The sequence below is a fragment of the Campylobacter sp. RM12654 genome (assembly GCF_020137585.1).
In the GTDB taxonomy this organism is placed as follows: Bacteria; Campylobacterota; Campylobacteria; order Campylobacterales; family Campylobacteraceae; genus Campylobacter_E.
The window spans coordinates 1-57,139 of sequence record NZ_JACGAR010000011.1; the positions used below are offsets into that span (position 1 = coordinate 1).

The 57,139-nt window shown below is 28.7% G+C and carries 59 protein-coding genes, 4 tRNA genes and 2 pseudogenes (1 of these 65 cut by a window edge); 39 read left to right on the plus strand and 26 right to left on the minus strand.

The annotated features are described in order from the left end of the window. Positions 1-215: 215 nt before the first annotated feature. The 5 genes from AVBRAN12654_RS04920 (at position 216) to AVBRAN12654_RS04940 (ending at position 4,637) form a co-directional block, all read left to right on the plus strand. The gene (locus tag AVBRAN12654_RS04920) at positions 216-1,460 is read left to right on the plus strand and encodes a citrate synthase (protein WP_214116418.1); all 1,245 of its coding nucleotides are present in this window, start codon (positions 216-218) and stop codon (positions 1,458-1,460) included. A 168-nt stretch (positions 1,461-1,628) separates the two neighbouring features. After that, positions 1,629-2,180, plus strand: a complete 552-nt coding sequence (locus tag AVBRAN12654_RS04925; protein WP_214116410.1) for a DUF507 family protein — start codon at positions 1,629-1,631, stop codon at positions 2,178-2,180. 20 nt (positions 2,181-2,200) lie between these two features. Then, a complete protein-coding gene (locus tag AVBRAN12654_RS04930; RefSeq protein WP_336606939.1) occupies positions 2,201-2,803 on the plus strand; it encodes a sulfite exporter TauE/SafE family protein in 603 nt (200 codons plus the stop codon). Between the two features lie 2 nt (positions 2,804-2,805). Continuing rightward, the gene (locus AVBRAN12654_RS04935; RefSeq protein WP_336614040.1) at positions 2,806-3,999 is read left to right on the plus strand and encodes a PAS domain-containing sensor histidine kinase; all 1,194 of its coding nucleotides are present in this window, start codon (positions 2,806-2,808) and stop codon (positions 3,997-3,999) included. Further along, positions 3,993-4,637, plus strand: coding sequence for a response regulator transcription factor (locus AVBRAN12654_RS04940; protein WP_214116405.1), 645 nt, complete (start codon positions 3,993-3,995; stop codon positions 4,635-4,637). Before AVBRAN12654_RS04935 ends, AVBRAN12654_RS04940 begins: the two co-directional genes overlap by 7 nt. Here AVBRAN12654_RS04940 and AVBRAN12654_RS04945 read toward each other — a convergent pair. From AVBRAN12654_RS04945 to AVBRAN12654_RS04960, 4 genes are read right to left on the minus strand one after another with little or no spacing between them, the layout of a single operon-like run. Next, positions 4,632-5,096, minus strand: coding sequence for a hypothetical protein (locus AVBRAN12654_RS04945; protein WP_214149903.1), 465 nt, complete (start codon positions 5,094-5,096; stop codon positions 4,632-4,634). The two genes, AVBRAN12654_RS04940 and AVBRAN12654_RS04945, sit on opposite strands and share 6 nt — an antisense overlap. Before the next feature lie 3 nt (positions 5,097-5,099). Then, positions 5,100-5,555, minus strand: a complete 456-nt coding sequence (locus AVBRAN12654_RS04950; RefSeq protein WP_214149902.1) for a molybdopterin synthase catalytic subunit — start codon at positions 5,553-5,555, stop codon at positions 5,100-5,102. 2 nt (positions 5,556-5,557) lie between these two features. Then, positions 5,558-5,779 carry a MoaD/ThiS family protein gene (locus AVBRAN12654_RS04955; protein ID WP_214116399.1) on the minus strand — a complete coding sequence of 74 codons (222 nt, stop codon included), beginning with the start codon at positions 5,777-5,779 and terminating at the stop codon, positions 5,558-5,560. After that, the gene (locus tag AVBRAN12654_RS04960; protein ID WP_214116397.1) at positions 5,766-8,129 is read right to left on the minus strand and encodes a putative bifunctional diguanylate cyclase/phosphodiesterase; all 2,364 of its coding nucleotides are present in this window, start codon (positions 8,127-8,129) and stop codon (positions 5,766-5,768) included. The genes AVBRAN12654_RS04955 and AVBRAN12654_RS04960 overlap by 14 nt, the downstream gene beginning before the upstream one ends. A 70-nt stretch (positions 8,130-8,199) precedes the next feature. On the opposite strand from AVBRAN12654_RS04960, the gene nspC reads away from it, so the two are divergent. The 7 genes and pseudogenes from nspC to AVBRAN12654_RS04995 all read left to right on the plus strand — a co-directional run bounded on the left by nspC (position 8,200) and on the right by AVBRAN12654_RS04995 (position 13,386). After that, positions 8,200-9,360, plus strand: coding sequence for a carboxynorspermidine decarboxylase (nspC, locus tag AVBRAN12654_RS04965; protein WP_336614041.1), 1,161 nt, complete (start codon positions 8,200-8,202; stop codon positions 9,358-9,360). A 117-nt stretch (positions 9,361-9,477) separates the two neighbouring features. Beyond that, positions 9,478-10,296: pseudogene (locus AVBRAN12654_RS04970) on the plus strand (formate dehydrogenase subunit gamma); the annotation flags it as partial. Continuing rightward, positions 10,286-10,630 carry a winged helix-turn-helix domain-containing protein gene (locus AVBRAN12654_RS04975; RefSeq protein WP_214116391.1) on the plus strand — a complete coding sequence of 115 codons (345 nt, stop codon included), beginning with the start codon at positions 10,286-10,288 and terminating at the stop codon, positions 10,628-10,630. The pseudogene AVBRAN12654_RS04970 and the gene AVBRAN12654_RS04975, both read left to right, overlap by 11 nt. Continuing rightward, positions 10,630-11,175, plus strand: a complete 546-nt coding sequence (yedF, locus tag AVBRAN12654_RS04980; RefSeq protein ID WP_214116389.1) for a sulfurtransferase-like selenium metabolism protein YedF — start codon at positions 10,630-10,632, stop codon at positions 11,173-11,175. The genes AVBRAN12654_RS04975 and yedF overlap by 1 nt, the downstream gene beginning before the upstream one ends. Before the next feature lie 44 nt (positions 11,176-11,219). Further along, positions 11,220-12,191, plus strand: a pseudogene (selD, locus tag AVBRAN12654_RS04985) (selenide, water dikinase SelD); the annotation flags it as partial. Positions 12,192-12,914: 723 nt separating this feature from the next. After that, positions 12,915-13,184 carry a hypothetical protein gene (locus AVBRAN12654_RS04990; protein ID WP_336614042.1) on the plus strand — a complete coding sequence of 90 codons (270 nt, stop codon included), beginning with the start codon at positions 12,915-12,917 and terminating at the stop codon, positions 13,182-13,184. A gap of 10 nt (positions 13,185-13,194) precedes the next feature. Continuing rightward, the gene (locus tag AVBRAN12654_RS04995; RefSeq protein ID WP_336614043.1) at positions 13,195-13,386 is read left to right on the plus strand and encodes a hypothetical protein; all 192 of its coding nucleotides are present in this window, start codon (positions 13,195-13,197) and stop codon (positions 13,384-13,386) included. A gap of 31 nt (positions 13,387-13,417) precedes the next feature. On the opposite strand, the gene AVBRAN12654_RS05000 is transcribed toward AVBRAN12654_RS04995, so the two are convergent. From AVBRAN12654_RS05000 to dcd, 3 genes are all read right to left on the minus strand, one after another. Further along, the gene (locus AVBRAN12654_RS05000; RefSeq protein ID WP_214116383.1) at positions 13,418-16,006 is read right to left on the minus strand and encodes a molybdopterin-dependent oxidoreductase; all 2,589 of its coding nucleotides are present in this window, start codon (positions 16,004-16,006) and stop codon (positions 13,418-13,420) included. 10 nt (positions 16,007-16,016) lie between these two features. After that, entirely contained in the window at positions 16,017-16,583 is a 567-nt protein-coding gene (locus tag AVBRAN12654_RS05005) for a cytochrome C (protein ID WP_336614044.1), read from the minus strand. Positions 16,584-16,803: 220 nt separating this feature from the next. Next, positions 16,804-17,364, minus strand: a complete 561-nt coding sequence (gene dcd, locus AVBRAN12654_RS05010; protein WP_214116378.1) for a dCTP deaminase — start codon at positions 17,362-17,364, stop codon at positions 16,804-16,806. A 97-nt stretch (positions 17,365-17,461) separates the two neighbouring features. Here dcd and AVBRAN12654_RS05015 point away from each other — a divergent pair, with 97 nt between their 5' ends. Both AVBRAN12654_RS05015 and AVBRAN12654_RS05020 read left to right on the plus strand, forming a co-directional pair. Continuing rightward, the gene (locus AVBRAN12654_RS05015; RefSeq protein ID WP_214116375.1) at positions 17,462-17,884 is read left to right on the plus strand and encodes a TOBE domain-containing protein; all 423 of its coding nucleotides are present in this window, start codon (positions 17,462-17,464) and stop codon (positions 17,882-17,884) included. Positions 17,885-17,887: 3 nt separating this feature from the next. After that, complete coding sequence (locus tag AVBRAN12654_RS05020) at positions 17,888-18,673, plus strand: hypothetical protein (RefSeq protein ID WP_336614045.1); 786 nt, start codon at positions 17,888-17,890, stop codon at positions 18,671-18,673. A gap of 3 nt (positions 18,674-18,676) precedes the next feature. Here the strand turns inward: AVBRAN12654_RS05020 and rpsR are convergent, their stop codons facing one another. From rpsR to AVBRAN12654_RS05050, 6 genes are all read right to left on the minus strand, one after another. After that, on the minus strand, positions 18,677-18,937 hold the full coding sequence (gene rpsR, locus AVBRAN12654_RS05025; protein WP_214116366.1) for a 30S ribosomal protein S18: 261 nt from the start codon (positions 18,935-18,937) through the stop codon (positions 18,677-18,679). A 10-nt stretch (positions 18,938-18,947) separates the two neighbouring features. Then, positions 18,948-19,472 carry a single-stranded DNA-binding protein gene (ssb, locus tag AVBRAN12654_RS05030; RefSeq protein ID WP_214116364.1) on the minus strand — a complete coding sequence of 175 codons (525 nt, stop codon included), beginning with the start codon at positions 19,470-19,472 and terminating at the stop codon, positions 18,948-18,950. 10 nt (positions 19,473-19,482) lie between these two features. Continuing rightward, positions 19,483-19,866 carry a 30S ribosomal protein S6 gene (gene rpsF / locus AVBRAN12654_RS05035; RefSeq protein WP_214116362.1) on the minus strand — a complete coding sequence of 128 codons (384 nt, stop codon included), beginning with the start codon at positions 19,864-19,866 and terminating at the stop codon, positions 19,483-19,485. Between the two features lie 90 nt (positions 19,867-19,956). Further along, a complete protein-coding gene (locus tag AVBRAN12654_RS05040) occupies positions 19,957-20,904 on the minus strand; it encodes a hypothetical protein (protein WP_214119599.1) in 948 nt (315 codons plus the stop codon). After that, entirely contained in the window at positions 20,897-22,807 is a 1,911-nt protein-coding gene (locus AVBRAN12654_RS05045) for a ribonuclease R family protein (protein WP_336614046.1), read from the minus strand. Before AVBRAN12654_RS05045 ends, AVBRAN12654_RS05040 begins: the two co-directional genes overlap by 8 nt. Beyond that, entirely contained in the window at positions 22,800-23,618 is an 819-nt protein-coding gene (locus AVBRAN12654_RS05050) for an HDOD domain-containing protein (RefSeq protein ID WP_214116357.1), read from the minus strand. The genes AVBRAN12654_RS05045 and AVBRAN12654_RS05050 overlap by 8 nt, the downstream gene beginning before the upstream one ends. A 99-nt stretch (positions 23,619-23,717) precedes the next feature. Here AVBRAN12654_RS05050 and ilvC point away from each other — a divergent pair, with 99 nt between their 5' ends. From ilvC to AVBRAN12654_RS05110, 12 genes are read left to right on the plus strand one after another with little or no spacing between them, the layout of a single operon-like run. Beyond that, positions 23,718-24,737: a ketol-acid reductoisomerase gene (gene ilvC / locus AVBRAN12654_RS05055; RefSeq protein ID WP_214116355.1), complete on the plus strand. Its 1,020-nt coding sequence runs from the start codon at positions 23,718-23,720 to the stop codon at positions 24,735-24,737. Further along, the gene (locus AVBRAN12654_RS05060; RefSeq protein WP_336614047.1) at positions 24,737-25,780 is read left to right on the plus strand and encodes a divergent polysaccharide deacetylase family protein; all 1,044 of its coding nucleotides are present in this window, start codon (positions 24,737-24,739) and stop codon (positions 25,778-25,780) included. Before ilvC ends, AVBRAN12654_RS05060 begins: the two co-directional genes overlap by 1 nt. Beyond that, positions 25,755-26,534, plus strand: a complete 780-nt coding sequence (locus AVBRAN12654_RS05065) for a DNA-processing protein DprA (protein ID WP_336614048.1) — start codon at positions 25,755-25,757, stop codon at positions 26,532-26,534. The genes AVBRAN12654_RS05060 and AVBRAN12654_RS05065 overlap by 26 nt, the downstream gene beginning before the upstream one ends. Further along, positions 26,534-26,908 (plus strand): Holliday junction resolvase RuvX, encoded by a 375-nt coding sequence (ruvX, locus tag AVBRAN12654_RS05070; RefSeq protein ID WP_214119608.1) that lies wholly within the window; start codon positions 26,534-26,536, stop codon positions 26,906-26,908. Before AVBRAN12654_RS05065 ends, ruvX begins: the two co-directional genes overlap by 1 nt. 1 nt (position 26,909) lies before the next feature. Continuing rightward, the gene (locus AVBRAN12654_RS05075; RefSeq protein ID WP_336614049.1) at positions 26,910-27,416 is read left to right on the plus strand and encodes a tetratricopeptide repeat protein; all 507 of its coding nucleotides are present in this window, start codon (positions 26,910-26,912) and stop codon (positions 27,414-27,416) included. Positions 27,417-27,439: 23 nt separating this feature from the next. Then, complete coding sequence (locus tag AVBRAN12654_RS05080; protein ID WP_336606953.1) at positions 27,440-28,096, plus strand: tetratricopeptide repeat protein; 657 nt, start codon at positions 27,440-27,442, stop codon at positions 28,094-28,096. Positions 28,097-28,112: 16 nt separating this feature from the next. Beyond that, positions 28,113-28,880 carry a tetratricopeptide repeat protein gene (locus tag AVBRAN12654_RS05085; RefSeq protein WP_336614050.1) on the plus strand — a complete coding sequence of 256 codons (768 nt, stop codon included), beginning with the start codon at positions 28,113-28,115 and terminating at the stop codon, positions 28,878-28,880. 32 nt (positions 28,881-28,912) lie between these two features. Then, entirely contained in the window at positions 28,913-29,779 is an 867-nt protein-coding gene (locus tag AVBRAN12654_RS05090; protein WP_336614051.1) for a tetratricopeptide repeat protein, read from the plus strand. A gap of 25 nt (positions 29,780-29,804) precedes the next feature. Continuing rightward, complete coding sequence (locus AVBRAN12654_RS05095) at positions 29,805-30,572, plus strand: tetratricopeptide repeat protein (protein ID WP_214119618.1); 768 nt, start codon at positions 29,805-29,807, stop codon at positions 30,570-30,572. Between the two features lie 16 nt (positions 30,573-30,588). Then, complete coding sequence (locus AVBRAN12654_RS05100) at positions 30,589-31,368, plus strand: tetratricopeptide repeat protein (protein WP_239803144.1); 780 nt, start codon at positions 30,589-30,591, stop codon at positions 31,366-31,368. After that, complete coding sequence (locus AVBRAN12654_RS05105; RefSeq protein WP_336614052.1) at positions 31,365-32,024, plus strand: tetratricopeptide repeat protein; 660 nt, start codon at positions 31,365-31,367, stop codon at positions 32,022-32,024. Before AVBRAN12654_RS05100 ends, AVBRAN12654_RS05105 begins: the two co-directional genes overlap by 4 nt. Then, positions 32,024-32,896, plus strand: a complete 873-nt coding sequence (locus tag AVBRAN12654_RS05110; protein ID WP_336614053.1) for an RsmB/NOP family class I SAM-dependent RNA methyltransferase — start codon at positions 32,024-32,026, stop codon at positions 32,894-32,896. Before AVBRAN12654_RS05105 ends, AVBRAN12654_RS05110 begins: the two co-directional genes overlap by 1 nt. Before the next feature lie 299 nt (positions 32,897-33,195). Here AVBRAN12654_RS05110 and AVBRAN12654_RS05115 read toward each other — a convergent pair whose 3' ends face one another. Further along, entirely contained in the window at positions 33,196-33,723 is a 528-nt protein-coding gene (locus AVBRAN12654_RS05115) for a hypothetical protein (RefSeq protein ID WP_214119628.1), read from the minus strand. Positions 33,724-33,911: 188 nt separating this feature from the next. Here AVBRAN12654_RS05115 and AVBRAN12654_RS05120 point away from each other — a divergent pair, with 188 nt between their 5' ends. Then, a complete protein-coding gene (locus AVBRAN12654_RS05120) occupies positions 33,912-34,286 on the plus strand; it encodes a hypothetical protein (RefSeq protein WP_336614054.1) in 375 nt (124 codons plus the stop codon). Between the two features lie 281 nt (positions 34,287-34,567). Next, positions 34,568-35,218: a hypothetical protein gene (locus AVBRAN12654_RS05125; protein WP_336614055.1), complete on the plus strand. Its 651-nt coding sequence runs from the start codon at positions 34,568-34,570 to the stop codon at positions 35,216-35,218. A gap of 22 nt (positions 35,219-35,240) precedes the next feature. Here AVBRAN12654_RS05125 and nrfD read toward each other — a convergent pair whose 3' ends face one another. The 3 genes from nrfD to phsA are packed head-to-tail and all read right to left on the minus strand — an operon-like array spanning position 35,241 to position 39,023. Next, entirely contained in the window at positions 35,241-36,203 is a 963-nt protein-coding gene (gene nrfD / locus AVBRAN12654_RS05130; protein ID WP_336614056.1) for an NrfD/PsrC family molybdoenzyme membrane anchor subunit, read from the minus strand. Then, positions 36,196-36,762 carry a 4Fe-4S dicluster domain-containing protein gene (locus AVBRAN12654_RS05135; protein ID WP_336614057.1) on the minus strand — a complete coding sequence of 189 codons (567 nt, stop codon included), beginning with the start codon at positions 36,760-36,762 and terminating at the stop codon, positions 36,196-36,198. Before AVBRAN12654_RS05135 ends, nrfD begins: the two co-directional genes overlap by 8 nt. Before the next feature lie 2 nt (positions 36,763-36,764). Continuing rightward, on the minus strand, positions 36,765-39,023 hold the full coding sequence (gene phsA, locus AVBRAN12654_RS05140; protein ID WP_336614058.1) for a thiosulfate reductase PhsA: 2,259 nt from the start codon (positions 39,021-39,023) through the stop codon (positions 36,765-36,767). Positions 39,024-39,246: 223 nt separating this feature from the next. Here phsA and AVBRAN12654_RS05145 point away from each other — a divergent pair. From AVBRAN12654_RS05145 to AVBRAN12654_RS05170, 6 genes are all read left to right on the plus strand, one after another. After that, positions 39,247-39,322, plus strand: a tRNA-Lys gene (locus tag AVBRAN12654_RS05145). A gap of 8 nt (positions 39,323-39,330) precedes the next feature. Continuing rightward, positions 39,331-39,406 (plus strand) — tRNA-Val (locus AVBRAN12654_RS05150). 16 nt (positions 39,407-39,422) lie between these two features. After that, positions 39,423-39,499 (plus strand) — tRNA-Asp (locus tag AVBRAN12654_RS05155). Between the two features lie 109 nt (positions 39,500-39,608). Further along, positions 39,609-40,997: a cation:dicarboxylate symporter family transporter gene (locus tag AVBRAN12654_RS05160; protein ID WP_336614059.1), complete on the plus strand. Its 1,389-nt coding sequence runs from the start codon at positions 39,609-39,611 to the stop codon at positions 40,995-40,997. After that, positions 40,984-41,289, plus strand: a complete 306-nt coding sequence (locus AVBRAN12654_RS05165) for a thioredoxin family protein (RefSeq protein ID WP_214116323.1) — start codon at positions 40,984-40,986, stop codon at positions 41,287-41,289. The genes AVBRAN12654_RS05160 and AVBRAN12654_RS05165 overlap by 14 nt, the downstream gene beginning before the upstream one ends. Position 41,290: 1 nt before the next feature. After that, on the plus strand, positions 41,291-42,091 hold the full coding sequence (locus AVBRAN12654_RS05170) for a hypothetical protein (protein WP_336614060.1): 801 nt from the start codon (positions 41,291-41,293) through the stop codon (positions 42,089-42,091). On the opposite strand, the gene AVBRAN12654_RS05175 is transcribed toward AVBRAN12654_RS05170, so the two are convergent. From AVBRAN12654_RS05175 to AVBRAN12654_RS05205, 7 genes are all read right to left on the minus strand, one after another. Beyond that, positions 42,086-42,682 (minus strand): peroxiredoxin, encoded by a 597-nt coding sequence (locus AVBRAN12654_RS05175; RefSeq protein ID WP_214116319.1) that lies wholly within the window; start codon positions 42,680-42,682, stop codon positions 42,086-42,088. The genes AVBRAN12654_RS05170 and AVBRAN12654_RS05175 overlap by 6 nt on opposite strands. A gap of 429 nt (positions 42,683-43,111) precedes the next feature. Continuing rightward, positions 43,112-43,930 (minus strand): hypothetical protein, encoded by an 819-nt coding sequence (locus AVBRAN12654_RS05180; protein WP_336614061.1) that lies wholly within the window; start codon positions 43,928-43,930, stop codon positions 43,112-43,114. A gap of 40 nt (positions 43,931-43,970) precedes the next feature. Next, positions 43,971-45,227 carry a hypothetical protein gene (locus AVBRAN12654_RS05185; protein WP_336614062.1) on the minus strand — a complete coding sequence of 419 codons (1,257 nt, stop codon included), beginning with the start codon at positions 45,225-45,227 and terminating at the stop codon, positions 43,971-43,973. 137 nt (positions 45,228-45,364) lie between these two features. Then, positions 45,365-47,068, minus strand: a complete 1,704-nt coding sequence (gene ilvD / locus AVBRAN12654_RS05190) for a dihydroxy-acid dehydratase (RefSeq protein WP_239803159.1) — start codon at positions 47,066-47,068, stop codon at positions 45,365-45,367. Positions 47,069-47,110: 42 nt separating this feature from the next. Continuing rightward, on the minus strand, positions 47,111-49,774 hold the full coding sequence (locus AVBRAN12654_RS05195; RefSeq protein ID WP_336614063.1) for an EAL domain-containing protein: 2,664 nt from the start codon (positions 49,772-49,774) through the stop codon (positions 47,111-47,113). Beyond that, positions 49,771-50,634: a cytochrome-c peroxidase gene (locus AVBRAN12654_RS05200; RefSeq protein WP_214116310.1), complete on the minus strand. Its 864-nt coding sequence runs from the start codon at positions 50,632-50,634 to the stop codon at positions 49,771-49,773. The genes AVBRAN12654_RS05195 and AVBRAN12654_RS05200 overlap by 4 nt, the downstream gene beginning before the upstream one ends. Then, positions 50,627-50,983: a transcriptional repressor gene (locus AVBRAN12654_RS05205; protein ID WP_214116307.1), complete on the minus strand. Its 357-nt coding sequence runs from the start codon at positions 50,981-50,983 to the stop codon at positions 50,627-50,629. The genes AVBRAN12654_RS05200 and AVBRAN12654_RS05205 overlap by 8 nt, the downstream gene beginning before the upstream one ends. 121 nt (positions 50,984-51,104) lie before the next feature. Here AVBRAN12654_RS05205 and AVBRAN12654_RS05210 point away from each other — a divergent pair, with 121 nt between their 5' ends. From AVBRAN12654_RS05210 to AVBRAN12654_RS05225, 4 genes are read left to right on the plus strand one after another with little or no spacing between them, the layout of a single operon-like run. Further along, a complete protein-coding gene (locus tag AVBRAN12654_RS05210; RefSeq protein ID WP_336614064.1) occupies positions 51,105-52,538 on the plus strand; it encodes a metal ABC transporter solute-binding protein, Zn/Mn family in 1,434 nt (477 codons plus the stop codon). Then, complete coding sequence (locus AVBRAN12654_RS05215) at positions 52,501-53,784, plus strand: hypothetical protein (protein ID WP_214119647.1); 1,284 nt, start codon at positions 52,501-52,503, stop codon at positions 53,782-53,784. The genes AVBRAN12654_RS05210 and AVBRAN12654_RS05215 overlap by 38 nt, the downstream gene beginning before the upstream one ends. Next, complete coding sequence (locus AVBRAN12654_RS05220) at positions 53,781-54,506, plus strand: metal ABC transporter ATP-binding protein (protein WP_214116301.1); 726 nt, start codon at positions 53,781-53,783, stop codon at positions 54,504-54,506. The genes AVBRAN12654_RS05215 and AVBRAN12654_RS05220 overlap by 4 nt, the downstream gene beginning before the upstream one ends. Beyond that, on the plus strand, positions 54,487-55,293 hold the full coding sequence (locus AVBRAN12654_RS05225) for a metal ABC transporter permease (RefSeq protein ID WP_239803164.1): 807 nt from the start codon (positions 54,487-54,489) through the stop codon (positions 55,291-55,293). The genes AVBRAN12654_RS05220 and AVBRAN12654_RS05225 overlap by 20 nt, the downstream gene beginning before the upstream one ends. Before the next feature lie 33 nt (positions 55,294-55,326). Here the strand turns inward: AVBRAN12654_RS05225 and AVBRAN12654_RS05230 are convergent, their stop codons facing one another. Then, positions 55,327-56,142, minus strand: coding sequence for a mechanosensitive ion channel family protein (locus tag AVBRAN12654_RS05230; protein ID WP_336614065.1), 816 nt, complete (start codon positions 56,140-56,142; stop codon positions 55,327-55,329). A gap of 95 nt (positions 56,143-56,237) precedes the next feature. Between AVBRAN12654_RS05230 and AVBRAN12654_RS05235 the strand changes: the two genes are divergently transcribed. Beyond that, entirely contained in the window at positions 56,238-56,813 is a 576-nt protein-coding gene (locus AVBRAN12654_RS05235; protein ID WP_214119649.1) for a DJ-1 family glyoxalase III, read from the plus strand. 282 nt (positions 56,814-57,095) lie between these two features. Here the strand turns inward: AVBRAN12654_RS05235 and AVBRAN12654_RS05240 are convergent. Further along, positions 57,096-57,139, minus strand: a tRNA-Gly gene (locus AVBRAN12654_RS05240) (it continues 31 nt past the right edge of the window).

Here is a 57,139-nt window from a genome sequence, read left to right on the forward strand (position 1 = left end):
AATTGCAACTTTAGGAATGAAATTAAACTTAATTGATAATTCTTTTTATTTAGCTTTGGTTTTATCATCTTTAATTGAAGCTGTCATATTTATGTGGGCTATTCCTAAAATTTCGTTACTTATTGAAACACATAAGCAAAAATCTAAGTAAGTTTTTTACAATATTTCACAAATTCCTTTTAAAATATACATAACTATTAAAAAAGGAGTTAAAAATGGAAAAAGCAAAATTAATTTACGATGGTAAAGAATTTGAATTTGATGTATTAAGTGGAACTAGAGGTGCAAAATCAATTGATTTTTCGTCTTTATATTCAAAAACAGGTGCATTTTCTTATGATGAAGGATTAACTAGTACTGCAACTTGTAAATCAAGTATTACTTATATAGATGGAGAAGCAGGAGAATTAAGGCATCGTGGTTATTCTATTGAATGGCTAGCAGAAAATAAAACTTTTTTAGATGTAGTGCATTTATTATTACATAAAGAATTACCAAGTCCTGAAAGATTAGAAGCGTTTAGATACGAGCTTAAAAAAAGAAGCTTTATTCACGAAGGTATGCATAAATTATTTGACGCTTTCCCTGACAATGCTCATCCTATGGCAGTTATGCAAGCAGCAGTTGCAGCACTTTCAACATTTTATCCTGACCATTTAAATATGGATAAGCACGAAGATTATATGGAAATGGCAGCCAGAATCGTAGCAAAAATACCAACAATAGCCGCTAGTGCGTATCGCTATAAAAATGGCTTTCCTATGGCATATCCTAATCTTGATCGTGGATTTACCGAAAACTTTTTATATATGCTAAGAACCTATCCATACGAGCATGTAAATCTAAGACCTATTGAGGTAAAAGCACTAGATACGGTTTTAATGCTTCATGCTGATCACGAACAAAATGCAAGCACAAGTGTAGTGCGTTCAGTCGGTAGCACTCACGCTCACCCATATAGCTGTATTAGTTCAGCAATTGGTGCATTGTGGGGGCATGCACACGGGGGTGCTAATGAAGGTGTGATTAGAATGCTTGAGACAATTGGCACACCTGATAGAGTTGATGAGTTTATTAAAAGAGCAAAAGATAAGAATGATCCATTTAGACTAATGGGCTTTGGACATAGAGTTTATAAAAACTTTGACCCTAGAGCAAAAGTTCTTAAAAAACTAAGAGACCAATTAATTAGTGAAATTGGAATTGATGCAAACTTTGTAAAAGTTGCAACTAGAATTGAAGAAATCGCATTAAATGATGAGTATTTTGTAAGCCGTGGATTATATCCGAATGTTGATTTTCATAGCGGCTTAATCTTAAAAGCTCTAGGAATTCCAAATGAAATGTTTGCGGTATTATTCGTAGTAGGTAGAATTCCTGGCTGGATTTCACAACTAATTGAGCAAAAAGAAAGCCCGTTAAAAATAGTTCGCCCAAGACAAATTTATATAGGCGATTAAAAGAATTTGAATTCGGAATTTCCGAATTCAAATCAATGCTTCAAAACTCTTAAAAAGCTTAATATTAAGGCATTTTAAAAATTATCAAAAGTTAAAAATTAATTATTATTGTTATATTCATTTTTACTAATATATTTTATAATGAAGAAAAATAAAAAAGGATTAAAAATGCGTATTAGACAACCACATATTCCTTATGTTTCAAATAAAATTTCAATAGATTTATTAAACTCAAAATTTGTAAAATTAGTAAATGGTTTAGAGCCAGTTAAAGAAGTAGTTTCAAAAATTATTACAGCCTTAGTATTAAAAGAAAAATCACTTGATGAAAAGGTAAATGAGATTTTAGCAGAGCAAGAAAGCCAAATGGATTTAATGCAAGTTGATAGAAAAAATATGTTTTGGTTACTTAAGAAAAAACTAGCAGATGAATATAAAATCCAAATGAATTATGAAGATAGATATAATGCCTTATCTCACGCTATTTTGGACGCTTTGGTTGATGAAGATTTAATCAATTTTAATGTATCAGAAAATAGAGTAAAAAATGTGATTTATTCAAGTATGATTGAATACTTAAAAACTTATGAAGATATTGAAGACCTAGTATTTGATAAAATTAATAATTACAAAAGAAAAATCGTTCCTGGTAGCGAAGAATACGATTTAATTTACGAAAAGCTTTATGAAGAAGAGCTTAAAAAAAGGAAGATGTTATAAACAATCTTCTTAGCACTTTTGTGCTAGGACTAGGTCTTAGTCTTACTCATTGTTTTTTTATGTGTGGTGGGATAATTCTTTTATTCAACCACAAAAAGAGTAATTTTTTTGATATTTTTATATATCATTTTAGTAGAATTTGTGCTTATATTTTAATAGGTCTTATAGCTTATTTTTTAGGTTATTTTTTAAATTCTTTAAACTTACAAGTATTTTTATATTTTATCTTAGGTGCTTTTTGCGTTGTTTTAGGATTTGCTTTGATTGTTAAAGGACAACTACTAGCTTTTATAGAAAATCAATTCATATATAAAAAAATAATGGTATTTTTAAACAATAAAAAAACTTCAAAATATAAAGGCTTTATATTTGGCTTTTTAAATGGATTTTTTCCTTGTGGTTTAGTATATTTTTTCGTAGCAAAATCAATGATTGCAAAAAGCGTTAATGAAGCTTGGCTTAATATGTTAATTTTTGGGCTTAGCACTCTTCCTGCTATGCTTTTAGGCTCCATATTTATAAATAAAATTAGAAAAATTAAAAATATTCAATATTTATTTTTTGCTTTAATTATTGTTTATGGATTTTATTTGTGCTTTTTAGCACTTAAATTAAGTAGGTAAAAATGTATAGATTAAATGAATATAAAAATGCGATTGAAAACACAAATATAGTTTCAAAAACAGATATAAATGGGATTATTACCTTTGTAAATGAAGAATTTTGCAATCTTTGTGGCTTTAGCGAAGATGAACTACTAGGACAAAATCACAATATTATCCGCCACCCTGATACGCCTAAGAGTGCTTTTAAAAAATTATGGGACACTATTTTAGCTGGGCGTGTTCATAAAGGAGTGGTTAAGAATAAAAAGAAAAATGGGGATTTTTTCTACGCACAAACAACGATAATTCCAATTTTTGATGAAGATGGAACAATATTTGAATTTATAGCTATTAGACACGATGTTACTAAACTTTTTACCTTAAATGAAGAGCTTGTTGCAACTAAACAAAAGCTAATGCAATTAAATGAGAATTTAGAACAAGTCGTAGCTCAAAAGACAAATTCTTTAAAAATACTCAATGAGAATTTAGAAAAGAAAATAGAAGACGCAATAGCAATCAATAATGCTCAACAAAAAATAATATTTCAACAAAATCGCCAAGTTATCTTAGGACAAATGTTAGAAAATATAGCTCATCAATGGAGACAACCTTTAAATGAATTATCTTTAGCTATTTATTTATTACATAACGAAAAAAAAGATAAACATTATAAATTATGTCAAAAATTAATCCAAAATATGAGCCAAACTATTAATGATTTTAGAGATTTTATTAATCCTAATACGCCTTTAGAAAAGCATAATTTAATTAAAGTAATTAAGCATAGTTTATACATAAGCTATCAAGCATTGAAAAAAAATAATATAAAAACTACATTTGATATTCGTGCTAAAAAATGCTGTTTGTTATGTAATTTTAATGAATTAGTGCAAGTTCTTGTAAATATTATAAACAATGCTAAAGATGCTTTTTTAGAACAAGAACTAGATGATAAAATACTACATTTTAAAGTATTTAAAGAAAAAAAGAATTTGATTTTGCAAATTAGCGATAATGCAGGGGCAATTCCTTCTAACATAATAGAGCATATATTTGACCCATATTTTACAACTAAACATAAAAAACAAGGCGTAGGACTTGGGCTTTACATTTGTAAGCAAATTTTAAATAAAATAAATGCAGATATAAGATGTTTTAACAAGGGCAATTGTGCATATTTTGAACTTATTTTTAAAGGAGAAGAATGTTAAGTTTATTAATTGTTGAAGATGAGAAAAATATAGCTCATCTAATGGGAGATATTTTAGCACCTTTGTTTTATGAAGTGCATTACGCTCAAGATGGCTTAAGTGGATTAAATAAATTTAAAAAACTTCGTCCTGATATTGTAATTTGTGATGTTTTAATGCCGCTAAAAGATGGTTTAAGCCTTGCAAAAAGCATTAAAGACCTAAGCCCAAATACGCCTATTATAGTAATTTCAGCTCATAGTGATAAAGAAAAATTACTAAAAGCTATTGATGTTAATGTGAATAAGTATTTAATCAAACCTGTAATTCCAGAAGAATTAATCGCAAGTGTAAAAAGCCTGGTTTCAAATATGAGTAAAGTTACTAAAATAGGTGATTATACGATTGATTATATGAAATCAACTTTTAAAACATTAGAATTTGAAGTTGAACTTACAAAAAAAGAATTAACTTTATTAAAAGCCCTTAGTGAGCCTATAGGAAAAGTTGTAAGTCTTGATGAAATAAAAGAGATTTGCTGGGGCAAAAGCGATGTAAAAGATGGTTCTGTAAGAACATTTATAAAGCGTTTTAGAGATAAATTGGGTGTAAATATTATAAAAAATATTACTTCAACAGGTTATAAAATAGTTTTATAATATAGAATTATCGTATTTAATACCCATTCTAATAAATATAGTATTAGAATTGCTTATATTAACACTTACAGCTTCATCGCCCGGAGTGTCTTTGCCTATTAATAGCGATTTCACAGAATCATAACTTAATAATGTAGAACATAATTCCCCTGGTTTTTCAGTTTTTTTAACTATCAAAAAATCTCTAAAAGTGCTAAAGTGTAAGCATTTTTCAGATTTAACAAAAAACCACATATCCTTATCAAGCCCTACTTTAGTCATCAATGGAATATCTATAAAATTTTCATTATTAGAATAATATGTATCTACATCATTAATCAATGTAGCTAAGTTTCTGATTGATTTTGACATTTCTGCTTCATTTTTTGAATTATATACCTTAAGACCTAGTAAAATAAGTAACGCAAGTACCACAATACATACAATAATAATTTCTATTACTAATGCTTTTTTATTCATTACTTAATCTTCCTTGCTGCTTAAAAGACCTGCGTTAGGCAACTTAAAGCTTCTATCCTTTGCATAAATTCTTTGATTATTAATTAAATCGTATTTCCAAATAGGTGCATTTTGTTTAAAATCTTCAATAAACTTAGCAAATATATCTAAGCCGTTTTTTCTATGTGAGCTTGCAATCCCTGCAAAATAAGAGCATTCACCTACTAATACATCTCCTTTTGCATGTGCAAAAAATAATCTAATATTTAAATTCCTAGTTTTTTCACACCAATCATCAAACCATTTTTTTAAAATTGGCTCATATATATCAAAACTAAGACCGCTAATATTGCCTTCTGCTCTAATTATCCCGCTAAAACTTAAAAATGCTCCATAATTTAACTCTTTGCAAATTCCACAAAATTCACTATATAAAGCTTTTTCATCAAGAGCATTATTAAATATTTGAAATTCTTTCACGCTCAACCACCACAAACAGGAGGTAGTATGCTTACTACATCGTTATCTTTTAATGCAATATCTAAACTATCTATGAAATTATCATTTATAGCAATAGCACTAATCTCTAACCATTCTTTTAAATCTTCAATTTTCAATAACTCATTTTTTAATTCACGAACATTTTTTACATTTAATTCAATAGAATTTTTATTAATAGGTCCTAAAAAATTAATCTTTACCATTTTCATATACCTTTTCTAATAAAATATTTTCAGGAACAGGTCTGCTAAAATAATACCCTTGATACTCATCGCAACCTAAGTGTTTTAAGAAATTTAAAATCTCAATATTTTCTACACCTTCAGCTACAGAGCGTTTATTTAAAGATTTAATAACATTTACAATAAACTCAACCAATCTTCTATTTTTTTCATTAGTATCTATATTTTGTATAAAGCACTTATCAATCTTAACAACATCAAAATCTAAATCTTGGTCATTTAAATAAGATAAAGAACTATATCCTTTACCAAAATCGTCCATTGATAAACCTACATTAAGTTTTTTGATTTTATCAATAATAGCCTTACTTGTTGCATTTTCTATTGAAAAGCTTTCTGTGATTTCAAATTCAATTAATCTTGGCGGTATGCCTTGAATGTTTTTTTCTATTGTATGAACTATTCCTTCGCTTAAAAGCTGCTTGGTGCTTAGATTTATACTAAGTTTTAATTCAAGACCTTTTTCTAACCATCTTCTTTGAGCTTCACAAGCCATTTTAATAATTTCATTACCTAAAGTAATAATTAAATTACTTCTTTCGCAAATTCCTATAAATTGGTCTGGAAATATTAATTTATCTCCTTTTTGCCATCTAACAAGAGCTTCTGCTCCTATAATTTTGCCAGATTTTACATCTACTTTTGGCTGATAATATAATAAGAATTCTTTATTTACAATACCATTTCTTATATCTTGTTGTAGCTTTAAATTAGCTTCATTTTGTTTGCCAATTTCTGCCGTATAACCAAATATCCAATTATCTCCACTAGCTTTATCATTTTCTATTGCTAAATCAGCATTTCCTATACATTCGTGTAAATTCTTGCTATCTTTTGGATATATACTAAATCCAACTCTAGCATTAATTTTAAATGGCTCATATTCTATTAAATCATCATTTGAATTAATTTTAATGCTTCTTGCGGTTAGTTTTTGATGATATTTTTTAGCTAATGTAAAATAATCTTCATTTTTATCTACTTCAATTACTAATAAAAACTCATCAGCACTAACCCTAGCAAGGCATTCAAAAGTAGTTTTATTTTGTATAAATTTATATTTATCATATTTTATAAAGTCTAAGCTCTCAAAATGTTCATTATCGCCTGTTGCCATACCTTTTAAGGTTGTATAAAGTCTATAAGCTACGATTTTTAAAACTTCATCACCAAAACTTCTTCCATACATTGAGTTATAAATTCTGAAATTATCTATGTTAAAAAATAAAAATAATAATACCTTATTATCTTTTTTTACATAATTATCAAGGCTTTCAGTAACACTTATCATATTCATAAGACCGGTAATATTATCAATATACGCTTGTTTTTTGATATTCCCGTCTTTGGCTTGAATTTGTCTTATAAATCTAAGTAAAGCATAACTTAAAGTTCTAAATTCCTTAAATGCAAAATCACTATTTAATTGTTTATTCTTATTAAAATTAGATATATGTTTATTTAATGCTACATCAAAATGCTTAGTAGCTAATTCTATTTGCGCTCTTACTTCTTTCTTCTTTCTTATTATATATACCAAAATGCCTAAAAATCCAATTAATATAGAGCAACCTAAAAACGCGCCTTGTATTAATGCCGATTCAAATCTTTTACTTTTTACTTCTTCTAAAGCTTCTTTTAATACATCGCTTTTAACGGTAAATTCTAAAGCCAACCACCAATTTTTATCATAGCAAGTGTAAGCTTCATTTTCATATACACAATACCATCTTTCATTACCTAAAAAATTAAAATTATCATCTAATCTTTTTGCATTAAAATAAGAAAGTTGAGCATTGTGAAGATTTTTAATATTATTTAATGCTACTACCCTTTGAGTTTCTTCATATTTTTTAGGATTTAAAGTAACTCTTAATATTTTTTTATTATCTAATTCCACATACCTAGCGTAGTAATAATAAGTCGGGTCAATTCCATCAAAAACGTCAATATCAATAGGATAACCCATATTTGCTTTTAAAAATTCTAAAGCTTTTTGTTTATCTTCGTGAGTGTTTAAATAATTTAATGCGAAATTGTAAGCACTATCTACAAATTCTTTGGCACTATCGTCTAAATATGAAAATTCTGCATCTAAATATTTTTTAATATTTTTAAGTTCTTCTTTGATATATTTATTTGATGATAAATTGATTTGTTCGTTATATTCTTGTTCTAGGCTATTTACTTCTTCCGTATAACTTGATTTAATAACAAATATTCCAACGCTAAAAATTAACGCAAAAAATATTATTGAATAAAGAGTTAAACTCTTTATTGATTCTTCTAAAATTGACTTTCTTTCTTTCATAAAATACCTAATATATGATAAATTTAATATGATATTATAGCAAAATTATTAATACCGAAAGGAAATTGTAATGAAATATATTGAAAATAATATTAAAACACCAGCTTACATTTGCTACGAAAGCAAACTAAAAAATAACCTTGAAATCTTTAAAAAAATTCAAGAAGAAAGTGGAGTTAAAGTCTTATTAGCTTTAAAAGGATTTGCATTTAGTGCTGCTATGCCTTTAATTAAAAATTACTTAAAAGGTTGCACTTGCAGTGGATTATGGGAAGCAAAATTTGCTAAAGAATTTGTAGATAAAGAAATCCACACTTACGCACCAGCATTTAGTAATGATGATTTAGAAGAAATATTAAATCTTAGTCATCATATAGTGATTAATTCATTGAATGAATATAAAAAAGTTATAAATCATAAAAATTATAAAAATCAATCTTTAGGAATTCGCTGTAATTTAGAGTTTTCAGTAGCTCCAAAAGAAATTTATAATCCTTGCGGCAAATTCTCAAGGCTTGGCATTAAAGCAAAGGATTTATTAGATAGCGAAATAATAGTTGATGGGCTACATTTTCACGCTTTATGCGAAGAGAGTTTTGAGAGTTTAGAAAAAGTCTTTAAAGTATTTGAAGATAATTTCTTAAAACCATATCTAACAAAACACCCATTAAAATGGATTAATTTTGGTGGCGGTCATCATATCACAAAAAAAGGCTATAAAGTAGAAGAATTAATTCAATTCTTAAAAGCTATTAAATCAAAATATAATCTTGAAATATACCTTGAACCAGGAGAAGCTATTGGTTGGCAAACGGGGGATTTAATAGCTAGTGTTTTAGATATTGTTGAAAATGAGAAAAAAATAGCAATTTTAGATATTTGTGCTGAAGCTCATATGCCTGATACTATCATTATGCCTTACACTAGCGAAGTAAAAAATGCAAAAATCCTAGCAAGTCGTGATGAATTAGCAAAAACACAAAGCACTAAAAATAGCTATCTTTTAACAGGTAATTCTTGCCTTGCAGGAGATATTATGGGAGAATATGAGTTTAATCAAGAACTAAATATAGGAGATAAGATAATATTTTGCGACCAAATACATTACACAATAGTAAAAAATACAACTTTTAACGGAGTAAAATTACCAAGTTTAATTTATGTTGGTGAAGATGGTAGCATTAAAAGTCAAAAAGAATTTAATTTTAATGACTATTCAAGGAGAAATTAAAAATATTTTGATATAAATTAAAGAATAAAATCATTTTAGGAAGATATTATGAAAAAGTTTTTTGTATTAGCATTTTTATTTACCTGTTTAAATGCTAGTGATTTAACAACTACAGGAAGAGTTACTAATATTACTAGCTATGAATTAGGAGAAATTTGGACAATATTAGCATCAAGTTATATTGCTTCACTTGCTTTAATTGTCTTAATTGCAGTGCTTTGTGCGTTTTCATTACATTATATGGTAATAGGACCTAAAACATTTAGTCACGAAGGCAAAAAAATATATGCCTTTTCATTATTTGAGCGTGGTTTTCATTTCATTGCTGCACTTGCTTGGATTATATTAATTCCAACAGGCTTAATTATTATGAATGGTCATTATTTTGGTGGTGGAGTATTTGTTAGACTTTGCAAAAATCTTCACGGAGTTGCTACTATTTTATTTTTTATCTCAATTATTCCTATGTTTTTTTGTTGGATTAAAAGAATGTTACCTGCTAGTTATGATATAAAATGGCTTATGATAGTAGGTGGATATTTAAGCAAGGTTAAAAGACCTGTTCCGGCGGGAAAATATAATTTCGGTCAAAAAATGTGGTATTACATAGCCGTTTTTGGTGGAGCTATTATGATAATTACTGGTGCGTTTATGTTCTTTTTAGATTTTCAAAGCGAATTTTTACAAAATATGTTAGGAATTAGTCATATTAATATTTTAAGACTTAGTGCAATAGTTCATAATATCTTAGGCATTGTTTGTGCTGCTATGTTTTTCGTGCATTTATATATGGCTGTATTTGCTATCAAAGGCTCAATTCACGCAATGATAACAGGATATAAAGAAGAAGAAGAAGTATATATTTTGCATTCTTATTGGTATAAAGAACTTACAAAAAATGGAAAAATAACACCGAGTTATAGCTATGAAAAATAAAACACCTAAAATCAAATTCTGGTTAGAAGAAGACGGCGAAATTTTTGGAAAAGGTAATTATGAGATATTAAAAGCCATAGAAAAATTTGGCTCAATTAATGAGAGCTCAAAACAACTTCATATGAGTTATAAAAAGGCTTGGACTAAGAAAACTAGCACAGAAAAATTTTTAGGTGGAGATATATTTATTAGCAAAAAAGGAGCTAGTAAAGATAGCGGAACTATTCTTAGCCCTAAGGCTTTAGAATTTATGAAAAATTATGAATTATTAGAAAAAGAATTAGAAGAATTTTTAGAAAAAAGATTTAACGAACTATTTAAAAAGGAAGAATAATGAAACTAGATTTTAGCGGCAAGGCTTGTCCGATACCTGTAATTGAAACAAAAAAAACATTAATTAATTTAGCAATTAATGATGAGTTAGAAATAATAGTTGATAACGAAGCAGCAAAAGAAAATATCCAAAGATTGCTTAAGAATTTAAATCAAGAATTTGAGCTTAATGGATTTTGCTTTAAATTAAGAAAAAGCGAAATAAAAAGCTCAAAAGATGAAACAAAACAACAAGAAGGAATATTCTTAAAATCTTTAAAAGTTGGCGAAGGCGAATTAGGAGCAATGCTTTTAATTGGATTTTTAACTGCCGTAAAAGAAAGAAAAATTCAAAAAGTTGTATTAATAAACGAAGCAGTTTTTATAGCTTGTGATGATACTCATCCAGCATTTAATGCTTTAAAAGCTTTAAGTGATGATGGAGTTGATATTTTATGTTGTGCGAATTGCTTAAATTATTTTCAAGTTAGTCCAAAAATTGGTAGAAGTTCAAACGCAGTTGAGATAATAGATACTTTATTTGAAACAAAAATGGTAAATCTATGAAACTTACTCAATTTAGCAAGCACGCAGGTTGAGGAGCTAAGCTAAGTCAGGCTGACTTACACAATGCTTTAGCTAATATTAAACCTAGCGAATTTGTATTAAGCTCAACTACTAGTAATGAAGATGCTTGTGTTATTGATTATCCTAAGGTAATTTCTACTAATTTAGAAGATTTTGCCTTAGTTCAAACACTTGATTTTATTACCCCAATCGTAAATGATGCTTATGATTACGCTGTAATTGCTGCGGCTAATTCATTAAGCGATATTTTTGCAATGGGCGCAAAAGTTATGAGTGCTATGAATATAGTTGCATTTAGCGAATGCTTATCTCAAGATATTTTAAAACAAATGATAGCAGGGCTTAATGATACTATTAATTTAGCGGGTGGATTTTGTGCTGGTGGGCATACTTTAAATTCTAGTGAAGTATTTTTAGGGCTTAGCGTTACTGGTTATGTTAAAAAAGATAGTTTTTTAAGCAATAATAAGTCCTTAGAAAATGATGTTTTAATAGCTACAAAACCACTAGGAACAAGTCTTAACGCTATGGCTATTAAAGCTAATTTAAACGATGATTTTAGCGAATGTATAAATGGTATGAAAAGCCTAAATAATAAAGCTTTAGAACTTTTAAATGGCATAAAAATCAATGCTTGCACTGATATTACAGGCTTTGGACTTATTGGGCATTTGAGCGAAATGCTAAATGATAAAATATCAATTGAAATCAATTCTGATGCGATAAAGTATTATAAAAACACTTTAAATTACGCTAATTTAGGGCTTTTTGGAGCAGCTAGTTATACAAACAAAAATAGTTTAAAAGGACTTGTAAAATCATTTATTGAAGATGATTTACTTTTATATTCTCCAGAAACAAGTGGTGGATTAATCCTTAGCATTAGCGAAAAAGATACTCAAAAAGCTTTAGATATTTTACAAAATGCAAACATAAACGCCTACGCCTTTGCTAGAGTTGTAAAGAAAAACGATAATAGAATTTGTATTTTTTAATAAATCAGTTTTCTAAAAATATTTATCATACATTAACTTAAAAAAAAAGGGGGGGGGTATAATTATTATCTAATTACAAATAAGTAGATATAATGAAAAAACCCTTGCTATTTTAGTTGCATTAGTTTTTAGTGCTTGTAATGATTTTAAATTAAGTAATTTAAACCCTATGGAGCTTTTGTCAAACCCTGATTTAATAAGCAATCAAACAAAATTGTATAAAAGATAAAGATGCAAATTCTTGTATTAAAGTCGCTGATGAATTAGCTAAAAATTCAAATTCTAAAGAAAACTTAGATAAAATAAAACAACTATATAATCTTGCGTGTTCATTCGGCTCAAAAGAGGGTTGTGTTAAATTAAATAATTATTAAAAAGGGGAAAATCCCCTTAACTATGCTTTCATAAATTCATTAAATACTATGAGTTTTTAATATTCAAATTTAAATTTGTAATTATTAATTTTAAGGAATTTAAAACGTAGTAATATAAAAAATTTATCTCATATTTATCGCACAGACTTCTTTATAAAAAAATGCTAATCAACCCACTTGCTTAGCAAAACCACTAAAAAGAATGACAAATCTTGAGTGAATTTTTTACTCTTTGATTGTTAGCTTAAATATAGCCATCAAGATAACAATTACATACCAAGTGGTTAATCACTATAAAAACTTTTCAACAAGCTAATTAAATAATTTCAATCTAAATCAAGGGAAGATTATGAAATTAATAGAAATTTCTAGTGATGAGTTTTTTAATTTCGCAAAAGATATGCAAAATACTTTTCAAATAAGTCTTAGAGATAAAACTGATGAAAATGTAATCACCATCGATGAGATTTTCAAATCTTTAGAGAATAAAAATGCTAAAAATTTTTATGTATATGACAATGGTGTAAAAATAGGTGGAGTATGCCTTTTAATAGATAAAAATACCCAACATAATAATCTTTATTTGTTTTATATACTTGAAGAATTTCATAGGTTTTAAAACTTGGCAAATGGTGGAAAAAACTTTTCCTAAAACTAAAGTTTGGACTACAACCACACCTTATTTTGAAATAAGAAATATCCATTTTTATGTTAATAAATGTGGTTTTAAAATAGTTAAATTATCAAATTTATCCGATAAATTTAATGATATTGAAGAATTAGAATGGTTTTTTGATTTTGAAAAAATAATGAATAATTAAAATTAAATTCTAGGGGCAAATGCCCCTAATATTATGCTTTTACAGGTTCAGTGAATACTACGATTTCAGGTTTTTCGCCTTCAAATTTTTTGATATTTACTAAAGCTGTATGAGAGATATTTCCGTTTGCAAGTTCGCTTGTTGGAATATCTATTGTTAGCACATTCGCACATCCGTATTTGCAATCATTATTATCATCAGGGTCATACCAGCCACCTTCTTGTAACACTACTACGCCTTTTAATACATCATTGCTTACAACTGCTCCTGCAATCACTTTACCACGAGCATTGAAAACCTCAACTAAATCTCCATTTTTAATACCTTTAGCCTTAGCATCTTCGCTATTGATTAAAATAGGCTCGTGTCCATTTACAGCATAAGTTTCTCTTAAACTTGTGTGGCATAGTTGTGAATGTAAGCGGCTCGTTGGATGCGGGCTAATCATATGAAATTCTGCGCTCTTTTCTTTCATACCAAGCCATTCAATTGGTTCAAACCACATAGGATGAGCTTTACAATCTTTATAGTTCATTTTTTCAATAGTTTCACTATAAATCTCAATTAAACCACTCGGAGTTCCTAATGGATTTAAGATAGGGTCTTCTACAAAGTCTTTAAATCTAACGAACTCATAAGCATCTTGAGAAGCTTCAAATTTCAATGCTTTATTGTTTTCCCAAAACTCTTTAAATTCAGGCATTTCTACGCTTGTGCTTTTCTTAGCAGCGTTATAGTATTTTTCTATCATTTGCTCTGGAGTTTGATTTTCTGTATAAGCATTTACTAATTTTGTAGCTAACATTGCTGCATCTTTTTCACTTGCACCCTTGCTAATCGCACAAAGAGTTCCATAAACTTTAGCAAGTTCAACAAAGATTTGCATATCATCTTTACTCTCTTCAACTGGCATAACAGCAGCTTTCATAGGAACTATATGCATATTAGAATAATCCCCACTCATAGAAATATCATTTCTTTCATATTGGCTAGTTGTAGGTAATAATATATCAGCCATTCTAGCAGTTGGAGTCCAGTAAATCTCATTTACTACAACGGTTTTTAGCTTTTGCCAAGCTTTTTTTAGAGTTTTTAAATCTTGATGATGAACGAATGGGTTACCACCTACCCAATAAACAAAATCTATATCACTATAAGTAATTTTTTTGCCATTGTGGTCTATTGTTTTACCTGGGTTTAATAGCATATCAGCAATTCTTGCTACAGGAATTTCATTATCACTTGTCTTTGATAACCACTCAGGTAGATTTTCGCCTGCACCACTATTTCCAGGTATAAATTTACCATTTTTATCAAATGTTCCTTGTTTAACGCCTTTAAACACGCCTTTATCCCAAAGACCATTCATACTAGCGTTAATTCCGCCTACTATTGGAGCATTAGTTGTAGCAACACCACCATTTGAATAATGATAGCTTAAACCAAATCCGCCACCATCTTTACCAATATGACCTAGCATTGCACATAAAGTTACAAGCATCCAATGAGGTTGCTCTCCGTGATGAGCTCTTTGCATACCCCAACCACTCATTACTAAACTTAGATTTTCTCTTAATTCCTTAGCTAAATTCTCAATTACACTTGCTTTAATTCCGCAAATATTTTCAGCCCATTTGCTATCTTTTTTAACGCCATCAGTTTTACCCATTAAATAATCACTAAATTTATCAAATCCTATTGTGTAATTCTCCATAAATTCAGCATCATAAAGCTTATTATCAATTAAATATGTAGCCATACCCATCATCATTGCCACATCAGTATTTGGGCGTGGAGCTAACCACTCGCCTTTACCTTCAAAGAATTTAACAGTTGAACTAGCTCTTGGGTCTATGCAAATTACTTTTATTTTGCTTTCTTTAATTTTTTCCATATATGCACGACCTTCGCCATCAGTTACAGTCCAAGCAATTTTTAAAGTATCAATAGGATTTGCACCCCAAATAACTATGACTTTTGTATTTTCTAATACTAAATCCAAGTTAGTTTGTTGCTCATAAACTTCAATAGAACCAACAACATGAGGCATAATAACCTGTGATGCACCAGTAGAATAATCTCCTAATGAGCCTACAAATCCGCCCGTTAAGTTCATAAATCTATGAAGTAATATTCTTGAATTATGCACATTTCCGCTTGATTTCCAGCCATAGCTACCTGCAAAAATCCCATTAGCTCCTTTTTCATCATAAGTTCTTTTTAAACTTTCTGCAACTAATTTTAAAGCTTTATCCCAGCTTACCCTAACCCACTCATCTTTACCACGAAGTTCAGGTTTATTATCTAGTGGATTTTCTAAGAAACTTTTTCTAACATAAGGATATTTAACACGATTAGCATATACTAAATCAGGTGTGTAGTGCTGTAAATCATTTTTTAAATTCTTAGTTTGATTTGCATCAAATGGCTCACTTTTTACTACCTTACCATCTTTTATAGTAAGTTTTAAAATACCCCAATGTGCACCCGTTACAACTTCGCCATTTTTTACTAAACCACTAGCAACTGCTTTACTTTCAGCTCCTAATACATTTATAGGTGCAAAACTCATAGCACCAACTGCAGCTGAACCTTTTAAAAAACTTCTTCTATTTAGCATAATGTCTCCTTTATTTCATATCTTTTGCGTGTTTTTGTAGATATTGCACCACTAATTGTCTATCAGCTTTATCAATTCCTGTTCTTGTTTCCATTGCCTTAAATGTAGCTGGCCATTGATTTGCATTAAATTCACTAACAGTATGAAGTGGATGACAAATGCCACAATTTTCTTCAAACATAGCTTTACCTTTTTCAAAAAGTGGTTTTGCTGATTTTTCTAAATCCACTAGCTCATCTTTTTTAGCAAATACTTTAATACTAGCTAATTTAAAACCATTTTTTAATTCTTTTTCAACTTTAAAATCTACTTTAGCATTTTTACCAAATGCTGCTACTAAAATTCTATTTTTGTCATTAAAATATAAAATATTACCTTGATTAGGATTGTAATATCCTTTAATTTTAAGTTCAGCTAAATCGCCGTCTTTTACTATCTCAAAAGCATTAGTTGGAAGTAGTTTTCCTTCTGCTTTTTTCGCATCTACTGAAGTGTAAAGATTAATAATTTTACCGCTAAATTGCTCTGCAGCAAATACTGAAGCCGCTAAAGCACAGCTTAAAAAAATCTTTTTCATAAATCTCCTTAAAATAAAATTAATTTTTAAAACTTGTTAAAAATTATAAAATTATTGCACTAAATAGTAAATAATTTTTATTCATAAAATATTTTATTGAATATTTAATTTGCCTTAGATTAAGGTGCTTGCTAAGAATAATTTTAGAATGCAAATATTATTTGGAATAATAATAAAACTTAAGAATTTGAAAAATCACTTTCAAATTCTTGAAGATAAATTACTTTAAAACTTTTGGAAGAGTTATGCCTGTTTGATTTTGATATTTACCTTTTTTATCAGCATAAGAAGTAATGCAAGGCTCATCACCTTGTAAAAATAACACTTGAGCTATACCTTCATTTGCATATATTTTTGCAGGTAGTGGAGTGGTGTTGCTAATTTCTATTGTAATATGACCGCAAAATCCAGGCTCAAAAGGTGTGACATTTACAATAATTCCACATCTTGCATATGTGCTTTTACCAAGACAAATTGCTAATACATCTCTTGGCATTTTAAAATATTCAACCGTTCTTGCAAGTGCAAATGAATTCGCAGGAACAATACACTCATCACCTACGAAATCAACTACATTTTTATCATTAAAATCCTTAGGGTCAATCATAGTGCTATTTACATTTGTAAATATTTTAAACTCACGCCCAACACGAATATCATACCCATAACTAGAAAGTCCATAGCTAACCACATTTTTACCTACATTCTCTTCACAAAATGGAGTTATCATTTCGTGTTTTAATGCCATTTCTTTTATCCAAGCATCACTTTTTAGTCCCATTCATATCCTTTTTATGATTTTTAACTATTATACATTTAATTTTTAATATAGGTTTTATTTTATTATTAGATGAAATTTATGAATTTAAAGGAAGATTATGTTAAGTGCAAGAAATATATTAAAAATACAAATAACTAAAGTTGAAAGTTCGCCTATTATTTCATTAGTTACTGCAAAATTAGAAAACAATAAAACAATCAAATCTTTAATAACTACAGAAAGTGTAGATGATTTAAATCTAAAAATAAATGATAATGCTATAGCAGTATTTAAAGCAAATTCTGTAATTGTTAGCAAAAACGAATGTGCTACTCGTTTAAGTAGTGCAAATGAACTAAATGGCAAAATCGTAAGTATAAAAAATGGTTCGGTATATAGCATAATAGAAATTAATTGTAATGGAATTTTAATTACAGCTAGCATAACCAATGATAGTGCAAATAAGATGGATTTAAATATAAGTGATAATGTAAATGTTTTAATAAAAGCGAGTGATATTTTAATAGGAATTAAAGAATAAAATATGAAAATATTTTTAAGCTGGCTAATAAGTGAGATTAAATCAAATGAAAAATCTTTCATAGCTTTTTCTTTTTCTACTAAAAAATTAAATATTTATTATTATTTATTTTTTGCTTTATACTTGCTTATAAAACCTGATAATATTACTAAAATGTTTCGTGTATTTATAAATGAAAAAGCAGTATATGATGATATATTTTTATTAATTCCTTTTGCAGGACTTCAGATTATTTCTTTTGTGATATTTATCCCATCTTTTATAGTGGTTTTATTTAGCTTATTAATTGATAAAGATAAAATCAATCTTGCTTGTGAATTAGAAGATTTTTTCAAGGCTTTGTTTTATGCGTTTATATTTGTATTTTGCATATTTTGTGCCTTAAGTTTTATTAGTCAATCTAATGAACTTTTCTTTATTTGTTTAATGGCATTTGTATTTATATCTATATTATTATTTATAATTGCTAAAGATAATTTATATTATTTTTTTAGCATTATTTTATATCTTACTTGCTCGTTACTTCTTTATGAGCTCATAGATATTTTTTATATTTTAGTTTCTTTTTTGATTTTACTTATAATTTCAATTTATATAAGGCTTAGAAGTATTTATTTATTTTTATTATCAATGCCTTTGATACTTCATTATTTTATAGAATTTGCACATAGTTATTTTGCAAGCAGTAAAGGTGTGATAAATGCTTTAAGTGAGTTGTTTATTACTTTGGCTATATTTATTTTGATTTTTGCATATGATAAAAGAATTAGGCTAGAAAATCTAGCCTAAGAATTATAGACCTTCAAACGGATTTGTAACTACGTTTTTGCGGTCGCATACATAAGGAATTAAAGCAACTGCTCTTGCTCTTTTAATAGCTAGCTCAACCATTTCTTGGTGTTTTTTGCTTGTTCCTGTTAATCTTCTTGGCATTATTTTAAAACGCTCTGATAATGCGTGTTTTAATAATGCTGTATCTTTATAATCAATAAAATCAACTTTTGCTTCTGTAAATTTGCAATATTTTCTTGAATACTTTCTTTTTTCTGCCATAATTTATCCTTTAAAATGGTATCTCTGCATCATCTGCCGAGTTATAATTATAATTATTTCTTTCTTCAGCAAAATTATTTTGTCTTTGATAATTCTGCTCTTCTCTTGCATAATTATTTTGTTGATAATTATTTTGAGTAGGTCTATTGTAGTTATTATTTGCTTGATAATTGTTTCTAGGAGCATTATTATTTTGCATTTCATCAGGTTTGTTGTCTAACATTTCCATATTTTCAACTACAAGTTGAATTTTTGAACGATTTTGATTGGTTGCTGTATCTACCCAAGTTTGTTGTTGTAAATAGCCTTCAACCATTAGTTTTGAACCTTTTCTTAAATATTGCCCTACAATTTCTGCTAATCTAGCATAAAACACTACATCTATAAATAAAGTTTCTTCTATTCTTTCGCCTGTGTTTGAGCTTCTATATCTACTAACAGCCATTGCATTATTTACTACCGCACTACCTGTTGTACTAATAGTTTTTATTTCTACATCTCTTACCAAACGACCTATTAGAATAACCTTATTCATATCTTATCCTTTATTCTGCTGGAGTTTCAGCCTTAGTTTCTTTTTTGCTTTCTTTTTTACCTAATCTTTTGCCTTGAGAAAGTATTTCCCACGCAGCGATTTCGCGTCTGTTTTCGTATTTAACTATTAAAAATCTAATTACATCTTCAGTGATTTTTAAAACACGCTCAAGTTCTTTAATTAATGAACCTGGAGCTTTAAAATATATTACATAATATACGCCACGCTCATATTTATCAATTTGGTAAGCTAATTTTCTAGTACCCATTTCAATAGTATTTGCAATTTCAGCACCATTTTTTACTAGAGTTTCTTTAACAAACTCAACTCTTGCTTTTAATTCTTCATCAGTTAGCGTTGGCTTTGCGATGAATAAAACCTCATAATGTCTCATGATTCTCCTTTTGGATATTAAGCCTAGATTTACTAAGCAAGGAATTTTGCATAAAGCAAGGCTTGATTTTAGCAGTTTAATCTTAATATTTTATGAGTTTATTAAAAAATATATTTTTAAAAGATTTGAATATGCTATTTCTTTTGAAGAATTATTGTTATTTAGTTTTAATTCATATTCAGCGTTTAATAAAATTGCAAAAATTTCTTCGTAAAAATTAGATAATTTTCTCGCTTGATTTTCTAATTCTACGCAAACTTGTCTTGGTGGAGTGTAACCAAAGGCTATTTTATAATCAATTCTACCATTTGTTTTTAGATTTGCACTTATTGTAAAAAGTCTTATTAAACTTGAATAAAGTTTATTGATTAAAGCGATTTCATCTTCATTTTCTAATATTTTATAAATATATTCATTTGGCTCTTTTGTCTTTAAAAAATTACTCAAAAAATCATCAAACCCTAAAGCATTATCGCTTTCTAAATGCTCTTTAATAGTGCTTAAATCTAGTGTTTGATTTTTATATTTTAAAAGCTCACAACCTGCTTTAAATATATCAAATTCATAATTTTTTTGAAGATATTGCAAGGCTTCTTCACTAGCATTTATTTTATAAAAATTAGTAATTTCTTTTAATAAAGCAATTTGCTCAAAGCTAGTCTTTTTCTCAAAAAATCTAACAAAATTATTATTAATACTTAATTCTAAATCTTTTAAAGCTTTTCCATCATAAATAGCTAATATTAATTGATTTTCACTATTAATATGTTTTAGAATTTCTTTTAAATCCTTACTTGAAATTCCTTTTTCAAATTCCAAAATCAATTGCTTAGAACTAGCAAATAACGAACTCTCACTTAAAAAATCAACAGCTTTATTTAATTTATAATCGCTATCTCTTAAAATCAGCCTTTCATCGTATTTTTTCAGACTTTTTATAATTTCTAAGTTTATAAATATACTTAATCTACACGCCCCATAAAGCATAAAAGCATTAGGGAGATTGTTTTTTATTTTGTTAAATTCTGCTTCATACATCTTTAACTATCCTAGCAAAAACCTTAGCGCTTATTAAATCTACTTCATAAATCTCAACTAAAACTCTAGAAAATAAAGTTACATTAGGATTTGCAATAAATATCCTTGCACCTTTAAACTCATCATCTAAAACACCTATTGTAATATCTTCGTTTTTAGTGATTTTTACATAAAATCTTTTGCCAATATTTTTATGAAAATATCTTGCATAAACCCTATCACAAAAATCCATTGCCACCTTATCAGCTTCTCTTTCAAGATTACTAACTTCAAAACATTTATTCTCAAGGTTCGTGCTAAGGTATGTAAATAGCTTATCTTGATTTTTCATAAGAGCTTTTAATAATCTATGCAAAATCAAATCCGAATATCTTCTAATAGGACTTGTAAAATGCGAATACCTTTCAAATCCTAATGCAAAATGCCCTTTATTTTCATGTCCATATTCAGCTTTTTTAAATGAACGAATGATGATTTTATCTACTTCAGCACGGATATTTAATTCATCTGCTAAGCTCTGAATATTTTTGATATTTTCATAGATATTTTCTCCACCACTAAAATCAAGTCCTAATAATTGCAATTCTTCATACATAGCAGCGATTTTATTGTAATTTGGGCTTTGATGATTTCTAAAAATAGCTAAATCAGGGCACATTTTAGCCGCTGCTTTATTAGCAAGTAGCATACAATCCTCAATCAATTGATGAGACCTTGTTGATTGCTCGTAATAGGTCTTAGTAATTTGCCAGTCGCTATCAATCTCCATTCTTAGCTCTTCTGTTAAAAAATTAAAACCTTTATTTAATCTAGCATTTCTTATTTTTTTTGTAAGCTCATTTAAAGAATATAAATAATTGCATTCTTTTAAATCAGTTTTTTTGTCTAAATACTCATCTACTTCATCGTAATTAAATCTTCTTTTTGAATTAATTATGCCTTCATAAATTTCTTCTTTTATTACTTTTGCACCTTCAAAATATATTTTAAAACCAAAGCAAAGCCTGTCTTCATTTGGGTTTAAAGAACAAATTCCTTCACTTAAAACTCTTGGTAACATAGGAATGCTTTTATGTGGAAAATATATACTAAATCCACGCTTTAAAGCTTCGTTATCTAAAGCACTAAAAGCCCTTACATATTCGCTTACATCAGCAATTGCTACATATAAAATCTGATTTTTTTCATCAAAATAAATAGCATCATCAAAATCTTTTGCATGAATTGGGTCTATCGTGCAAAATGGCAAATGCCTTAAATCAAGTCTATCAGGATAAAAACTAGCATCAACACTACCACTATAAGCATTTGCTTCATCTAAACACGCTTTATCAAATTCTTCGGTTTTATTAAATAAAGCCATAGAGATTTTTTCATCTACTTTTTCATCACTAATATGCCCTAGCACTTCTACTACATTTGAACTTGCATTATCAACCTTTAAAATAGTGCCAACAGGTAAGGCTTTTAATGATTTTTGAGATACGCTAAGTTGTCTTAAAAGTCCTGTTTTAAAGCATTTTCCAAATACTACATTTTTTAGCATTTGAGTAATAACTAAAGAAAATTCTTCTTCTCTTTTTAAAACAAGTATTACAGCAGCACTTGGGCGACCTTTTTGCTTTTTAATCTTTTTTGCAATTACAATATCGCCGTATCTTGCTGAATGTAAGTCTTTTGATTTTATGAGTAAATCTCGCTCTAAAAACGACGCTTGTAAAAATCCATCGCCTTTAGAATTTATATCCATTTTGCCATAATAAAATCCATTATTAAAATAGATTTTATTATTGTATTCGCTTACTATTTTTTCTGTTAATAAGACTTTAATTATTTCTTTTTGTTTTGAATTAGCATTAAGCTTATTAAAACCTTGCCTAATGTTTTCTAAAAACTCAAGCATCTTGTTCTACTACTTTAATAGCGTCTATTAATTTATCTCCTAATAAGCCATTATTTTTAGCGTCTAATACACATTGAACTATCATTTCTTCATTAAAAAATCCAAAAATATTAATAAGATTTGAAACTATATTTAATGCAATTGCATTCTTTTTTATATCATTACTTGCGTTTTCTGGATTTACACTATAAAAAATAGCATCAATCATATCAACTTCAAGATTCCATTTATCAAATATCATAGAAGTTACTTCTTCGCTACTCATTCCTAAAAACTGCTTTTCATAATCACTTAATTCTTTAATATTTCTTAAATCACTTAATCCATTTTTAAATTCTTCTGCTTTATTTGTTTCAACTAATTCAGAAGATATAATTATCTTGCCAATTTCTAGCAAAAACGATGCTGGAATTACGACTTTTTTAGTATTGTCTGCACTTCTATTAAGCCAATTAATTGCTAATGAATTTTGCATAGTTGAGATTTTTGCAAACATTGCTTCATTCATATTGTAAGCACTTAAATTAATTTTAAAAGAGTTTTTAACAGCTGCATTTAAAGCAAATCCTTTAATAGTTGTCATTCCAAACAAATTAACAGCCCTATCAACACTACTAATTTCTCTTGAAAATCCGTATAAAGGCGAATTTGCTGATTTTAAAATATTTGCAGTTAGCATTGGGTCTTTTTCAACTATTTTCGCTAAATCTTTTAAAGATGAGTTTTCGTCATTACAAATTCTTTGAATTTCTAAAGTGCTTTCATTAAGCGGAGGTAGGCTTTTTATTCTTTTACTAATAAAATCTTGCATAATAAACCTTTTAAGTAAATAAAATTTGATATTTTTTTATTAGATTGTAACTAAAATAGTTATAATTTGCTTAATTAAATCAAAAGAAAAAGGAAAAATATGGCAGTAAATGTTTATTATGATCGTGATTGCGATTTAGGTTTAATTAAAAGCAAAATAGTTGCGATTATTGGTTTTGGCTCACAAGGACACGCTCACGCTGAAAACTTAAGAGATAGTGGTGTAAAAGTTATAATTGGTCTAAGAGAAGGAAGCTCGGCTAATAAAGCTCGTGCTAAAGGTTTTGAAGTTTTAAGCGTAGCTGATGCGACTAAAAAAGCTGATGTTATTATGATTTTAACTCCTGATGAGTTTCAAGCTCAAATTTTTAATAGCGAAATTAAACCAAACTTAAGCGAAGGAAAAGCTATAGCATTTGCTCACGGATTTAATGTTCATTACGGACAAATTGTAGCTCCAAAAGGAGTAGATATTATAATGATAGCACCTAAAGCACCAGGTCATACGGTAAGAAATGAATTTGTAATTGGTGGTGGTGTTCCTGATTTAATAGCAGTTGCTCAAGATGAAAGCGGTAATGCAAAAGCTCTAGCACTAAGCTATGCAAGTGCAATTGGTGGTGGACGCACAGCTATAATTGAAACTACATTTAAAGACGAAACAGAAACAGACCTTTTCGGCGAACAAGCAGTGCTTTGTGGAGGTTTGACTGCACTTATTGAAGCAGGATTTAATACACTTGTAGAAGCTGGATATGAGCCTGAAATGGCATATTTTGAGTGCTTACACGAAATGAAATTAATCGTTGATTTAATGTATCAAGGCGGAATTGCTGATATGAGATATTCTATTTCAAATACGGCTGAATACGGCGATTATATTACAGGCGAAAAAGTTATAAACGAAGATAGCAAAAAAGCTATGAAAAAAGTATTAAAAGATATTCAAGATGGCACATTTGCAAAAGATTTCATCTTAGAAAGCCGTGCAAATTATCCAAAAATGAATGCAAGACGCAATATTACTAAAAACAGCCTTTTAGAACAAACTGGCGTTAAATTACGCAAAATGATGCCTTGGATTGAAAAGAGCAAATTAGTTCAACAAGACAAAAATTAATGGCTAAAAAAAAGCAAAAAAGCAAAGCTAATTCTAGCTTTGCTAAAACTCTTAAAATAATTTTTTTATTTTTATTATTATTTGGCATAGGGCTTTTGGTATATTTAAATATATATGAAAGCAAAGAGCAAATTAGCGAAACTAAAGAGATAAAAACTCAAAAAGAAATTCAAAAACCAAAACCGCAAACAATAGTAAATGCTATAAATAATTATAAAAATGAAAAAAGCATTGATAAAGAAAAGAATTTAAATCAAAATTTTAGTGATATATTTGCTAATATGGATTTAGAAAAAAATGATGATAATTGTAAGGTAACTAGCGTAACTTGTTTTGATACTAAAGAAACTTCAGCCTTTGGTTCTTTAGCAAGTGCTACTAATATTAAGGCAAAGTTAGCAATTATTATTGATGATGTTGCGACAAAAGAACAAAGCGAAGAAATCAAAAAAATTATTAAAAATGGTAAAAAAATCACTCCGAGCTTTTTTCCTAACACAAACAATCACCCAGACACTAATAAATATTCAAAAGAATTTAAATCTTTTATGATACACCTTCCTTTAAGGGCTTTAAAGTTTAATAAAGAAGAGCCGCTAACCCTTACTCCAAATGATAGTTATCAAGTGATTGAAAATAGGATTAAAAATATCAAAATCGCTTTTCCAAATCTAAAATATCTAAACAATCATACAGGCTCATTATTTAGCGAAGATGAAAACGCTATGAGAAATTTATTTAAAGCATTGAAAAAATATGATTTGATTTTCGTTGATTCAAGGACTAGCGCTAACACAAAAGCACCTACAATTGCAAAAGAATTTAATCAATTTTATATCCACAGAAATGTATTTTTAGATAATTCACAAGATTTAAATGATATTCGCAAAAAGCTAGATGAAGCAGTGGAATTTGCCCTAAAACACAAAAGAGCAATAGCCATAGCACACCCACACAAAAATAGCCTAAAAGCAATTAGCGAATATAACTTTTCTAAAGTTGAGCTAGTTTATATAGATGATATATACAACGATTATAAATGAGTTTAATACTCTTAAAAACCCGCCTAATAAGATTTATTATAAAGGCAATTTAGAACTTTTAAAAATGCCTAAAATAAGTATAGTAGGCTCTAGAAAAATGAGCGTTTATACAAAAAATCTAACCTTTAAACTAGCACAAAAACTAAGCCAAATAGGTATTTGCGTAGTAAGTGGTGGAGCAATTGGAGTAGATATTGAAAGTGCAAAAGCAAGCCTGCCTTATCATATAGGAATTTTTGCAAATGGGCTTAATAAAATCTATCCGAAATCAAACGAATACATAATAAAACAAATATATGAAAACGCCCTAGCACTAAGCGAAAACGAGCCAAATCATATCCCATTAAAACACGATTTTTTAGCTAGAAATCGCCTTGTGGTAGCTCTTGGAGATATTTTAATCATCACCCAAGCAGACCTTAAAAGCGGTTCATTAAATTCAGCAAAACACGCCCTAGAATATGGAAAAGATATTTATGTGTTAGCCCAAAGAATAGGAGAAAGTGATGGCACAAACGAGCTAATCGCAAACTATAAGGCAAAAATAATTTATGATATTGATATTTTCGTAGCACAAATGCAAGAATACTTCAGCGTTCAAAAATGCTACACTCAAAACTACGATGAGTTTTTAGAATTTTGCAAAAACGGAGCAAATCTTGATGAAGCCTTAGAGCGATACGGCGAATTAGTATATGATTATGAACTTGATGGAAAAATAATAATTGATGGAGTTTTAGTTAGGAGTGTTTAATGGAAAATATACTTGCACTTGATTTAGGACTTAAACGAATTGGCGTTGCAATTAGCATAATGAAAATTCCTATGCCCCAACCTGCAATAATTAGAATAAATCGCAATCAAGCAGCCACAGAAGTAAAAGAATTAATCAAAAAGCACAAAATCACTAAAATTGTAATAGGAATTCCAATGGGCGGTAGTGCTGAAGATGAGATGAGAAGAAGAGTGGAGCATTTTTCAAAACTAATTGAATTTAGCAATATAGTCTATCACGATGAAAGTTTTACAAGCAAACAAGCAGCAAAAATTATTAGTAGCAAAAAAAAAGATGGCAAACAAGATAGCATTGCAGCATTTTTATTGCTTAAGGATTATTTAGGAATTTAAATTGAAAAAGCTCATTTGTTTGCTTATATTTAAAGTTTTGTTAGCAAATGATTATGACTTAGGATTTGAGATTTTTAAAAATATTGATTTTACAAAAGAGCCAATTGAATACGAAAATGATTTAAAACAAGTTTATAATTTATGGTCTAAAGCTTGTAAGAATAAAAATATGCAAGCTTGTTATGATTTAGGGTTTTTATATGAGAGCGGAATAGGAACTAAGCAAAATTATACTAAAGCCATAAATCTTTATACTAAAGCTTGTGAAAATAACTTATATGAAGCTTGTTATGCAGTAGGTTTTATGAATGCTTATGGGATTGGAACGCAACAAAACAAGAAAAAAGCTATTAAATTCTATACCAAATCTTGTAATCATAATTATGCTGTTGGGTGTTATTTTTTATCATTTTTATATAAGGATAAAAAAGCTAAAGAATATTTAAAAAAAGCTTGTGATTTAGGTGATGAAAGAGCTTGTAAAAGTATTGAGAATTTGAAAAATTAAATTAGAAATTTAAAGGAAGTAAGGTGAAAAAATTATTATGTTTAGCACTTTTAGGTGCAAGTGTTTTAGGTGCAGTTGATATTAAGGAATTAGAAAAAGCTTGCAATAAAAACGATTATAAAGCTTGTGATGCTCTTGGATATTTATATGCAAGTGGCGAAGATGTAGAGCAGGATTTTAAAAAAGCAAATAAATTATGGATTAAGGCTTGTAAAGGTAAAGATGCTTCTTCTTGTTTTAATATAGGATTATCTTACGAACAAGGAAACGGAGTAAAACAAGATTTAAAAAAAGCAAGTGAGTTTTACACAAAAGCTTGTGATGGTGGACATACTTTTGCTTGCACAAATTTAGGTTCTATGTATTTTGAAGGAGATGGCATAAAACAAGATTTAAATAAGGCGAGAGAATTTTATACTAAAAGTTGCGAACTACAAGATTTTGGTGCTTGTGGATTTTTAGGCTTTATGTATTATTCTGGAATTGGCGTTGCAAAAGATATTGAAAAAACAAAAGAATTATGGACTAAAGCTTGCGATAATAAAAATGGAGAAAGCTGTTTAGCTTTATCAAGTTTATATGAAAATGATATTAAAAAGTCTATTGAATTAATTAAAAAAGCTTGTGATTATGGAGAACATACTAGTTGTTTGCTGTATAAAAAAATAAACAAGCAATGACATTAAAGGAAGTAAAGTGAAAAAATTATTATGTTTAGCACTTTTAGGTGCTGGTATTTTAAGTGCAAATGAGCTTGAAAGTCAGTGTAATAAGGGCGATTTGGAAGCTTGTTCAGATTTAGGAGTAGAATATGCTAAAAATCAAGATTACGCTAAAGCAAAAGAATATTTTACTAAGGCTTGTGATAACGGAAATGCTACGGGTTGCAATAATTTAGGGGTTGTTTATGCGAATGAATTTGGAGTAAAACAAGACTATACAAAAGCAAGAGAGTTTTATACTAAAGCTTGTGATAATGGGGATACTATGGGTTGCTCTAATTTAGGGTTTTTATACGAAAAAGGACTTGGAATAAAGCAAGATTATTTTAAAGCAAGAAAGTTTTATGCCAAAGCTTGCAATAACGGAAATGCTACGGGTTGCTTTAATTTAGGAATTTTATATGCAAATGGATTTGGAGTAAAAAAAGATTACATAAAAGCAAAAGAATATTTTACTAAAGCTTGCGATGGTGAAAACGCTAGTGGTTGCTCTAACTTAGGGGTTGTGTATGCAAATGGATTTGGAGCAAAACAAGATTATGCAAAAGCAATAGAACTTTATGCTAAAGGTTGTGATGGTAACGATGCTATGGGTTGTTATAATTTGGGAGCTTTATATAATAACGGACAAGGCGTTAGAGAAAATAAAATAAAAGCTAAAGAATACTTAAGAAAAGCTTGTAATTTAGGCGAACACAACGGCTGTAGTCATTATGAAATATTAGATGAGCAAGGGTTTTGATAAATAACAATGATAAATTTAAAGGAAGTAAAATGAAAAAATTATTATGTTTAGCACTTTTAAGTGCTGGTATTTTAAGTGCAAATGAACTTGAAAGTCAGTGCAATCAAGGGGATTTGGAAGCTTGTTTTAATTTAGGAGTAGAATATGCTAAAAATCAAGATTATACTAAATCAAAAGAATATTTTACTAAGGCTTGTGATGGCGGACAAATTCTTAGTTGCCTTAGCTTGGGTGAATTTTACTTTTTTATAAATCAAGATTATGCTAAAGCAAAAGAATATTTTATTAAGGCTTGTGATGAAGATGCTACGACTTGCTCTGATCTAGGGTTGTTATATAGTGAAGGGTTTGGAGTAAGACAAGATTATATAAAAGCAAAAGAGTTATTTACCAAAGCTTGTGATGCGGGAAGTGTTGTTGGCTGTGTTAATTTAGGAAATTTATATGCTAACGGAAATGGTGTAAAGCAAGATAATGATAAAGCAAAAGAGCTTTATGCTAAAGCTTGTAATGATGAATTTACTGAAGGCTGTTATGGTTTAGGATTGTTATATAGCAAAGGGGTGATTAGAACAAGCGAAGATTATTTAAAGGCAAGCGAATTTTATACTAAATCTTGTGATGGTGGAGAAAGTGTTGGTTGTTATAATTTAGGTGTTTTATATAGCAGTGGGTATGGAGTAAAACAAGATCCTATTAAGGCAAAAGAGCTTTTTACTAAAGCCTGTGAAGATGGGTTACCTAATGGTTGTTTTAATTTAGGCAGTTTGTATTATAAAGGCAAAGGTGTAAAACAAGATAAAACAAAGGCTAAGGAATATTTTGGCAAAGCTTGTGATTTAGGCGGTCAGAATAGTTGTTATTGGTATAGAAAATTAAACGAGCAAGGATATTAATAATAAGAAATTTTAAGGAAGTAAAATGAAAAAATTATTATTTTTAGTGCTTGTAGGTATGAGTTTATTTGCAAATAAAACCAATAAAGAATGTTTAAATATGAATTATAAAACTTGCTACGAGATAAATGATAAGAATTTAGAAAGTAAATGTGACAATAAAGATTATCATGCTTGTTTTTTATTAACACTAATTGAGCTAGATAACAATTGCAACAAAAACGATTATGAATCTTGTCATAAACTAGCTAACGAATATGAGAGTGATTGGAAATTTAAAAAAGCTATAGAATTGCATACAAAGGCGTGTAATGGTGGATATTTTCAAAGTTGTGATTTTTTAGGCTTTTTTTATGAACATGCTCGTGGGGTAAAGCGAGATATTGCTAAGGCGATACATTTTTATAAAATAGCTTGTGATAACAAGGAATATTTAGCATGTGAAAGCATAGGTTATATATATTCTGAAGGTTTTTGGCTTATGCAAAATCATAAAAAAGCGATTGAATATTATAAAAAAGCTTGCGAGTATAATAAAGGAAGATGTGAAAAATTAGCTTGGCAATATGAAAAAATAGATGATTTCAAAAATGCTATTAAGGCTTATGAAATTTCTTGTGATGCTAAAAATAATAATGCCTGCTTACGCTTAGGAATAATGTATGAAAACGGCGAAAATATAGAGCAGGATATAAATATGGCAAAAAAATATTATAGTCTTACATGCCGATATAAAGGCGGCGTAACTTGTGATAAACTAGAAATGTTAAACCAACAAGAAATTATAAAATAAATATGTAGGATAAAATATGAAAAAATTATTATCTTTGGTATTTTTTAGTATAAGTATTTTAGTTGCAAATGAAAACAATAACGAATGCTTAAATATAGATTATAAAACCTGCTTTAAACTTAATGAAGCTGAACTAAAAAGCAAATGTGATAAAAAAGATCACCCATCTTGCTATCTTTTAAATACGCTAAAATATGAAAAATTATGCGCTCAAAATGATTTAGAAAGTTGCTACGAACTAGCTGGGCAGTATGAAGATCATAAAAAATATAAAAAAGCCTTTAAACTACACACAAAAGCATGCGATGGTGGGTATTTTTCAAGTTGTGATTATTTAGGTTTTTTTTATGAACAAGCTCGTGGTATAAAGCGAGATATTAAAAAAGCTATGCAGTTTTATGAAATAGCTTGTGACAATAGAGTAGCGAATGCTTGCAAAAGTTTAGGCAATAAGTATTCTACAGGTTTTTGGGTTAAGCAAGATCATAAAAAAGCGATTGAATATTATAAAAAAGCTTGTGAATATGACCGACCATATCAATGTGAGGAATTAATATACGAATATGAAAAAATAAAAGATTATAAAGAAGCGATTAAGATTTATAAAAAAACCTGTGATAACGGATATTTCCCAAGCTGTGAGCGTTTGTTTTTGATGTATAAAAATGGCGATAGGGTAAAGCAAGATTTAAATTTAGCAAAAAAATATTTAGCCGATGTTTGTCGTTATAGTCCTGAGTACTGCGAAGAATTAGAAATAAATGAAGAAGAAATCTTTAATCAGGAAGTAAAATGAAAAAATTATTATGTTTAGTGCTTTTAGGTGCTGGTATTTTAGGTGCGAATGAGCTTGAGAGTAAGTGTAATAATGGAGATTTTCAAGCTTGTTTTAAATTAGGATTAGAATATTATGGCAAACAAGATTATGTAAAAGCACAAGAATTATGGCATAAAATGTGTGATGGTGGGGATGTTAATGGTTGTACTAACTTAGGAATTTTATATAAAAACGGAAAAGGTGTAAAACAAGATTATTCTAAAGCAAGAGAGTTTTTTATCAAAGCTTGTGATAGTAGGAAAACTATGGGTTGTTTTAATTTGGGGATTTTGTATGAAAACGGACAAGGTGTAAAACAAGATTATTCTAAAGCAAGAGAGCTTTTTATCAAAGCTTGTGATGGTGGAAATATTCCAAGTTGTACTAATTTAGGATTTTTATATTATGAAGGATTAGGAGTAAAGCAAGATTATTCTAAAGCAAAAGAATTTTATACCAAAGGTTGTAATGGTAATGATGATAGAGGTTGTTTTAATTTGGGGATTTTGTATTACAACGGACAAAGCGTAAAACAAGATAAAAAACAAGCTAAAGATTATTTTAAAAAAGCTTGTGAATTAGGACATCAAGATGGTTGTAATAATTATAAAGTATTAAACGAGCAAGGATATTAATGATATTTAATCATACCGAGCATTTTAACGAGATTTATGGCTTTAAAAAGCCAATTGATTTGGAGTATTTCGGAGTATTTATAAACTCTATTAAATGCGATGAAGAAGAGTTTTTAAGTGTATTTAGTAAGTATTCGCCTACAAAATTAGATAATAATTTTTATATTTTTAATCAAGAATTTAAAATAAGAATTTCAACTCACGATTTAGCAATAAATGGCGGTATTTATATACAAGATTATTCAAGTTATTTATGCGCTAAGGCTTTAAATGTTAGCTCAAGCGATATTATTTTGGATATGTGTGCTGCTCCAGGGGGTAAGAGTATAAATCTAGCTAATTTTAGCGACAATTGTGAAAATCTAAGCTCAAATGAGCTAAATAGCAAAAGATTTTTTAATCTTAAAAAAATCCTAGCAAACTACGGCGTAAAGGCAAAAACCTATAATCACGATGGCATTTTGATAGGTCGTAAAACGCCCGAGCGATTTAGCAAAATATTGCTTGATGCTCCGTGTAGCACATTTATACACGATTTTTCTATCACAAAAAGTCAAAAAGAAATAAAGCAAATCGCCACTACTCAAAAAAAGCTTTTAAACTCTGCCCTAACAGCTTTACAAATAGGTGGGGAGCTAGTTTATAGCACTTGCACGCATAATTTTTATGAGAACGAAGCAGTGATTTTTAATGCGCTTAATTCTAAATTTAATATAGAACTTTTAGAAATTGATTTGCCTTGCGAGTATTTACAAGGACTAAGTAATTACGATGAAAAATATAGCGATATTAGACTTGCTAAAACTTATCGCATAAAGCCAACAAATACTCATTCAGGCTTTTTCATAGCAAAATTAAGGAAATTAGGCTAAATTATTTTGCTAATAAATTTGTAATATTTTAAGAAATATTGAGCTAATTAGTGAGTTTAAATTATAAAAACTACATAGATAGATTTAATAGTATTAAAAAGACTTAAAAGCAAGAAAACGATAAGATATTTAATCAATACATAGCAAAATCTTATAAAAAATAAATTATTTTAATAATCTGCCTTGCCTAATCAACTGCAAAATATTCTAATTAGCTATTTTAATTGTTTGACTTGGCAATTAGTGTTTTTACAATAGTTAGTTAAAACCTAAATACTTAATAGTATTTAGGGAAAGTTTTAATTATTTGTTTGTTCTTTTAGTTTTTCTTCAAGTTTTTTAAGCTTTTTTTCTGATTTTTTATGCTCTTTTTCAACTTTTTCTACTTTATCATCAACTTTATTTTCTAATTCTTTAGCTTCTTTTTTAGCTTTATTTTTTAATTCTTTTTCTTCTTTATCAGCTAATTTTTTAGCTTCTTTATCTTTTTTAGCTTTGATTTTTTCTAAATCATCTTTGTATTTATCTTCAACTTTTTCTTTTTTGGCATTTAGTTTTGCTTGGCTTTTTTCTAATTTTTTACTCTCGTAATCATATTTAGTTTCAGCTTTGATGGTTTTTAATTTTTCATTATCTATTTTACCATCTACACAATTTTTGCTGATTTCTTGTTTTTGTGTTTTTAAATATTCTAACCTTTCTGGATTTGCCTTTTTTTGATTTTGAACTTTTGTGATTTGCTCATCAAGTTTATTTAAAACCTTATCACACGATGTAGCAGCAAAAAGCGATGAAGCTAAAGCAACACTTAAAATTAACTTATTCATAAATTCTCCTTAAAAAATATTCAGCAAATAGTATAAAAACACTCATTAAACAATTAGCTTAGCTAAATAAATTATATGTAGCCAATACAAATTAAGTAAAACTTAAGAATGGGGGGGGGTATTATACCGATTTTACAAAAAGCATAATGCAAAGCATTAGGCTTTAAACCAAATCAAAAGGAGAAAATATGAAAAAATTATTTAGTCTTGCAGCCCTTGCTGTAATGTTTGTAGCTTGTGGGAGTGATGCTCCTGATATTGTGGTTAAAAAACACATAAATGCATTTATGGTAGGAGATGGAAAAGAGGCTGCTAAGTATGTTCATTTTGAATCAGAAGATGAAAAAAAGGAATTTATAAAAGATTTAACTGAGAATGCAGGAGACATAAAAAGAAGTATTGCCAAACAAGGCATTGAATTAGTAAATACATTTGTAATAAATGAATCTGAAACTCAAGCTAATGTTAGCGTTGTAATGAAAAAGTATGGACGAACTGATGATAGCGAAGTAGGTCTTACAAAAATAAATGGCACTTGGTATATGGATTACCCATTTAAATAATTTATTCAAAATTAATTGGAATTTATTTGCGAAAATAAATTCCAAACTAAATTAATAAAATTATATTAACACGCACTCTTTAAAAAATACAAAAATAAATTCCAGTAAAATTTAAAATATATTTTAATTTAATTTTTAGGATTTGTAATGCAATAAAATTTTTAATCATATTAAACAATACAAATTAAGTAAAACTTAAGAATGGGGGGGGGTATTATACTGATTTTACAAAAAGCATAATGCAAAGCATTAGGCTTTAAACCAAATCAAAAGGAGAAAATATGAAAAAATTATTAACAGCTAGTTTGTTTTGTAGCGTGGCATTATTTATGAGTGCTTGTTCTGATGAAAAAAAAGAATTAAGTCAAGATGCGTTTAAGTTCGATATCGAAAAAACAAAAAATGGGTTAGGCTGGAAAATGGAAATGTTAACCTTAACTGCTAAAGATGATATTGAAATTAAAAGAATTACAGCAAATCGTGGTGGTTGTGCTATAGTTGATTATAAATTTTGGAAAGATAATAACGCTACAGGTGCAATATCAGATGAAACTCCACCAAAAGTATGTAATACTGGAATACTAAATAAAAATTGGATTGATTATTGCGAAAAATTAATTAAATGGGCAGAATTAAGTAAAGAAGATTGCAGTTATGAGTACGAATACGATTTAGATGATAAAAGCAAAGGTTTTAAACACATAAACGAAAGAGTAGAAAAAACAGAAAATAAAAAATATATTGAAAATTGTGAAAAAGCAAAACAAGTTGCTAAAGAAAAATACAATGGAAAATATTATTATGATTACAAAATGCCTTTAAAATTTGGCGAAAGTAGAGAATTTATGACATTTAATAACGAAAATTGCTCTAGCATTTTAGAATTTAGCGTATATACAAATAAAGGCTTTGTAACTTATAGCGTTAAATAATAGCTTAGCTAAAGGAAAACCTTTAGCTAATGCAAACTTGCCCTGCATAAACGATAAAAAATCTTAACATTATTACGCCAATTAGCACAGCAAGAGAGTTTATTATTATGAATGCAGGTTTATAGGCGTGGTTTTTAAGTGCGGTTAGGGCTATTAAAATAGGTAAAATAAGCCCCGTTCCTAACACGCCAAACCAAAATAATTTTGAATAAAACTCATGAGAAAAAATAGCCTTAAGCGATATTAAACTCTCGCCCCCACTATAATACATCCCTACAAAAAGTAAAAGCAAGATAGGAATTTCAAGCATTATTGCTCTTAAATCTAAAACCAATAAATATTTTATGTTTTCTTTATTTAAGTGAGCTTTAAAAAATAAAATTCCCACAAGTATATTTGCAGCTATTCCACAAGAAAACGCAGAAACCACAAAAAGCAATGGTAAAATAGGAGTATTCCATAAAGGGATTTTAGAAATCGTACTTAATAAAAATCCCGTATAAGCACCAACACATAAAGCCAAGAAAAGCAATACATATTCAATCATCTTTGCAAAATTAGCCATTTTTCTTATGGAATTTGTAATAGGAATTAAGAACCTAAAATAAAGCCCTATTTCACGCTCAAAAATGATTAATGCGTATAAAAATGCTAAAGGTGTATAAACTAATAAAAATAAAACACCTAAAGTCATAACCGAAGTAAAATTGTATTTTATTAGCAATAAATAAAATGTAAGTGGTTTGCCTAAATCAATTATCAAAAGCAAAAGCCCCAAGCTAATAGCAAGTGGAGAAATTAACGCTCCTGCTTTAATCGTAGCGTCCCAAATACTATTAGTATTATGTGTAAATCTATTAAATTTTACTATTAATGAAACCATCAAACACCCAGCACTAAGCCCTGCTAAAAACAAATATAGTGCAATAGGCCAAGGCCAATAAATCTCATTATATTGCATTAAGCTTCCTGCCATATTATTCATAGCGTCCTCCTTTTGTGTTTTTTATAAAACCTAGTTTTGGTTTAGTGCCTAAATGAGCTTTAGGATATTCAACGCTTTTACTTGCTAAGACTTTATTGATTTCTGAATTGTTATCATTTATATCCCCAAAAATTAATGCATCAGTAGGACATACGCTAACACAAGCAGGGGTTAAACCATCGCTTACTCTATTTGGATAACAAAAAGTGCATTTATCAATTGCTTTTGTGATAGGATTAAGAAATCTTGCATTATAAGGACAGGCTAATATGCAGTATTTGCAAGATACGCATAAATTTTCATCAATTAATGTTATTCCATTTGCTAGTTTAAAACTAGCTCCAGTAGGACATACGCTTACACACGGGCTATCTTCACACATTACACAACTTGCCCTTGTAAAATCTGTTTGAAGATTTGGAAAAACTCCCTTCATTTTCGCATGAACTTGCACTCTAAAAACCCCACTTGGAATTTGATTTTCGTTTTTACAAGCTACACTACAAGCCTCGCAACCTATACATAAATTTTCATCGTGAATCATTACAAACTTTTTCATTTTTAAGCCCTTTTAATATCTACGCCTATATTTGTAACCATTGTGCTACAAACATAACCACTTCTTGAACCTAGCACTATGCTATCATTTGCACCTATTTCGTGAATGTTTTTAAGTGCTGGAGTGTTGCGACCAAATCCGTGATAAATAAACAATGTATCAGGACGAATGCCTTGAGTTAGCATAAGTTTTACTTGGATTTTGCCAAATTCATTTTCTAAATATACTAAATCGCCATCTTTAAAGCCTAGTTCTTTAGCCTTAGTTTCATTTATCCACACAGGACTTTCGCTCATTAATTCATTTAAAATTGGGATATTTTGAGTATGAGCGTTTGTATGAATTGGAGTTTTGCCACTCGTTAGACAAAATTCATGATTTTTAAACACATCATAATCAGTTGTATTTAAACAGCCGTGAGTTGGGAATAAGTTTTCAACTTTTTCTATGAAAAGCTCTATTTTTTTACTAGGTGTCTTAAAACTAATTAGCGAACTAAGTTCGCCGTTACTATCAATTTTATCTTTAATTTGTGGATAAGTTTTAGCAAATTCTTTTATGGTTTTTGGCTCTCTTAAATAAAGACTAGGGACTTTATAAGTTACTATGCCATCTTTTTTAAGATTTGCTAGTAAATCTACATTACCTTTAGCTTGCTGCATTCTATACTCATCTATTGTCGTATAAGTATAAAGCTCATCAATTTTCATCATACTTGCTAGTTTTCTAAAAATATCAAAACCACTTTTTGTATCGCCTATAACTTCTACGGCTTTATTTCTCATATAATAGCCATTTCCTATAGTTGCAATGCTCTCATCTCGCTCTAAATATGAGCTTTCTGGTAATACCACATCAGCTAAATTGCTAAAATCATTTAAATATATATCAATACTTACTATAAAATCTAGCTCATTTATAGCCTTTAAACTCTCATTTACATTTGCTACATTTACTAAGTGATTAAACCTAGTATTTACCCAAGCTTTAATAGGATATGGCTTTTTGCTAAGTATTGCAGGGGCAATATCCATTAAAACTCCGTGTTTTCTGGATACAAAATAATTTTTATTTCCAACTTCACCTGCACCATCAATTCTAGGAGTGTTAGGAACCTTAAAAACATTGCTAGGATTATCAAGAGTAGGGAAAATATCTTCGCCTATGATTTTGTTTAAAGTATTTGTATTTTTGCTAGTGTGAATGCCACCTTTTTTCTCGTAATTTCCCATTAAAGCGTTTGCTATTGCAATAGCTCTTGTGCGTTGATATTCTGCATAAGTAGTAGTGGTTTTATGTCCCCAATCAATTACTACTTTAGGAGCAGCTTTATAGATTTCATCGGCAATTCGCTCAATAGTATCAGCACTAATTCCAGTGATACTTTCTTGCCATTTAGGGCTTGTATCTTTTACACTAGCTTTAAGTTCATCAAGTCCTATGCAATATTCATTTACAAATTCTTTATCGTATTTTTCATCTCTTAGCCAAATATGAATTAATGCCATTAAAAATGCCACATCAGTTCCTGGCTTAATAGGTAGCCACTCATCAGCCTTAGCAGCAACTACGCTAAATCTAGGCTCAAGGACAAGTAGTTTTGTATCACTTGCAGCTGCAAATTTAGCTAGTTTTTTAGCATCACTTATTACTATACCTTCAAATAAATTATGTCCGAAATTTACAATATATTTTGCATTAGCAAAATCTCTTGATAAGCCGCCACCATAAGTATGCTCTAAAACCATATTATAAGTAATCGGACAGCTTGAATAATGTGAAAATATATTAGGACTGCCGTAAGCACAGGCAAAATTACTCATATGAGTGTGAGATTCTCCGGCTTTGCTTGTAAATATTACGCTACTAGCTCCGTGCTTTTCTTTTATTTCATTTAACTTTGTTGCAACTAGGTTTAAAGCTTCGTCCCAACTAGCTTCACGCCATTTGTTTTCCCCACGCTTACCTACACGAATTAAAGGCTTAATAAGGCGGTTTTTATCATATAATTGATTAATTCCCGCGCCACCCCTTGCACATACGCTAGTTTTATTTGTGCTAAATTTTGGATTACCATTAATAAATACACCTTTATTATCTTTAACGCTTATTTCAATAGGACAACGAGTAGAACACATCTCGCAAACCGAAAAAACACTTTTTTTATCCCCGTTTGTAAAGGCATTAGCACTCAAAACTGGATTAATACAGGCTAATGAACCTAAAAATGCAGAGCCTTTTAAAAATTCCCTTCTTTGCATTAATACTCCTTAAAATACAAATACTTTCAAAGTATTTAATTAAATTATACTTAAAAATTTTAATTAAATTATAAAATTATAATATATTTTATTTTAAATTATCGGAATTTAAATTCTTTTTATTTTTTATGCCAAATTCTTGAATTAAAATATAATTTTTTAGATTTTTCTTGACAATTAAAAATTTTTTTTGTATTATTTAGCCTTTCACAAATATTTTAATGTCTTGTTAGCTCAGCAGGTAGAGCATCTCACTTTTAATGAGGGGGCCGCTGGTTCGAATCCAGCACAGGACACCATCAATCTTGGTCGCTTAGCTCAGTTGGTAGAGCGCCACCCTTACAAGGTGGATGTCATAAGTTCGAGTCTTATAGCGACCACCATTTCTTAAACTAGGTTGCGGCGGTAGTTCAGCTGGTTAGAATATCGGCCTGTCACGCCGGAGGTCGCGGGTTCGAGCCCCGTCCGCCGCGCCATTTCCCTTTCTTTTAAAAATTTAAACAATAGTTCTCTCCTTTAATATTTTTATTTCTTAATTTATTTAGGATAAAATCTATCTCTTAAAAAAAATATTAAAGGAGAATTATGAAAGATTTTTTCATTAACTTTTTTACACTTTCAGAGCCTTTATCAATTACTTTTGTATTAGTTTATCTAATATTATGCTTTTGGCTAAATCGTTTAGCATATACTATAAGTTTTGCAAAAAGAATGACATTGGCACTATTTTTAGGTGTTATTTTGGGTGTATTAGCTCAATATTTGGCAAATTTTCCTGCAAATTCTAAAGAAGTTTTATGGCTTGAGCAAACTAGAATTTGGTATTCTTTCGTTGTAAATATTTTTATTAGCTTATTAAAACTTATGATAGTTCCTATTGTATTTTTTGGAATTTCATCATCTTTATTAAAGCTTGAAGGTGGAGTAAAGATTTCATCAATTCTTAGTAGAAGTATTTTTTGGCTTTTAATAACTACTGCAATTGCAAGTGCTATAGGTCTTAGTCTAGGTGTAATATTTAATCTAGGAAGTGATGTTGTAGTGCAAACTTCAAAAACTATAAAAGAAGCTAGAACCCTAAGCTCAATTTTATTAGGTTTAATGCCAAATAATATCATAGATTCTTTTGCAAATAATAATATTTTAGGAGTAATTTTAGTAGCATTTTTATTCACTCTTGGTGCAAGAAAAATAGGCACAAAAGAAGAAAATAAAGAAATATTTAGCACCTATAAAAACCTAGTAATTTTTATAAACAAAATTATTATGAATGTAATTACAAATATAATCCAACTAATGCCTTATGCTGTTGTTGCGATGATTGCAAATGTGCTAATAGCAAATGGAGTTGCAGCTATGAAAGAAGCTGGGTTATTTATAATATTAACTTATGCAAGTGGAATTTTAATGATTGTTGTATTTTCTATCATTTTAGCATTTCACGGCTTATCTCCTATGGTGTATTATAAAAAAGCGTTTGAAGTGCTATTATTGGCTTTTACTTCAAGAAGTTCAGCGGGTGTTTTACCGATTACCATTCGCACACTTCATACTAAATTAGGCGTTAGTGAAAACAATGCAAACTTCGTAGCAGGGCTGGGTGCTACTATAGGAATGAGTGGCTGTGCTGGGTATTATGTAGGGCTTGTGGCTGCATTTATTATGCATAGTGCAGGGCTTAGCATTGATTTATCTAGTGCAGTTTTAATTATTATAATTACTCTTGTTGGGTCTTTAAGCATCGCAGGAATTCCTGGAATTTCAATTGTAGCAGCTTCTATTATGATTACAGGGCTTGGACTTGGGGATAAGTTTTATTTACTAGGTGTGATTTTTGCAATTGACCCTATTATAGATATGGTAAGAACTATGAGCAATGTAAATGGTGCTATGATTGCAGCAATTGCGACTGATAGCGAGTTAAAAACATTAAATAAAGATGAATATAAGGATTTAAACAATGAAAGAGATTAATTATCAAGAATATTTAGATATTAAAGACAATGCAACTTGTGTTATAGCTTTTGGAGCACCTTGGTGTAGGGATTGCAAGATTGCTGAGCCGTTTTTGGTAGAGCTTAGTCAAAAATATACTAATATAAATTTTTACCATGTAAATGTTGATAAAGATGAAAATATAAGAGCTGATTTGGGTATTCGCCATATTCCTACGATACTTTTTTTAAAAAATGGAGAGGAAGTGCATACAAGAGTGGTTGAGCCACACTCAATTTCTTTGATTGAAGAAGGCGTTTTAAAGCTTTAAAATGTTTAAAAATCCATCACTTAACAATGTGTTTTCACAGAATTTTGATGGATTTTATATATATTCTAAAAATAGCGAAATTGAAATTCTTTTAAAAGAATTAGCAAATAGTCTAAGCAAAAATAATCTAGTTTTATATATTTGTAATACTGATACAAAAGGCTTAAATAAAAATATTTATCACATAGATATTTTTAATGATTTAGCGATTTTACAAGTTAAAAAATTGAAATATTTTGATTATATTTTCATTGAAAATTTATCATTTTTAAAAAATATAAATTTTCCAAAAAATACAACAATTATTGCAAACGGATTTTTAAAATCTGATTTAAGACATTTTAAGGGCAAAAAAACTAGATTTTTAAGATTTATATACACTCAAGATTTTATAAAAATATTTAATCAAAATTGTGAGTTTTTGTATAATTTCAAACCCAAAAATCATAGTATTTTTAGCCCAAATGAGATAGATTTTGATATAGATAAAGAAGTGGAATTTTATTTAAACTGCATTAAGCAAGGCTTTAGGTTTTATGATTTTAGAAAAAGTAGAAAAGATGAGATTTTTAAAGCACTTGGAAATGGCAATGTATCTTTTAATGAAATTCCATTCGCAAATAATATTAGCAAAAAATATTTTTATATAAATAATCACAAAATTAACAAAGACTTTATACCAAATAATATAAATAATATAAAAGTAAATTTTATAAGCAAGAAAACAGAAGTGAAAAAATCAATATTTAAAAAATTATTTAATTTTAAGTGGGCTAGGAAAATCCTAGCCTTTAAATTATAGTTTTTCGCTATTGTTAGCTAGGTAATCAGCAACACCTTTTGGATCAGCTTTCATACCTTTTTCGCCTTTATGCCAGCCAGCTGGACATACTTCACCATGCTCATTTGTAAATAGCATTGTATCTACCATTCTAATCATTTCATCAATATTTCTTCCTAATGGTAGGTCATTAATTACTGCGTGGCGAACTGTTCCATCAGCATCTAATAAGAATGAACCTCTTAAAGCTACTGCTTCATCAAATAATACATCAAAACCACGAGCGATTTCTTTTGTAAGGTCTGCTACTAAAGGAAATTGTACATTGCCAATACCGCCTTGATTTACTGGAGTATTTTTCCAAGCAAAATGGCAGAATTCATTATCGCCACTAATTCCGATTACATTAATTCCTCTATCTTGAAAATCTTTAAATCTTTTATCAAATGCGATAATTTCACTTGGACATACGAATGTAAAATCTTTTGGATAAAAGAATACTACTGTTCCTTTTTTACCCATATTTTTGTATAGATTAAAATTGTTATCTATTGTATTGTTTCCTAATACAGCTGGAGCTGTAAAATCTGGTGCTTTTTTTGTAACTAACATAATTTGTCTCCTTATTAATAATTTTTATTTGTTGAAAAATTATAAATGTTAAAAGTTAATAGAAATGTTAATCATACAAAAATTATCCTAAAATAATTTAAATCAAGATTTTAAGTAATTTTATAAAAATTATAAATTAGTATTAGTTTTAAAATTATTTAATTTAAATAACTATTTAAAATATTTTTAATAAAAATTAATTTATAATATGATTTGCTTTTTGCCTTAGGCTTGTTAGGGTGGAAAGGTGGTAATATGGGAGAAACAATTATTTTAATCGTTTTAATCATAGCTTTACTAAGAACTTTAAAAAAGTTCTAGTAAAACCATTTATTTTTTCAAACTAACTAAATTATAGTGAAGCACGGCTTAGCCTAAGCTTAAAGCAATTCACCTAACCCTAGCAAATTAGCCGTGTTTTGCTAGGGTTTACACATATTTAAGTAATTTTATTCCGATTACATAATAATCAATCGTTAAGCCTAAAGCAAATAATACAAATGGACTTATATATACTAATGCCTTATGTTTATATTTTACACACAGAACTACGCCTACAATTAGCCCTAAAAAACTTACTAGATAGTTTAAAACAAATGCCTTTAAGGTGTAATAATTAAAGCTTTCTATATCGCCTACATTTGCACTAAGCCCTAAGGCTTTGTCCGTTGCTATTATTTCATTTTTTGCATTTTTATTTAATTCATATTCGTTAAAATGAGATTTTATAAAGATATTAAATACTATTTCATCATAGCTTGAGTTCATCTTTAAAGCCTTGTTATAATCTTTTTTGTAATTATCTAACCAAGAGTTTTTTATATTACTAGCATTTAATACTGCATAATAGCTTTGTAATTCCGATTTTAAATTATCATAAAGCCTACTGCCCCTATGATAAACAAAATCGTTAAAGTCTTCTAATTTTTCTCTTTTATAGGCTTTTTTGTCTAGTTCTTTTAAATAATTACTATATACACTTTCATCAATCCTATAATGTTTATAAAAGTTATCATCTCTACTATCGTTATATGATAAATCAATCATTTTTACTATATCATCTTGAACTGCTTTTGCATACTCAACTATATTTTTATAATCTTTTCCGTAATCTTTATAATGGCTAATAACTCCTTTTATCATCTCATCGCTAAATCTGTTTTCGTTTTTTAGCATAATGTAGTATTCGTTATAATTTGTAGCAAATAAGCTATTAAATATTAATATAAAAAAAATTATATATCTCATAAAACTCCTTTTGCTATATATTAGCAAAAGGAGTTTTAAATTAAGCATAAGGCATTTTTCTATACATTTCTAAAGTATTATTAGGCGTTGCATTAGTTTTACGATAATCTTCATAATCATATTTAAACTCAAGTGGCTTAGTAGATACATTAAAGCTTTTTTTGATTACTTCAGCATTTTCTTTGTGTGGATATAAAATAGAGTTTATGTTGATATTAATATGCTCGTTTAGGTTTGTTAAATCTTGTTGCATTCTTTTTACATTCATACCAAACGCACTCGTATTAGGTGTTAGTCTTACTATATTTTCATATTGTTGTTTAAGTTTTGCTCCTGTATCTCCTTGAATATTATTTAAAAGTGCTATTATTTTATTATTAATATCATCTTTATTTGTAGCAACTCCAAACATATGTGCTAATTTATTAAGTCCTTCTCCACTCCAACCATATAAAGCTACCGTATCAATTGCGTCTGCTACTAATCTTATATCTTGCTTGATTTGAGAATAATTTATCATTTGATTATAGGTTTTCTCTCCTGCAGTTTTACCTAAACTATCAGTAAAATAATTCATCAAGCTTTTAGCATTAGCAGTATTAGGAACGCCTTGTAATTGTGATAGTTTTTGCTCTAGTTGAGTTTTTTTAGTTTTTAACTCTTCAGTATTTACCCCTTTTCTTTGCAAGTCATCAATTTCTTTGTTAGTAGCGTTTATATCTTTTACTAATTGTTCTTTCATAGCATTAGCTTGTCCGATTTGCGTTAATACATTTGAATAATCACTCCCACCATTTGCACCATTGCCACTATTTTTAACATACGGATTAGCTCCATCAAACTGCACTTTATACATTTGCATAATGCTAGGTTTGTGTTTATTTAATAAGCTTATTTCTCTTTCGTATGCACTAGTATCAAATCCTTGTTGTTTAGCGTCTAAATATTTTAAATAAAGACCATTGTAATATCCATCAAAAGCATCTTCTCCTTGTTTGCCACTCTTTTGTGAGTATTCATTCACATTTGAATATAAGCTTTTTATAGTTTCTTCTTCGTTAAATCTACTTTTTGCTACATTTGTATTAAAATTTGTAGCTCTTGCATTCGCCCATAAATTACTAGCACTTGCGTTGCTATGATTAATATCTGTTTGATATTTTTTAGGCATAAAATAAGAAGTTATTTGACTTTGCTTTAGAGTTTCCATATCGTTTGCGGTTTTTATTTGCTCTTGTGCGATTTTTTCATCTTTAGTTTGCTTAGCTATATCTAAATCAATTGCACCTTTTTGCACTTGATTTTCTAGGTTCTCTGTTCCTAGCTTAATAAAACAAGAGATTTTTATTAATTTATTTAAAGTAAAAAAGCAATTTCAAATTCTATAAAAATTTCACATACAAAACTAGGAATTTCCTTAAGAAATCCCTAAAATTATTTCATTTCATTCAAACCATCAAGGTCTAAAACACCGCCGCTACTAGCATTACTAACTAGCTTTTGATACATTCTAAGCCATCTTGAATTAAGCTCTTTTTTAATAGGCTTAAATTCTGCTCTTCTTCTAGCCATTTCTTCATCATCAATTAATAGATTTATAGTGCATTTAATAGTGTCAATTTCTATTAAATCTCCATCTTTAATAAGCCCTATTTCGCCACCTTCAGCAGCTTCAGGTGAGCAATGCCCTACACTAAAACCACGAGTCGCCCCACTAAATCTACCATCAGTAAGTAATGCAACCGACGCACCTAAGCCCCTACCCATAATAAGACTTGTTGGGCTTAACATTTCTTGCATTCCAGGACCACCTTTTGGACCTTCATAGCGAATTACTACACAATCTCCAGCAACCACTTTTCCACTGCTAATCCCTGCTATTGCTTCATCTTGAGAATTAAAGCAAACACATTTACCACGGAAAACCTTATCACCAACGATACCGGCTACCTTTATTACCGCACCTTCTCTTGCGATATTGCCAAATAATACGCATAATCCACCACGCTCAGAGTATGGATTTTCAAGCGTTTTAATAGCCTTTCCATTAGGATTACTATCCTTAATAAGTTCTCCTATGCTATCTCCACTAATAGTAAGTGCATCTTTGCTAAAGAATTTACTTTTTTTACTAACTTCATTCATTATTGCATATATTCCACCACTACTTCCTACATCTTGCATATGAGTTCCTGGCAGACTTGGGCTAACCTTAGCTATATGTGGTGTATCTTGAGCGATTTCGTGCATTAATTTTAAATCAATCTCATCAGCATAAGCTTCTTTTGCAATTGCTAAAGTGTGTAAAATTGTATTCGTGCTACCGCCCATTGCCATATCACAAACAAGAGCGTTTTTTAAACTCTTATTATTTAAAATATTTCTAATTTTGTATTTTTCGCTTAGCTCTTCGCTCTTTGCAATCTCACAAATTCTTCTTGCAGCACTTCTTAATAATTCTTCTCTTTCAGAAGTTAAAGCTAAAATAGTTCCATTTCCTTTAAGCGCAATACCAAGGCTTTCCATTAAAGAATTCATTGAATTTGCAGTAAACATTCCACTGCAACTTCCAGCTCCAGGACATGCAGCACATTCAATTTCTTTTAATTTTGCTTCATCAATTTTACCAACTTCGTATTCGCCAACCGCTTCAAACGCTGTATTTAAATCAATTTGAGAACCATCTTTAAGCTTACCTGCAGCCATCGCTCCACCACTTACAAAAATAGTAGGCACATTCACTCTTAAAGCCCCCATAATCATACCTGGAGTAATTTTATCGCAGTTTGGAATAGCTATCATTGCATCTAAGCTATGTGCGTTCATAACCGTCTCAACACTACTTGCTATTAATTCACGACTTGGCAACGAATAAAGCATTCCACTATGTCCCATAGCAATACCATCATCAACACCAATGCAGTTAAATTCAAATGGCACACAGCCGTTTTTGCGTATTTCATCTTTGATAATTTCAGCATATTTATTTAGATAAAAATGCCCTGGAATAATCTCTATAAAACTATTACAAACCCCAATAAATGGCTTTGCAAAATCTTCATCTTTTAGCCCAACGGCTCTTAATAATGACCTACTTGGTGCTTTTGTATAACCTTTTTTAATAGTATCACTTCTCATTATTGCTCCTTTTAATAGATTTTCAAATTCCTATTTTAAATTCTAAATAAAAATATTATGTGGTTCTTCAGGTTTGCTTAGCTCATACCCTTGAGATTTTTCTATTCCGTAATCTTGAACTATTTTTAAAATTTCTTGATTTTTTACAAACTCAGCTACAACTTCATAACCTTGCTTATGAGCAAATCCCACTAGAGTTTCAAGAACGGTTCTAGCATTATTATCAATTACTAAACTTTCAATGATTGAGCCATCAATTTTTAAATAATCAAACTTAATTTTTAATAATCTATAAAAGTTTGAATATCCACTACCAAAATCATCTATTGCTATCTTGCAACCCCTAAATGAAATTGATTTTAAGAAATTTGATAAATCATCATATTTATCAATACTTTCGCTTTCTAATATCTCAACACATAAAGCTTCTGGGCGAGAGCATTTTTCTAATCTATTTTCAAATACATCTCTAGTTTCTTTATTGATAATATCAGAGTTAGCTAGGTTTATACTAAAATTCGCATTAGGATATTGCTCTATCAAATCAAAAACCTTATTAATTACTACTTCTTGAATATCTTTATAAAGACCCACTTTTCTTGCTACATCTAAAAAAAGTCCCGGTGAGACTATATTATTATGCTCATCTCTTAACCTTACTAACACTTCATAATAAGAAACTTCTTTTGTAATAGAATTATGCACACCTTGACAAACCACAAATATTTTATCATTTTCTAAAGCATATCTTATCTGACCTACTACTCTTTGTTGCTCTGCGTGTTGTTTTTCTATACTTAAACCTTCTTTATAAACACAATAAGGCTCTTTTGTTTTAATAGTCTCATAACTTGCTAAGATTGCTTGTGCAAGTCTATTAATAATCTCTTGATTTGACTTTCTAATATCACGCTCACTTGAAATTCCGATATTTAATTCTAAGTCTTTAAGTTCCATACCAGAATTTATTTTTAACTCAAATTTATTTTTTTTGCCCCGTGTAGAGTTCATTGTTTGGGTTTTAAAATGATTTTGTATCAAATCAGCTGCTGCCATAGCTTCTTCGTGGTTTTTATAAACTATACAAAACTCATCTAGTTGCAAATGATAAATACTAGTGCTTTTTAATACCTCATCGTTATTTTTCACATTTAAAGCATTTTTTAAAGAATTTGCAAAAACTTTTATAATCTCATCAATCATAATAGTTGAATAATTCAGCCTTAAATCATTGAAATTATCAATTTTTAAATATAAGAAAATATTATTTTTATTAGCTTTATCGTCTTTTAATTCCCTATCTTGTAAAGCCTGTAAAGATAATAAACCTGTTAAGCTATCTGTATCTAATTTCTTTTGCATATTATCAAGCTTGGTTTTATAATCTTTAATTTGTAAGATTTTTTTAGTTACATCAACTTTATTAATCAGCTCAATATTATCACCTAAATTTTTTCTAAATACAGAGAAAAATCTAGTTTCTTTTCTACTTGTAATATCATTTTCATTATAAGCTTGGATTTTGCTATGACTTTCTTGAATTAGCGTTCCATAATCAAACCCTTTAGCACTATCAGTCAAATCAATAATTCCATCTAATGAATCATAAAAATTCACAGCTTGTGCTTTTCTTATACTTTCACTTTGTTCGGTTGGTGCATGAACATTGAATGTAAAAGTATCATTTACATATTCAGCATATAAATTCTTTTTATTTTTTGTATTTATTAAAACTTGTTGAATTGGAGAATTTAAAAATGCTTTATATAAAATATTTAATGCACTTGTTAAATCTAGGCTATATTTAAAAATAATAAAAGTAGTAAATATTAATAAAACTGCAAAAATTGCACCAACTAAAACTAATTGGTCATTTGTCTTTTCTAAATGCTCAATTTTACTTAAAACTTGCAATTTTAATTGAGTTAAAATATTTTCAAAATCTGTGAAATTTTTAATTTCATTTTTTTCTTCGTGAAGTTTTTTCACTCCATCTAATAATTTTCTACTTAATATTAAATATGTTTTTTCATCATCAATAGTTGCAATTTTATCTTCTAAAAGCTCTATGTATTCTTTATCTTTATCTAATTTGGTTTTTGCATAATTTTGTTTTAGTTCAATTAATTGTGTTTTATAATCAATAATTTGTTTTGTATTATTTTCTATTAATGAGTCTAAAAACTCAATATATCCTTTTATTGAACTCACGCTAATTTTAGTAGCAAATATATACTCTAAAACATTTTGTTTTACATCAACCAATTTTGATTGAGAATAAAGCACATTAAAGCTTTTAAAATCACTTCCGCTAGTCCCTAATAAACTATTAAAATCTTTTATATATTGTTTTAATTTTTCTATACTACTTTTAATTTTTTCTTCTTCATTAGCATTTAATTGTTTATTGTTTTTAAGAATTTGAATTAACTCATTAGTTTTAACATCAATCTCACTTAACTTCTTGCCACTATTTTCAAAATTTGCATAAATACTTGGTCTTTCTATATTTAGCATTAATTCTTGATTATCTAACATAATTTCGTGTATGTGATTATTTATATCGTAATTAATATCTATTTGATGAAGTTTGGTAAAAAATATTCCAGTGCATACAAAAATGCCAACCATCATTGCAGCAATGAAAATCTGTAAAATCTTTTGAACAAATGTTTTTATTTCTATATTTTTATATTCTCTATTCATTTCTCTTCCAAAATCTTAGGTCTTTTTCCTTCAAGTGTTTTTAAAAATTCTATTATATCATCAACATCTTTATCTGGCATAACTATGCCTAATTGACAAGCAGACATAACTCTAACAATATCTTCTAAATTATTAAATGCTCCTTGATATGTATATGGTTGGGTAATTGTAATATTTCTTAAAGTAGGCACTTTTACTTTTTTATCTTCTAATTTACAGCCTTCTGAAAAGCTAGTATTTATATCAGCAATTATATTACTTCCAAAATTACTACCATTATGACACGACGAGCAGCCATAAAAATTAAATAATTTAAGTCCTCTTTTAGCATTATCACTTATAGCATTTTTATCTCCTTTTAAATATAAATCAAAAGGAGCATCAAGAGTTATTAAGGCTTTTTCAAATTCTACCAAAACACTTACTAAATTATCATAATTAGCGGCTAATCCTATTTCATTAAACCATCTTTGATATGTTACATTTAACTTAACCCAACTATTAAATTCATCAGGCGTAATATTCATATCGTCTTTTAATGTTTGTTTAATTTGTTCTCTTAAATCAGTAATATTTGCGTCTTTAAAAAACAAATTAGAATATACAATATTTAAAATTGTTGGTGGGTTTGTTAAATTATCAGAATTTATACCAGAATTATTTGTCCCACTACCAGTAAGATTTAAATTATGACAGGTATTGCAAGATACTTTATTAGGACTTAAATTTACATCAAAATATAATCTTTTACCAACGGCAGCTAATTTTTTATCATAAGGTATGCTAGTTAAAGGTTTATATATATTCTCATCTGCAAAAGCAAAAACAATAAATACAATTAAAAATATAATCTTATTCATCATTGTCCTTGCATTCCTCACAAACTCCTTTTACCAAGACAGAATTAACTTTTAAATTATTAATTGTTGGAAACTCCAAATCTTTAGTATGATGACAAATATCACACACAAAAAGTGCATTATTACCTTTATTTATTTGATAATAACCCTTGCCATCTAAATCAATTTTATTTACCAATTTAGACTTTTGAAACTGCTCCATCGTCCTATAAAATGTAGTTTTATTTGCCTTAGTTTTAAATTCATCAAAACTCATAGGCTCTTTAGCAGCTAAAAGCTCATCTAATAATAAAATTCTAAGTTCTGTAATACCGATATCGTGCTTTTTTAATAATTTTACTGAATTCATCTCGTAAATAATAGCAAAAAAAATTAAAATTTAAACCTAATTTATTTTTTGCAACTAAGTTGCATTTAAGCAACAATTTACTATACTTGCAACTTTAAAACATTTATGAAAAGGAATTGCAATGAAAAAGATATTATTAAGTTCATTAGCTAGCGTGTATTTATTAGCTAATAATGTAGGAGTTAGCATATTACCACAAGTTGAAATTGTTAAAAAACTATTACCAAATGCAAATATTACAACTCTTATGCCAGCAGGAGCTGACCCGCATACTTACGAGCCAAAACCAAAGCAAATGATGGAGCTTAGTAAGGCTAAAGTATTTTTAGGTATCGGGGTTGAAATTGAAGATATATGGCTTAAAAGACTTGCTGAAAATACTAATATAAAAATAATTCACACTGATGAAAATATCCAAAAAAATAATTATTCTCATAAAGAATTAAACGAGCACCATCACGAACATAATGATGATGTGTATAATGGGATTTTTGATGATAATGATGTAAAAAATAGAGATTTAAGTGATTGGATTGGTGATTGGAAATCAATTTATCCTTACGCTAAAAATGGAGATTTTGATGAATATTACAAATTAAAATCAAATGCAAAAAAAGATAAAACCGAGCAAGAATATAAAGAATATTATCTAAATGGCTATAAAACCGATGTAGAAAGCATAATCATTACAAAAGATAGTATGGAATTTATACAAAATGGTATAAGTAAAAAATCAAATTATAAATATATTGGATACAAAATACTAACCTATGAATCAGGTAAAAAAGGTGTTAGATATTTATTTGAAGCTACCAATAAAGATGCAGCTTTTAAATATGTGCAATTTAGCGACCACAATATCGCTCCTACAGAAGATTTAGAACATTTTCATATATTTTTTGGCAACTCTAGTCAAGAAGAATTGCTAAAAGAAATGGATAATTGGCCAACTTATTATCCTAAAAATATGAGCGTAAAAGATATTAAAAAAGACTTAATTCATCACATAGGCTCAAATCATAAAGAAGAGCACCATCATCACGAGCATCATCACGAGCATTCAGGCTTAGATGTGCATATTTGGACTGACCCTATTTTATTAAAACAAATTGCACAAAATTCAGCTAATGCTTTAAAAGAAGCTTTTCCTAATGAAAGCAAAACAATTGATGAAAATCTAAAAAATTATGAAAAAGAATTAGATGAATTAAACTTAAAAATATATGATTTAACGAAAAATGTGAATGTAAAAGGTTTTATAAGTGCTCATCCATCGTGGGGATATTTTGCTAAAAGATATAATCTTGTTGAATATACTTTAGAATTTGAAGGTAAAGAAATAAAACCTAGTGAATTAGCAAAAATCATAGAAATTGCAAAAGATAAAAAAGCTTGCCTTGTTTTAAAAGCACCGCAATTTAATGATAAATTAGCAAAAACCATTCACAAGGAAAGTGGATTAAAATTAGTAGAAATCAATCAACTTTCTAATGAATTATCTAAGGAGCTTTTAAACTTTGCGAAAATTATTAACGATAATTGTTCTAAGCATTAATATATACGCTTGTGCTTTATGTGCTTTATATACGCCAACTGCTCATGTTAGCTTTAAAGGAAATTCCATTTCATGGGAATTTTCTTCTAATTTTTCACAAACACTATTAGACGGCTATGATTTAAATAATGACAAGAATTTAGATGAAAAAGAATTAGTAGCCGTTCGTGCTGCTTTGCTTGATTATTTACTACCTAGAGATTTTTTGACTACTTTAAAATATTATGATTTGCCATTCGGAGAAAGCAAAAAAATCAAATTTATTGTTAAAGATATTAAAGTAAGTTTTGATAAGGAGCTTTTTTTAGAATACTTTATAGATTATGATTTTAGTCCTAAAATTGATAGAGTTTTAATGTTTTCGGTAGAGGATTTAGATGGGTTTTTTAATTTTAAAATAAAAGAAAATACCTATAAAGTAGATGGTTTTAGCATTAATGAAAACATTAATCTAAATGCAGTTTATTATGAATTTCAAAAAGCAAATGTAATAGAAAAAATAGCTCAAAAAGTAGATGAAAAAGTAGAAAAATCAAAAGAATTTGAAACAGGAATTTCAAAATCATTTTATGATATTTTATTAGAAAAATTAGCAAAATTACAGAGCAAAATGCTTGAATTATTAAAAGACAATAGCATATATTTATATCCTATCGCACTAATTTATGGCTTTTTTCACGCTTTACTACCAAGTCACGGAAAAAGCATAACTGCAGCTTATTTTATGAACTCTAAGAAAAAAATATTATTTTTTAGTCTAAAAGTAGGTTTTATTCACTTAGTAAATGCCTTTATAATTGCTAGTTTTTTCTCTTTATTTAATCTTTTAAATCTTAATAAAATTTCAGGATTTTTAATAAGTTTCTTAGCACTTATTTTGCTTTATTTAAAACTAAAAAAACCACAAATTTCACAAATTGCAAAAACACCAAATAATATAAAAAGCTTTAGTGTGGCTAATGAGAATAGAATTTTAAATGTAGTAAATAAAGAAAAAGTTCTTGATAATTTCTTAGCATTTAGCATAGGTTTATTGCCTTGTCCTGGACTTATTTTAGTAATTGGTTTTATAAGTAGCTTAGGTGCTAGAGCTTTTATAGCGGCTTTATTAATCGCATTAGGTATGAGTTTGGCTATATTTTTAAGCGCATTTATAATAACAAGATTTAAATTTAACTCAAAAATAGAGATTTTAAGCCTTGTATTTGTAATATGCGTTGGATTATTTATAGGATTTTTTGGATGATTGAAGTAAAAAATGTAAGCTTTTCTTACGATACGGAAGAGATTTTAAGCAATATTAGTTTTAATGTAGAAAAAAATGAATTCGTAGGAATTATAGGAGCAAACGGCGGTGGAAAAAGCACAACTTTAAAGCTTTTATTGGGTTTGTTAAAACCAAGTAAAGGCGAAATTATTATAAACACAAATAAATTAAGTTATGTCCCGCAAGTTGCTAATATAAATCCTAGTTTTCCTATCAATGTTTTAGATGTAGTTTTGATGGGAACTTTAAAAAGAAATTCATTCTTTTTTAATTCAAAACAAGATAAATTAAATGCACTTTTAGCACTTGAAAAATTGGGCTTAAAAGATTATGCAAATAAAAGATTTGCAAGTTTAAGTGGCGGGCAAAAACAAAGAGTTTTAATAGCTAGAGCAATACTTAGTGGCTGTGAATTATTATTACTTGATGAGCCTACTGCTAGTATTGATGCAAAAGGACAAATAGAAGTGTTTGAATTATTAAAAAGCCTTAATAATCAAGGAATTAGCATAATTTGTGTTTGCCACGATATAGCTTTAATTTCTTCGTATGCAAATAAATTAATTCATATTAGCAAGACCGCACATTTACACAAAATCACAAAAGGTCTTGATAGCAACAAATTATTACACTTAGCAACGCATAAAAATAATTTATGCGAAGTTGATATATGGGAAAATTATGGAATATCTAAATTATAATTTTATTCAAAATGCAATTTTAGCAGCGGTTTTAGTAAGCATTGCTTGTGGGATTATAGGAGCACTTGTTCTTACAAATCGCCTTGTAGCAATGGTAGGTGGTATTTCTCACGCAGCTTATGGTGGGCTTGGGATTTCGCTTTATTTTGGAGTTAGCACTATGCTTAGCACTTTAGCCTTTGTTATTGCTTGTGCTGTTTTGATTGCATATTTATCAAGAAATTACAAAAATCAAGATGCTGTAATTGGTGTAGTATGGGCTTTTGGAATGAGTGTTGGGATATTGCTTAGCGATTTAAGTCCTAATTCAAATTCCATAGTTTTTAGCTATTTATTTGGAGCTATTTTGGCAGTTGAATTAAGTGATATTTATATTATGCTAGGTGCTGATATAGCTTTTATCATAATGGCTTTTGTATTTTATAGACAATTAATAGGAGTTAGCGTTGATAGTGAGTTTTGCAAGGCAAATGGTGTTAATGCAAATCTAATTTATTATATGCTAATAATTGCATCTGCTGTTTGTATAGTGATTAGTTTAAGAGTAGTTGGAATGGTTTTAATACTAGCTTTGCTTTGTATTCCTAGCTATATTTCTTCTATGTTTTGCACCAAGCTCTCATCTATGATGATTATTTCTGTATTATTATCACTATTTTTTTGCTTAGGTGGATTAATTTTAAGTATTGCTTATGAATTAAGTAGTGGAGCTTGTATAATTTTACTTGCTTGTTTTTGCTTTATGATTGCTTATGTTTTAAGTTTTATTGTAAAAAAAAGAATTTGAAATAAGATAAAAATCTCATTTCAAATTCTAAAATTATTTTATAAATATCTTTGCAAGTGCTTCATTTACCTGCATTGAAGCTTTTTCATAATTTTCATTTTTTACCCATAGTTGAATTGCTATTTCTATATTAGTATCATTTACATTTTTAACCCCAACATAAATTGCTGGATTTTTTAAAATTAATTCATTTTGACCTAATGCTGTTTCAACTTCTTTTCTAACATCACATAAAGTTGATGGGTCAATTACTTTAGAATAATCAATTCTTCTTGTTTTTTCACGAGAATAATTATAAATATTATCGCTTATAACTTTTGAGTTTGGAACTATTATATTTGTATTATCGTATGTTCTAAGCGTAACTGAAAACAAACATATATCAGATACAAATCCTTCTCCTGCACCAAATTTTACATAATCACCTATTTTAAAAGGTCTAAACACTACAACCAAAACACCCGCAGCTATATTTGATAAAGTTTCTTTAAATGCAAAAGATATAGCAAAAGATGTAGCTGTAAATAAAGCAACGAATGAAGTCGTATCAACACCAACATTATTAAGTGCTGCTAGAATTCCAACAACTAAAATTATAATTTTTACAAGCTTAACTAAGAAATTGGTTAAAGTCTCATCTGTGCTAATTTTAATTAAAGTAACTCTTAAAATTTTTCCTACAACTTTCATTAAAAATAATGCTAAAACAATAATAAGAATTGAACCTAAAATCTTAAAACCATATTTTAAGAAAAATCCTTCAAAATCAAAACCTGCACTTTGCAAATCAATTAGTTTATTCAGAGTTTCTGTGGTTGTGACTTTTACATCTTGAATTGTTGTATCCATCAATATCCTTTTTAAAAAATTTGAAAATGAATATTAACAATTAATTACTTAATTTTAATTAATATTATTCTCTAATCTAATTAAAAGGAGTAAAAATGAAAAATATTTTAGTGCCTATGGCAAATGGAGCTGAAGATATTGAATTAATTAGCATTATTGATATTCTTCTAAGAGCGAAAAATTATGGAGCTAATATAAATGTAATTTGTGCTAGTTTAGATGATAATTTAGAAGTTACACTAGATACTGGTATGGTTTTAAAAGCTAAGGTAAAACTAAGCGAAGTTGATACTAAAAACATTGATGCAATTGCATTAGCAGGTGGTTTTGGTGGTATGACAAACCTTAAAAATAGTGAAAAAATCAAATCAATTTTGCAAGATTTAAATTCTCAAAACAAATTAATAGCAGCAATTTGTGCTTCTCCAATAGTTTTAGCAAATGCTGGGGTTTTAAGTGATGAATTTACTTGCTATCCAGGTTGCGAAGAAGGAATTAAAGGAACAAGATTAAATGAGCCTGTAGTAGTTCGTAAAAATATAATCACAAGTGCTGGACCTATCACTTCATCTTATTTTGCACTTACAATAGTAAAAGAAATGGGATTTTTAGACCAATTTAATGGAATGCTTGATGGTTTATTAATAAATCAATTCGGAATTAAATTCTAATTAAAATATATTGAGTGTTTTTCAACACTCAATTAAAATATTTTCTTCTAACAAAGGAGCTAAAAAAGCTAGAACAAAATACTTTTTTAAAAAAATATAAAATGAAAAAGATTGATTAAAAATGAAGTGGCCGGGGAAACCGGATTTGAACCGGGAGGCTTTGCAGGCCCATGCCTTACCGCTTGGAGGTGCAGACCTGAACCGGCACGGTAAAAACTACCGAGGGATTTTAAGTCCCTTGCGTCTACCATTTCCGCCATCTGGGCAAAATATGTAAAATAATGGAGCGGGAAACGAGGTTCGAACTCGCGACCCCAACCTTGGCA

Bases quoted from the DNA above. Each gene is read 5' to 3' on its own strand.
- AVBRAN12654_RS04920 (WP_214116418.1), top strand. From the start codon at position 216: ATGGAAAAAGCAAAATTAATTTACGATGGTAAAGAATTTGAATTTGAT.
- AVBRAN12654_RS04925 (WP_214116410.1), top strand. From the start codon at position 1,629: ATGCGTATTAGACAACCACATATTCCTTATGTTTCAAATAAAATTTCA.
- AVBRAN12654_RS04935 (WP_336614040.1), top strand. From the start codon at position 2,806: ATGTATAGATTAAATGAATATAAAAATGCGATTGAAAACACAAATATA.
- AVBRAN12654_RS04940 (WP_214116405.1), top strand. From the start codon at position 3,993: ATGTTAAGTTTATTAATTGTTGAAGATGAGAAAAATATAGCTCATCTA.
- AVBRAN12654_RS04945 (WP_214149903.1), bottom strand. From the start codon at position 5,096: ATGAATAAAAAAGCATTAGTAATAGAAATTATTATTGTATGTATTGTG.
- AVBRAN12654_RS04955 (WP_214116399.1), bottom strand. From the start codon at position 5,779: ATGGTAAAGATTAATTTTTTAGGACCTATTAATAAAAATTCTATTGAA.
- AVBRAN12654_RS04960 (WP_214116397.1), bottom strand. From the start codon at position 8,129: ATGAAAGAAAGAAAGTCAATTTTAGAAGAATCAATAAAGAGTTTAACT.
- nspC (WP_336614041.1), top strand. From the start codon at position 8,200: ATGAAATATATTGAAAATAATATTAAAACACCAGCTTACATTTGCTAC.
- AVBRAN12654_RS04975 (WP_214116391.1), top strand. From the start codon at position 10,286: ATGAAAAATAAAACACCTAAAATCAAATTCTGGTTAGAAGAAGACGGC.
- yedF (WP_214116389.1), top strand. From the start codon at position 10,630: ATGAAACTAGATTTTAGCGGCAAGGCTTGTCCGATACCTGTAATTGAA.
- AVBRAN12654_RS04990 (WP_336614042.1), top strand. From the start codon at position 12,915: ATGAAATTAATAGAAATTTCTAGTGATGAGTTTTTTAATTTCGCAAAA.
- AVBRAN12654_RS04995 (WP_336614043.1), top strand. From the start codon at position 13,195: ATGGTGGAAAAAACTTTTCCTAAAACTAAAGTTTGGACTACAACCACA.
- AVBRAN12654_RS05000 (WP_214116383.1), bottom strand. From the start codon at position 16,006: ATGCTAAATAGAAGAAGTTTTTTAAAAGGTTCAGCTGCAGTTGGTGCT.
- AVBRAN12654_RS05005 (WP_336614044.1), bottom strand. From the start codon at position 16,583: ATGAAAAAGATTTTTTTAAGCTGTGCTTTAGCGGCTTCAGTATTTGCT.
- dcd (WP_214116378.1), bottom strand. From the start codon at position 17,364: ATGGGACTAAAAAGTGATGCTTGGATAAAAGAAATGGCATTAAAACAC.
- AVBRAN12654_RS05015 (WP_214116375.1), top strand. From the start codon at position 17,462: ATGTTAAGTGCAAGAAATATATTAAAAATACAAATAACTAAAGTTGAA.
- AVBRAN12654_RS05020 (WP_336614045.1), top strand. From the start codon at position 17,888: ATGAAAATATTTTTAAGCTGGCTAATAAGTGAGATTAAATCAAATGAA.
- rpsR (WP_214116366.1), bottom strand. From the start codon at position 18,937: ATGGCAGAAAAAAGAAAGTATTCAAGAAAATATTGCAAATTTACAGAA.
- ssb (WP_214116364.1), bottom strand. From the start codon at position 19,472: ATGAATAAGGTTATTCTAATAGGTCGTTTGGTAAGAGATGTAGAAATA.
- rpsF (WP_214116362.1), bottom strand. From the start codon at position 19,866: ATGAGACATTATGAGGTTTTATTCATCGCAAAGCCAACGCTAACTGAT.
- AVBRAN12654_RS05040 (WP_214119599.1), bottom strand. From the start codon at position 20,904: ATGTATGAAGCAGAATTTAACAAAATAAAAAACAATCTCCCTAATGCT.
- AVBRAN12654_RS05045 (WP_336614046.1), bottom strand. From the start codon at position 22,807: ATGCTTGAGTTTTTAGAAAACATTAGGCAAGGTTTTAATAAGCTTAAT.
- AVBRAN12654_RS05050 (WP_214116357.1), bottom strand. From the start codon at position 23,618: ATGCAAGATTTTATTAGTAAAAGAATAAAAAGCCTACCTCCGCTTAAT.
- ilvC (WP_214116355.1), top strand. From the start codon at position 23,718: ATGGCAGTAAATGTTTATTATGATCGTGATTGCGATTTAGGTTTAATT.
- AVBRAN12654_RS05060 (WP_336614047.1), top strand. From the start codon at position 24,737: ATGGCTAAAAAAAAGCAAAAAAGCAAAGCTAATTCTAGCTTTGCTAAA.
- AVBRAN12654_RS05065 (WP_336614048.1), top strand. From the start codon at position 25,755: ATGATATATACAACGATTATAAATGAGTTTAATACTCTTAAAAACCCG.
- ruvX (WP_214119608.1), top strand. From the start codon at position 26,534: ATGGAAAATATACTTGCACTTGATTTAGGACTTAAACGAATTGGCGTT.
- AVBRAN12654_RS05090 (WP_336614051.1), top strand. From the start codon at position 28,913: ATGAAAAAATTATTATGTTTAGCACTTTTAAGTGCTGGTATTTTAAGT.
- AVBRAN12654_RS05095 (WP_214119618.1), top strand. From the start codon at position 29,805: ATGAAAAAATTATTATTTTTAGTGCTTGTAGGTATGAGTTTATTTGCA.
- AVBRAN12654_RS05100 (WP_239803144.1), top strand. From the start codon at position 30,589: ATGAAAAAATTATTATCTTTGGTATTTTTTAGTATAAGTATTTTAGTT.
- AVBRAN12654_RS05105 (WP_336614052.1), top strand. From the start codon at position 31,365: ATGAAAAAATTATTATGTTTAGTGCTTTTAGGTGCTGGTATTTTAGGT.
- AVBRAN12654_RS05110 (WP_336614053.1), top strand. From the start codon at position 32,024: ATGATATTTAATCATACCGAGCATTTTAACGAGATTTATGGCTTTAAA.
- AVBRAN12654_RS05115 (WP_214119628.1), bottom strand. From the start codon at position 33,723: ATGAATAAGTTAATTTTAAGTGTTGCTTTAGCTTCATCGCTTTTTGCT.
- AVBRAN12654_RS05120 (WP_336614054.1), top strand. From the start codon at position 33,912: ATGAAAAAATTATTTAGTCTTGCAGCCCTTGCTGTAATGTTTGTAGCT.
- AVBRAN12654_RS05125 (WP_336614055.1), top strand. From the start codon at position 34,568: ATGAAAAAATTATTAACAGCTAGTTTGTTTTGTAGCGTGGCATTATTT.
- nrfD (WP_336614056.1), bottom strand. From the start codon at position 36,203: ATGAATAATATGGCAGGAAGCTTAATGCAATATAATGAGATTTATTGG.
- AVBRAN12654_RS05135 (WP_336614057.1), bottom strand. From the start codon at position 36,762: ATGAAAAAGTTTGTAATGATTCACGATGAAAATTTATGTATAGGTTGC.
- phsA (WP_336614058.1), bottom strand. From the start codon at position 39,023: ATGCAAAGAAGGGAATTTTTAAAAGGCTCTGCATTTTTAGGTTCATTA.
- AVBRAN12654_RS05160 (WP_336614059.1), top strand. From the start codon at position 39,609: ATGAAAGATTTTTTCATTAACTTTTTTACACTTTCAGAGCCTTTATCA.
- AVBRAN12654_RS05165 (WP_214116323.1), top strand. From the start codon at position 40,984: ATGAAAGAGATTAATTATCAAGAATATTTAGATATTAAAGACAATGCA.
- AVBRAN12654_RS05170 (WP_336614060.1), top strand. From the start codon at position 41,291: ATGTTTAAAAATCCATCACTTAACAATGTGTTTTCACAGAATTTTGAT.
- AVBRAN12654_RS05175 (WP_214116319.1), bottom strand. From the start codon at position 42,682: ATGTTAGTTACAAAAAAAGCACCAGATTTTACAGCTCCAGCTGTATTA.
- AVBRAN12654_RS05180 (WP_336614061.1), bottom strand. From the start codon at position 43,930: ATGAGATATATAATTTTTTTTATATTAATATTTAATAGCTTATTTGCT.
- ilvD (WP_239803159.1), bottom strand. From the start codon at position 47,068: ATGAGAAGTGATACTATTAAAAAAGGTTATACAAAAGCACCAAGTAGG.
- AVBRAN12654_RS05195 (WP_336614063.1), bottom strand. From the start codon at position 49,774: ATGAATAGAGAATATAAAAATATAGAAATAAAAACATTTGTTCAAAAG.
- AVBRAN12654_RS05200 (WP_214116310.1), bottom strand. From the start codon at position 50,634: ATGAATAAGATTATATTTTTAATTGTATTTATTGTTTTTGCTTTTGCA.
- AVBRAN12654_RS05205 (WP_214116307.1), bottom strand. From the start codon at position 50,983: ATGAATTCAGTAAAATTATTAAAAAAGCACGATATCGGTATTACAGAA.
- AVBRAN12654_RS05210 (WP_336614064.1), top strand. From the start codon at position 51,105: ATGAAAAAGATATTATTAAGTTCATTAGCTAGCGTGTATTTATTAGCT.
- AVBRAN12654_RS05220 (WP_214116301.1), top strand. From the start codon at position 53,781: ATGATTGAAGTAAAAAATGTAAGCTTTTCTTACGATACGGAAGAGATT.
- AVBRAN12654_RS05225 (WP_239803164.1), top strand. From the start codon at position 54,487: ATGGAATATCTAAATTATAATTTTATTCAAAATGCAATTTTAGCAGCG.
- AVBRAN12654_RS05230 (WP_336614065.1), bottom strand. From the start codon at position 56,142: ATGGATACAACAATTCAAGATGTAAAAGTCACAACCACAGAAACTCTG.
- AVBRAN12654_RS05235 (WP_214119649.1), top strand. From the start codon at position 56,238: ATGAAAAATATTTTAGTGCCTATGGCAAATGGAGCTGAAGATATTGAA.